This window comes from Achromobacter sp. UMC71, assembly GCF_014170305.1.
Classification (GTDB): Bacteria; Pseudomonadota; Gammaproteobacteria; order Burkholderiales; family Burkholderiaceae_B; genus Achromobacter.
On sequence record NZ_LZZT01000039.1, the window covers coordinates 115,344 to 166,149 of the forward strand.

Consider the following 50,806-nt stretch of genomic DNA (forward strand, 5'->3'; position numbering starts at 1 on the left):
CCCGATTGGATGGCACTGCGTTGGGTGATTTACCAGCGTTCGACGACGATAAAAGAATTTTACACAAAAATAAAAGAAAAAGCCAGCAACTTGACGAATGAGAATGATCGTTCTACTATCTGGGCATCTTTTACAGAACGATCGTTCTCCATCGCGCCATGGCCCATCCCCCCTCTTCCGCCGTCACAGGCACCCGCCAACGCTTGCTGCAAGCGACAGAACAATTGATCTATGCCGGCGGCATCCATGCCACGGGCATGGACCTGATCGTCAAGACCTCTGGTGTGGCACGCAAGAGCGTGTACCAGCATTTTCCGAACAAGGAAGCGCTGGTGGCCGCGGCGCTGCAGGCGCGGGACGAGCGCTGGATGCAGTGGTTCATCGGCGCCACGTCGGCTGCGGTGTCGCCCAGGGCGCGGTTGCTGTCGCTGTTCGATGCGTTGCGCGACTGGTTTGCGTCGGACGGATTTCGTGGCTGCGCATTCCTGAACGCGGCCGGTGAAGTCGGTGACGACAGCAGTCCCATCGTGGCGGTGTCGCGCGAACACAAGGCGCGGCTGCTGGCCTATGTGCGTGAATTGACCCGGGCGGCGGCCTTGCCGGAGCCCGACGAGGCCGCCCTGCAGCTCCTGGTGCTGATCGACGGCGCGATCGCGGTCGCCTTGGTGTCGCGCGACCCGGCCATCGCCGACAGTGCGCAACGCGCCGCCGCGCGGTTGTTGCTCTTTCCCCCCCACCCATGAGGTATCCGCGATGACATCGACCTCCGCTATCCGCCCTCCGCTTCCGCCTTTTACCCACGCCAGCGCCGTCCAGAAAGTGCGGCTGGCCGAAGACGGCTGGAACAGCCGCGACCCCGACAAGGTCGCGCTGGCCTACAGCCTGGACACGCACTGGCGCAACCGCGCCGAGTTCGTCAAGAACCGCGACGAGGCGCGCGCCTTCCTGGCGCGCAAATGGGCCAAGGAACTGGATTACCGGCTGATTAAGGAACTGTGGGCGTTTACCGGCAACCGCATCGCGGTGCGCTATGCCTACGAATGGCATGACGATTCAGGCAACTGGTTCCGCTCTTACGGCAACGAAAACTGGGAATTCGGCGAAGACGGGCTGATGATTCACCGCTATGCCTGCATCAACGACCTGCCCATCAAGGAAGCGGACCGCAAGTTCCGCTGGCCGTTGGGGCGCCGGCCCGATGACCACCCCGGGCTGTCGGAACTGGGGTTGTGACCGATGGGGTGTCGCGGCCTTCCATGACGTCTCGGGCAGGCCGCGGCCAGCGCCGCTAAGGCGTGGACACCCACTTGATGCCTTCGCCGTCGTCGCCGGCCTGCGCCGGCAGCGGCAACCTGACCTGGCGGCCGCCGTGCTCGACGATCAAAGCGCTGGCGTCGATGCCCGCCAGGCGGGCCGAGCGCGTCAGGCGGTCGCCGATGGCATAGGCTTGGGGCGGCCCGCCATCGATGGACAGGACCGCGACGCCGCGGCCGTCACCCGCCAGCACGCCGGCCACACGCACGTCCAGTTTCGCCGGACCGGGCGACAGCCACGCCGCCACGCTGGCGGCGCCATTGTCGCCGCGCGCGGGCGCCGTCACCGGCGCCGCCAGGGGCTGGGACAACGGCTCGGCGAGGCGCCAGCCCCACCAGGCCAGCCCCGACACCAGCGCCACGGCGCCGGCCAGACGCACCACGCCCGGCCACGTTGGCCGGGTCGCGCGGTCAAAGCGAAGGTTCGTGATCATCCGGCATGTTCCTGGTGTGTCGTGGGCTGGCGTAATGGCTCTGGGTCTCTGCCATCCTGCTCCCGGGTTGCTTCAAATCAGCGTCAATGACCTTGCAGACACCCGCCCTTCAATGCAGCAGGAATACCTTGCGATAGCGCATGGGCGTCTGCCCGAGCACGCCACGCGAGATCACCAGCTCCAATGCCGTGGCGGGCTGTTCGCCCTGGCCGGGCAACGCGACCCAGCCGCGGCCGGGGGCCCAGGCGCGCAGGCTGAAGTCCAGCAGATCGTCCAGCACCGGCGTGGCCGCATCCGGCGGCGGCGGCGCCAAGGGGTAGACGTCGCTGGGCGGACCGGCGGCGCGCAGCAAGCGGTAGCCGTGGCGTTCCCAGATCACGCGTTGGCGGGCGTCGGGCCGGCCGGGCGCGCCGCGCAGGATGTCGACGCGCGGCGTGGGCGTTTTCATGCCGGCCACGGCGATGGCGTCGGGCAGCAGCTGCGGCAGGACGACGGGCGGATCGGTGTCTTCGACGGCGGCCGCCTGACCGGCCGCCATGGCAGGAGACTGCGCCGGGCCGCCCTCGCCCTTCGCGGGCGATGCCTGCGACGCCGCGCCCTTGCCTGGCACGGCCGGCGATGACGCCGCCAGCGATTGCAGCGTGGCCGGATCGACCACGCTACGCGCGGCGATATCGCGCTCGAATTGATCGAACGCACGCTGCATGGCCATGGCGTCGTCGGTGTGCTGGTCGAGCTTGCGGCTGGTCAACGCGACGCTGTCGATCGCGCGCCATGAGATCAGGCTGATGATGGCCATGATCATGATGGCGATGATGACCTCGATCAGCGTGAAGCCGGACTCATGGCTCGGGACGCGGTCGGTCGGCCGATGAGCGCCGGCGCCACGGCAGGGTGCGATGTCCGGACAGGCGGCCAGGCGGTTCGCTGTCATCGCCGGCCTAGGGTTGCGTGTCGATCACGCCGGACAGCGTGGCCAGGCGCGACGCGGGCCGGGCGTCCAGATAGACCTCCACCGTGACCTCGCGAGCGCCCTGGCGGGCATCGGCGTAGCGGCTTTCGCAGACCAGGTTCAGCGCGCCTTGCGGGCAGGCGCCGCGGTCGCGGCTGGCGGTGAGCGCGGGCGGCGCCAATTGCAGTTCGATCAGCCGGTTCTGCGCCGACAGCAGCGCCAGTGCGCGTTCGCGCAGGATGCCGTTGTTAGTGGTCAGCATGCCGGTCGTGCGCATGACGGCGGCCAGGGCGACGCTGACGATGGCAAGCGCGATCAGGATCTCCAGCAGCGTGAACCCCCGCTGGCGCCCCGGCATGGCCGCCGGCGCGGCCCGATACGGCCGCTGGCCGCCAGCCGCCAGGACCTGTTCCGGCCAGCGGCGCCGCGGCGGCCGGCGCGGCATCGGGCGGGTCTGCGCCGACACCCTATTGCACCCGGAAACGGCCGCTGGCGTCGCGGCGGACTTCGACCTGGCCGGCAGCGCTGGACAGCGTCAGGCGCCAGGGCTGGCCAAACCATTCGGCCGTCAGGACGACCGGACCGGCGGGCGCGATGCGCACCGGTCCGGCTTGCCAGCGCTGCGGCCGCAATGCGCTGTCACGGCGGAAGTCCTCGACGCGCAGCGGATCCAGCACGGGCACCCCGCCCTCGTCCGTCCAGGCGCCGCGCACGAAACGGTAGCCGTCGGCGTCGGCCTGCCAGGCGATGGCGCGGCCGTCGCCGCGCACCTCGCTTTGCGCCACGGCGAAGCGCTCCGCCAGGCGTTGGGCATCGTCGCGCAGCTGGCGTGCCGGGTCAGACCGGATGGACAGGCCCAGCGCCGCGGTGGCGATGCCCACAATGACCAGCACCACCATCAGTTCGATCAGGGTGAAACCGCGTTGATTCATGCCTGCAACCGCGCCGCCTGGCTTTCGACGTGGCGGCACGCGTCGCGCAGGTGCCGCCTGACGATGCGGCCGGACACGCCGTAGCGCGCCGCGGCCTCGCTCTGCAGCATGCCTTCGATGCGCACGTCGATGAAGATTTCGCGTTGCTGGCGGGGCAACGTATCGATCAGGCGCAGCAGGTCACGCATGGACGAGCGCGCCTGCGCGATGCGTTGGGGGCCGGGGGCCGTGTCTTCGACGTCTTCCAGGTCGATATCGTGACAGGCGCCGCGCAGCGGACGTTCGGCGCGCAGCCGGTCGATGGCGATGTTGCAGGCCATGCGGAACACGTAGGCGCCCGGATTGGCCACGGCAACGCCCGGGTCGGCATCGCCGTCGGCCAGGCGCAGCCAGGCGTCGTGCAGGCTGTCGGCGGCCAGGTCGGCACAACCCAGGTGGGCGCGCAGCGTGTTCAGCAGCCGCGGGTAATGCGTTGCAACGAAGTCGCCCAGGCTGGGGCCGCGCCACCGGGAGACCGGCGCGGCCCCGCCCGCCACGAACTCGTCGCGGCGCCGCTGCGCGGGCGGCGCCGGCTCAAGGCATAAGGGCATGGCGGCTCTCCGTGGCAGCCCGGCCGCCGGGCGCAAGCGGGCGCCGTCCGGTGCCGGCCGGACGCTGGGCGGCCCGCTTGCGCATTGCCCAGTTGGCGGGGGTCATCAGGCCGTCGTCCAGCGCCTGGCGCAGCAGCGCGACAATGCCGTCGTGCGCCGCGATGGCGTCCAGTTCCTGGTCAAAGGTCGGCGCGCATTCGCAGCCGTTGCCTTCGGACAGTCCCGCAAACCAGCGAAACAGCAGGTTGTAGGCGATCTGCTCATGAAAATACGGCTTGCTGCCGGCCGGATACAGCACATGCAGGACATAGGTGCGGCACAGGATTGCCGGGTCCACCGTCAGGCCGCATTCCTGGCTGGCCTGGCGCAATAAGCCGGCGTGGATGCGCAGCGTGTCGTCCAGGTGTTCGCGCAGCGCCACCAGGGGATGGCGCGGCGGCACGTAGCGGGTCAGCTGGATCTGGCCGATCCAGGTCTCGTGCGACACGACCCAGACCCAAGGGGAACCGTAGCGGGATACCGATACGGGTTGCTGCCGGGCGCAATCGAGCACCTTGGAAAGTTTGCGGTCCAGCTCGAGCATGCCTACGTTGACGGTTGCCGACACCATGCGCTCCTTAGGGCCTGGTGGGCCCCGGTCCGGTTCGGCCGCGCTGCGTATGGCGCGGCCTGTACCCCTAAGACGACTCGACCGGACCGAACCCGCCAGGTTTTTTAAAGGGACATCACCGGTGCTTGGCGGCCGCCCGGCGCGCCGGCCGCTTCCCCGCCCGGTCCTGGGCAATCAGTCCGGCCCCGCCGCCCGGGCGCGCCAGGCTTGCAACAAGGGACGGTTCAACGCGATGCCGGTAGCCTGTTCGATGGGCGCCACCGGCGCGCCGTCCAGGCTCCGCGCCAGGATGCCGACCATCTCGGCGCTGGCCAGCACCCGTTCCAGGGCATGGCCGAATTCCTGCGGGCTCCAGATTTCCTGGTCCAGCGACAGGCCGACGAACCAGCGGAACAGCAGGTTGCAGGAAATCTGCTCGTGCAGGCCGGCCTCGGTTTCCACGCCATAGACCAGCTGGATGACCAGCGCCCGCAAGAGCGGCGGCGCTTCGATGCGCAAGCGCGCGCGAATGGCGGCCGCATGCAGGCGCGGCTGGCTGGCGGCCAGCGCGCGATCGACGTGGTCGCGCAGCGCCGCCAGCGGGTGGCCGGCCGGGTTGAATTCGACCCGGCGGGTATTGCGGGACCAGACCTCGTGCGAGACGATCCAGACCCAAGGCGAGCCGTAGCGATGCACGGACACGGGATGCTCCCATGCCGAGTCCACCACGGCGGACAGATTTTCTTTCAGTTCCCGGATGCCGATATTCGGTTTACGCGACACGCATGCTCCCCATCGCGCGGGCGCGCCATGCGCCCTGATGGCGGATATGCGCGGCCTGCCTGTATAGGAGTAGGACGAGATGGGCGGGTCAAACCCGCCACGCCGGTTCCTTCAGCTCAGCAACACCACGTTGCCCGGCAGGCGCGTCGCGGTCAGGCCGAAGGCTTTTTCGATCTGCACCAGCACCTTGTCCATGTCGCGGATTTCAAAGCGGCCGCTCAGGGCGCTGGCGTGGCCCGGGTTGTCCAGCAACACGACACGGCCGCGGCGATAGCGGTTGATTTCGGTCACGACGTCGGCCAGCGGCGCCTGGCGGAACACCAGCGAACCCTGGCGCCAGGCGGAGGTTTCGGCCGGATCGATCTGCTGCACGGCCCCCAGGCCCTGCTTGTCGTAGAACAGGCGCTGGTTCGGCCCCAGGACGGTAGCGCCGCCGTCCAGCGCCACACGCACGCTGCCCGCGATGCAGGTCACGCAGACGGTGCCGCCCAGGTTGCGCAATTCGAAGCGCGCGCCGCGCGCCTGGGCGCTGCCCTGCCCGGCCATGACCGTGACGGCGGTGGGCGAGGCCTGGCCGTCGAACGCGGCTTCGCCCGCGATCAGTTCCACGCGGACCGTGCCTGGCTGCTCGGCCCGCAGGGCGATGCTGGTCTGGGTATTCATGTCCACCTGCACGCGCTCGCCCAGGCCGAATTGGCGGCGATCTCCCGTGTCGGTGCGGTAGTCGGCCATCCATTCGTCCCAGGCCGGCCACAGGCGGAACGGCGGCGCCACGACGGCGGCCACCGCGGCGGCGCCCGCGCCGCTCAGCGCCGCGCCCAGGAACGCGCGGCGACCCCAGCCGGCGGCGCGCGCCAGGCCGGCGGCGGGTTGCTCGCGCTGCCGCCGCAAGACGGCTTGGCCGGCCGGCGCCAGCTGGACCCAGAAGCGCTGCTCGGCGGCGAACGCCTGGGCATGGCGCTCGTTGGCCGCGCACCATGCCTTGAGCGCGTCGGCCTGGCGCAGCGTGGCCTGCCCGGATGCGATCAGGCGGATCCAGGCGCGGGCCTGACGTTCGATGTCCGCCTGTCTGCGATCGGCGGCCTGGCTTGCGGTGTTCATTGCATACTCTCTCGATGCCGCCGCGCCGCCACTTGCGGGCGATAGGGCGCGCCGTTTTTCCCCTTGACATCCATAGGACGACTCTCGCAGCCGGAACCCGCCTTATGGTGACAATAATTTACGTGTTCGCCGGGCACAGTACTCGTGGGCGCTGCGCAGTTCGCGTTCGACGGTGCGTAGCGACACGCCCATTTTTTTGGCGATGTCGTTCTGGGGCAGGCCTTCCAGCCGCACGGCGAGCAGGATGTCGCGCTGCCGCGCGGGCAGCTCGCCCATGGCGCGGGTCAGCGCGTCGAGCTCGGCACGCCCTTCGGCGATGCGGTCGGGGCCCGGCGCCGGATCGGCGATGTTCAGCAGCACCTCGGCCTCGGCGACCGTCAGGCGGCGATTCTCGAGGCGCTGCTGGTCCACGGCCACATTGACCGCCATACGCATCAGATAAGGCCCGGGGCTGTCGACGGGGCCGAGGTCTTCCTTGGCCTCCAGGCGCAGCCAGGTGTCCTGCAGCGCGTCGCTGGCCAGGTCCGGGCACCCCAGGCGCCGCGTCAGGCGCGCCTTCAGGTCGTCGTAGCGTTGCAGCATGAAATCGCGCAGGACCGACAGGCTGGAGGGCATCATGAATCTGTGTCAGGGCGGAAAGATCGAGGCAGGCGGTTCAATGCGTCGGGCAGCCTTGGTCATGCTCGGGCGACTGCGGCACGATCAACATCACGAACGGCTGCGCCAGGTCCAGCGGCGGCGCCTTGTCGAGCACGGCGTCGTCCAATGTGCGCACGATCGCCTCGTCCTTGCCTGCGTCGCCCGTGGAATCGAGCACCTGGGCGCCCTCGATGCGGCCCGCGGGCGAGACCTCGAAGCTGATCGCGGCGCGGTAACCGCCCGCGCGGGTGACGGCATTGCGGCACAACGCGTCGCGCACGCCGGCCTGGACCACGCCGTAATAGCTGCGGTAGAAGGCGCCGCGCGCGGCATTGGATTTACGCGAAGCCGGCGCGCCGCCGCCCGCGCGGGGCGCCGGCTGCAGGATGAATGCGTTGGCGGCGGTGTATTCCGCGGCCAGCCCCGAACCTTCGATCAGCATGCGCAAAGCAGCCTCCGGCGTATAGATTCCCTTGACGGCGGCCGACCGCCGCCCCACCGCCAATGCGGCGCGATACACCACCGAACTGCCGGTGACGTTGCTGTAGTGTTCAAGCGCCGATTGCAGCGGCTGCGCGGGAATGTCGAAGTCGAACAGGCGCTGGATCGGCTCCTGGGCGCCGGCTGGGTGCCAGCACAGCGCCGCGCACAGCCACAGCAGGGTCCAGCAGACTGTCCAACCGCGCCGGCCGCCGCCCGCCAGCCTCTTGCCCGCCCTGATCGGCTCCTGATGCATGCCCCGCCCTTGTCCCGCCGCGGCGGCTGACGGGGCGCGCCGCAACACGTCGTGCTAATCGGTGAATGGGCAATGTAGGGCGCGCTTGTGACTGCGGCGTGACAGCGAATCGTCAGCATTGGAGCAAGCCGCAAACCCGCCGCAACGAATGGCGGGGCCGGACCCGCCCCGGCCCTAGCCCCCGGGCAACCCGCGCTGCTCCGGCTCGGTCAGGCGCGCCTTTTGCGCCGGGTCCAGCTCGCCGTTGCCGACCATCTGGAAGATGCTGCGCGGGTCGTAGCCCTGGGGCTGCGGCGCCGTGCCGGGACGTGCGGCGCCGGCGGGCGCGCCACCGTCCGCCGCCGCGCCGGACACGGGCTCGCTGCCATAGCCCAGGATCTGCACGTTGATGATGGACGGCAGGTTGCGGCGCGCCGCCGCCTGCTGCTGGCGCGCGGTGTCCTGGGCGCCCTGCGTGGCGCCGGCCGCGGCGGCGCTGGCGCTGGTCAGGGCGGCCACGTTCACCGCCGCCAGGACCGGCACGCCGGTGGCCTTGCCCTGCCCCACCACGTTGGCCGCGTTGACCACCTGCAAGGCCGCCAGGTTGACATTGCCCGAGAAGCGGATGCCGGCCTCGCCCGCGTCGATGGTGCCCAGCGGGGCCACCAGGTCCACGTCGCCGCGCGGCACTTCGGGGATCGGGTTGAGCGTGGCGATGCCGGCCCCGGTGCTGGGCACAGTGGGCGACAGCGTCACGTTGCCGGCGTCGTCGTACAGGCGCCGCTGCGGCGTGTACACCACGGTGCTCTTGGAACCCCGGCCGCTGTTGATGTCGCCTTCGGCCGACCAGCCCAGGATATTGCCGCCGAAGGTGGTCATGACACGGCTCTGGCCGAGCAGGATGCTGCCCTTGGCGTACATCTGGATGTCGCCCGCGCCCTGGGTGACGATGCCGGCGGTGGACGGCGGCGCGGCGCCTTCGACGCCGAAGACCATCTGCCCGCCCGGCGCCATCATGTGGATGGCGCCGCCGAACAGCGTCTGGATGCCCGAGCCCCCGAACAGGGTGATGTCGCCCTGATAACGGATGGGCTGACCCTGCGCGTCCGTATCGGGATACAGGGCGGCGATGGCCTGGCGGCCGCGGGCGTAGCTGCCGGCGCGCGGGCCGGCGGTGTCGTTGTATTCGCGTCCGCCCGCGGTCAGTTCGGCGTAGTAGACCTGGCGCAGAAACACGCGCTGCTGTTCGGCCGGCAACGCATCGAAATAGGCGCGCGCCTCGCCGGCCGGGCCGGTGTAGCCGTGCAGCGTGCGCAGCCAGTCGGCCAGCTCGCCTTCGTAGGTCTTGACGCGCTTGCCGGGCTGGCTGGCCAGCGGCTGGCCCGGGTCGGCGCGGTTGGCCGGGTCCAGGTAGCGCTTGGCGAAGGCCAGGTAGTCGCCCTGCCCGCCGGCGCTGGCGACGATGCCAGCCCCGCCCTTGCCGGTGGCCGGCCCGCCGTCGATCAGGCCCAGGCTGGTCAGGCGGCCCTTGTCATCCTGGGTCAGGTTGCGGCCGGCGGTGACTTCCAGCCAGCCGGGGCCGGCGATATCGACGTTGGCGTAGAGGATGTCGCGGCCGGCGACGATGCGCGAAACGTCGGTGGGTTGCTGATTCAGGATCAGGGCTTTGAGGTTGACGATGTCGCCGCCGGCCTGGATGCTGGCGGGACGCGCGGCGTGGTATTGGTTGCCGGAACCGAACGTCAAGACCGTCCCCGTCTGCAAACCGACAATGTCACCGCCCGCATAAAAGCGCGCGATGCCGGCCTTGGCCACGGGCGGGCGGCCACCCGCCGAATCCACGCCGAAGGCAAACAGGCTGCCTTCCGCGCCGGTGGCGTTGGTGGCGTTGATCAGCCCGTTATCCCAGGCCGCCACGTAGGCCGGACGTTCCGGCGTGGGTACGCGCGCCGGGTCCGCACCGGACACGCTGCTGCGGTAACCGCCACCATACAGCCCGGCCCCCGCGAGCAGCTCGACGCTGCCCGAGGCGCCCGGCGCAAAGACCCATTCCGTCGATGCATTGCGAGCACTGGCGTGGTAGTAAATGCTGCCAGACGCCGCTACCGCGCTGAAGCGCGCAGGATAGGCGAACACGCCCGCATAGGCGCTGGCGCTGTATTGAAAGCTGTTCTTGCCCGCTTCGCCGTCATTGTGCGTGGCCGCCAGCGGCGTGACGGCGCCACCAGCCGCGAACAGGTCCAGCGCCGTGCGTTCGGTCCACAGCGAAAACCAGCTGTTGGCGCCGCCGGGTTGTTCGACGCCGTCGTGGATGAACGGCATGGCCGCAAGCTGAAACATCCTGCCCGCGTCGCCCACGCCGCCCAGCACCACATCGCCCCGCCCATCCAGGCGGGCAACGGCGTCGCCTGTCACGATCGCCATGCCGCCCGATGGCGCGGCCAGCGTAGGACGCCGCGGATCCATACCGCGAAGGTCTGACGCATCCGCAAGGCCATAGAGCGGATCCACCCGACCGATACTGCGCGCGCTGACGGTGATCGATCCGCGCAGATTGGTCAGGACCCCGTTGACATCGGAATACGGGCTGATGATGTTGCCGCTGCTGTCGCCAAAGCTGGTTCTCAACGGATTGATCGCTCCGCCGACGCGCAGGCTCAAGTCTCCGCCGCCGGTCGAGATACGGCGGCCATCGGGCGTGACGCGCCCCGTACTGCCCACGGCCAGCACCAGCCCCTGCACGGAGGAATAGCTGTTCAACAGCGTCGCGGGCTGATCCAGCACACCCGCGTCTCCCCCCACGTTGACAGCCAGATTGCCGCCGCCCAGCGTACCCAGGCCGGTAAAGCCTTCTACCGAGATGCCGGCTGTGTAGTACGTGGAAAAAAACGCCGACGGCAGATAGGTGCCGAAGTTGATCCACCACGCTGTCTGCTGGCCGATGCCGGCACCGCCCTGGCGCCACAGCCAATAGCCAGGATAGCTGCCTGGAGCCGCTGCGGCGCCCCGCGGATCCAGTCCGTCGAATCGCGTGGGCATCCCGCGCACTGCACCACGCATGTCGCCCTGCACATTGACCAGCAGATCGCCGCCGCGTTCGGGATACCAGGCCGCATACTGCCCGCCCGTCACCAGCGGTTCATAGCTGGCCGCGGCCGCGCCCAGTACCGAGCCGAAGCCGTCCGTCTGGCTCATCAGCTCGTCAAAGGCCCGCGGCAGGTTGTAGGCCTCGCGCCCCAGGGCATCGACGATGGGGTTGCCCTGCGCGTCGCGCGCCGTGTCGGCGGGCGTGCCCGCGGTGTAGATGCCGTAATGGGAACCCTGCTGGAAATTGCCGCCCGCCAGGATGTCCAGATCGCCCCGCCCCGTGCGGATCACACTGAAGATGGGCGACTCGCCCAAGAGCCCGAAGCTCAGGTCCTGCAAATAGTGAGGATCGGACAGCTTCACATGACCGCGGTCGCCCAACTGCGAGGCCGGCCGCAGCGCGCGGGTGTCCGCCGAATCCAGGTCGGCGCCGCCCGCCAGCCGCAGGCTCCACGATGACGCTCCGGCGCCCAGCATGGGCGCGACGGCCCAGATACGGCCTTGCACGCCATCGGCGTCCAGATCGCGCAGGTCCACGGTGTTGCCCTGGAAGCGCAGATCGGTGCCGGAAGGCAGGTACGCGCCGGGTGCCAACGCCAGGTCCCCCGACAGTGCCAGGGGCGCATTGAAGATGGACAGCGGTGTGCCCTTGGGAACGGTAAAGGCCTGGACCGCAATGAGCTGGTTCAGTGCCATGCCAGCCCCCAGCGTCGACCCGGCCGGCAGCGTCAAGGCCGCCGGCAACACGCTGCCCTTGGCATAGCGCGTGCCGTCCACCGCCACCACGTCGGCCCCCAACACCGTCCCCGCTGGCAAGGTCAGCGGCTGGGCCAGCGTCACCGGCGCCGGCAGGCGCACGTTTGCTTTGAGGGTGTTGGCGTCGATCGGCAAATCGTAATTCAGGGACTCATTTTCGGTGGTGGGAAACACCGTGCCCCCGGCGCCACCACGCAGCGTCACGGCCCGCGGCAAAATCAGGCTGCGGCCGGCCAGGTCCACGCCGTTGGCGTCGTCCATGCCGGCGCGGCCGATCAGGCGCCAGGCGCGCGTGTCGTCATCGGTCGCCAGCGGCGGCGCGAAACCGTCGGTGATGCTGCCGTAGATATTCAAATCGCCCTTGGCCCGCACCAGCAACACGCCGGCCTCGCCGAAGCCGCGTTTGGCCGGATCGTTGCGATCCGCGCCAGGACCGTAACGGTAGTTGGACAGGTCCAGGTCCCCCTCCACCCGCAAGTCGCCGTCGGCGCTGCGGCTGACGATCTCCACGCCCGGACGCAGGGAATATCCGCCTAGCCGCGCGCGCAGCGCCGCATTGGCCAGCGCGGCGTTCATGTAGGCGACGCTGTCGGCATCGATCAGGTCCAGATAGGCCTGGGTGATGACCTGGGGCGTACGGCCGGTGATATCCGGGGCTGCCGCCGACGGCGCGTCGTCGTAGCGCCGGAAGGCGTTGACCGACACCCGTTCGGCGCCCTGCACGCGCGGCGCGCCCAGGATGTCCAACGCCACATCGTTCGCGCCCAGCCGCGGCGCATTCAGGTCCAGCGTGCCGCGGGCGCGGCCGTCGTTCAAGCCAGGGCCGGTGCCCGTGGCCACGGCAGTGCCGGCGCGCAGGTCAATCGCCGCGCCGGCGCCCAGCAGCAGGCGGCCCTGCGTGGCGGTCAGTTCCACCACCGCGCGGTTGGGGCTGTCGATAATGTCGCCGCGGCTGTCCACGCGCAGCAGCGTGCCGTGCGCATCAAGCGTGCCGTTGACGATCAGGTCTCGCATCGCCGACAGGCGAATGCTTCCCACCTGCGCGCCGCTGGCGTCGATCAGGCCGTTCACCGTCAGGCTGCCGCCGTCGACCGCGATGTTGACGCGCCGGGCCTTGACCTCGTTGCCGATGACCAGATCGCCGCGCTTGATCTGGAAGGCCCGCGAGCCGGTCACACCGCCTTCATTGAGCCGCTGGTTCAGCGCCACGAAACCGGCGATGGCCTGGCCGCGCAGCGCGATGCCGCCGGCCTCGAACGGCACGATCGTGCCGCCCGCGTCATACTCGCCGCTGGCCTGCCCGCGAATGATGCCGCGCAGGTCAATCAGCCCCGCGCCGGCATCCAGCGCGGTAGCGGTGAGCCTGCCCGCCTGGTTGTGGCGCGCCGACAGGTCGATGACCGAGCCGGCCGCCTGCAGGATGTTGCCCTGGCGGCTTTCCAGGTCCACATCGCCGCCCCAGCCGTAGCGGGTCTGGTCCATCAAGGTCACGGCGCGGCCAGCCAGATCCAGCCGGGCGCCGTCGGCCAGCGTCAGGCCCTGTTCGGCTTGCACCGTCAGTTTGCCGCTGGGCAGGACGATGGCACTGGCCAGCTCGACCTGCTTGCCTTGCAGCGTCAACGTGGCGCCCCACGGCGCCGACGTGTCGGCCGGGGCTGCCCCGGCGCCACCCAGCCGCAGCAGGCCGCCCGAGGCCAGACGCATCACCGAGCCTTCCGAGCCCGTCAGCATGGGGGTATGCATGACCAGGGCGCCGCCCTGGTACTGGAACTTGCCGTCGACGAAATCGCCGCGCGACTGGTAGACCTCCAGACTGCCCTCGCCGCCCGCGACGATGCGCTCGGCGGCGGCAAGCGACACGGTGGCAAAGCCCAGGGCCTGGCGCCGCATTTGCTGGTGCGGAATCTGCAGGGTGCCGTTGGCGTCGCCCAGCACGATGCGGCGCGCGCTCAGGTTCAAGCTGCCCAGGCCCGTGCCGGCCCCGCCGGTGGCGATGGCGCCGGGTTCGGCATTGGCGACGCCGTTCCACACCAGCGTGTCGGTGGACAACGTGGCCACGTCGGAGGCCGTGCCGTAGCCGTAGATGGCGGGCGTGTTCAGCACCAGTTGGGCCAGGCTGGACTTGCCGGTGGCGGCATCCAGCGTGCTCAGGTTGACGGTGCCGAAGAAGTTGATCGAATCGCGCAGCGAGAGGATCACGCGTTCCAGCGCGGGCGCGCCGACGCGGGTGTCGCCGTCCAGCAAGCGCCGCAACAGGTCCTGGGACAGGCGCAGGCCGCTGGGCAGGACGCCGCGCGCCTGCGCGTCGGCCAGCGCGGCGTCGCTACCGGCGTTCAGGCTGCTGGCCGCAACCACCAGGTTGCGCGTGCCGTAGCGCAAGGCGTCGTGCAGTACCAGGTTGTTGCTGCCGAAGACGACCGAGCCGTCCGAGTAAAGCTGGGCGGGGCCGCCGCAGGCGGTGGAAGCGCAGGCACCCAGTTCGATCTTGCCGGATTGCGCGTCGATGCCGTTGGTGAAGTCCAGCCAGCCGTTGGACACAGCCAGGATGATGTTGCCGCTGCCGCCGCCGTACTGGTAGCCCTGGCGCGCGTCATAGGGCGCGGCGCCCGTGCCCAGCGCATTGATGGACGCGCCCTGTTCGACCGAGACCGACTTCAGCTGCGGGGCAATCAACATGACCTCCGGCGCACGCAACCGCGCGCCGGACCGCAGGATCACATCGCCACCGCCCCTGGACGTGACGACCAGCCGGGGGTCGGAGCCGGATACGGGTTGATAGGTCCAGCCGCCCAGCGATATCCGGCTGGCGCCCACTGCGTTCAGGTCTTTGTCCCGGATCGCGACGCTTGCCGGATTGGCAATGCCCGGGGCATTGACGATTTCCAGGGCGGCGCCGTCGGTACGCACCACCAGTTGGCCGCCGTAGCCGCCTTCGCCCCGCGTGAAGCGTGCCTGGCCATCGAAGCGCAACGCAGGCGAGTCACTGGCTGCGGGAACATTGCGGTAGTAGAACTCCAGCGCTGCCGCGTCTGCCGGCAGCATCGGGCGCGGCTGGCCGCTGCGTGTGGCCTGGGCCAACACGAACGCCCGATAATCCATTTCGTTGTACTGGGCGTGCCGCCGCAGCACATCTCCCGGCGTGACCAACGCCTGCCGCGGCATGCCATCCGCAGTGCCGGTATTGGATACGCCGCGCGTGGCCGCCACCGACCACGAACCGCCTCGCAGCGAACTGGCCGCTCCGCCCAGCGCGCCCTGCCCCAGTTCGACGCGGAAGGCGCCGGGCAACAAGGCGTAATAGGACGGCAGCAAGGTGTAGGTGCCCGCGGGCAAGCCGGGAATCCCCGCCCCGAGCGTGACCGTCTGTCCCGGCCGCGGACGCGATCCCGCGTAGCCTGCCGCGTCGTCGCGCGGCGCCACGGGGGCATAGCCGTCCGTCAAGCCGGGAACAATGGCGTATACCGGACGCTCGCCCAACGTCGGCAGATCGAATCCGCCCGTCACGGGATCAAAGCGCGGCAAGGGATGGAACAACGGATCTGTCGACCCCCCACGCCCGCTCACGAAGCCCGCGCCTGCCAGCGTCCCGCCGCCGGATAGATCGATGACCGCGCCCGGCGCTACCGTGATCGCACCGCCCAGCAGCGAGACCCCGCGCACCAGGTCGGAGAACCCCATGCCGCCGACGCCGGTGTTCTCGACCGCCACGCCCTGGTACAGGTAGCTCAGGCCGTCGATCGTGCCGCCGTAGGGAATGGTCAGGCCCGCGGCGCTGACCGATGTCAGGCTGCCGGGTAAAAGCCGCAGCTGCCGGTTGATGCCGTTGATTCCGATACCCAAGACGATGCGGCCCAGGGGCGCAAATACGGCGCCGCCCTGTTCGACGTTGGGCGCGTTCAGCGTCAAGGCGCCGAACACGGACAACGGCGCCACGGCCGCCGACGGGCCCGCCACGCCCTGAACCCGCAGGACCCGGCTGGCGTCGTAGGGCAAGCCCACGCCCTGCCACCCCGCCACGGCCAGGCCCTTACTGCCGGTCGCCGGGTAGACGCGCTGGGCGGCCAGCACCAAGTCACCCGCCGTCAGGACGGCGCTGGTAGCCAGGTGACCGCTCAAAGGGATATCGCCAGCCCCCGGATCGGCCGGCAGAAAGCGCAGGTCACCGCGGCTGCGCAGCGCCAGCGTGTCGTAGCCGCGGCGCTCAATCGCGAGCTGGCCGCCGTTGTTCAGCCGGGCAACGCCAGACATACCGGTGTTGACGCGGTTGCGGATATCGATGTGATCGGCCTCGACCTGCAGTAGCGCCGCCGCCGGCAACGCCGACGGCTTCCAGGCATTGAGCGTGGCGTCCACTCCTTGCGCGATGGCGGGCGTCAGGCCGGTGCGCCCGCTCAACAGCACATACGGCGCCAGGAGGCGGACCGTGGCGCCCGCCTGCGTATTACCCAGCGCGCCCTGATACAGGCTGATGGACTGCCGCGCCTGCAGCGTCACGTCGCCATCGAAGGTCAGCAGGTCGCGGGCATACAGCGACACATCGCCAAAGCCGCCGGCGGCGATCTGATCCACGCCGATACGTCCCACGCCGTGGGTCAGCGCAGCGTTTGCCGGCGTGGCGCCGGCCGGCAACAGGCTCGGGCCCGCCGCTTGGGTGACGAGCAGTTCGCGCGGACGAATCAAGGCATCGGGCGTGCCCGTGGCATACAGCGGCGTGTCGAGCTTGAGCGACAAGGCGCCGCCGGCCGCGTCCGGGGCGCCGGCAGCGGCCCGCATCGTCCCGTCCAGGTACAGGCCTGCCATGGCCGCCAAGGCGATTTCACCGCCCTTGCCGCCGATCCGCCGTGCGCCCGCGCCCGCGCCGTCGTCCTGCGCAACATCGACGGTCATGACGGAACCCGATGCGTCCAGCACCGCGCCGGGCCGGATCACCACGAATTCACCGTCGATGGCGATGCGGCCGCCATCCCATTGCTTGCCATAGCGCCGGCCGCGAGCATCCACCGCCGCCGCGGCGATGCCGGCCACGTCCAGCCGTGCCCCGGACTCGACCCACACCGAGTTGAGCAGGCCGCCCAGTTGCGCGGTGGTGCCGGTGTCATCCGCGCCGCGCGCCACCACGATTTGCCCGCCGGGCGCGCGCAGCGTGCCCTGAATCCGCATCAAACCACGCGCTTGCAACCGGATGGCCTGGCCCGGGTCCACCTGCACCACGGCGCCTTCGCCGATCCGCAGCGTCCCGGCCGGCGTCGATGCCGACGGCACAAAGGACGACAGCGACAGGCTCGCGCCCAGGCGCTGGGCCATTCTGCCGGTTGCCGCGTTCTCCTGGAACAGCGGCGGCGTCCACAGCGCCAGCGTCTCGTCCAGCGTCAGCGCCCGCGGATCCGGCGTCTGGGATTTCAGGCGATACACCGGCATCGCGACGTCCAGCCGCATGCCGTCGGCAACCGTCAGGTCCTGGACGCCGTTGACCTCGTAGCGCGCAAAGCCGCGTTGGAACAGCTCGCCCCGCAGCAGCAGGCCATCCGTACCGGCGCTGGCGCCGGCCGCGTCGCTGATCAGCACGCGGTTCGCGCCCAGGCGCAGGGTGCCTCCGCCGGCCACGCCATAGCCGTGCACCATGCCGTCCAGCGTCACGCCGACCGGCCCGGGCCCGGGCACGCTGTTTTCCGGACGCGCGATTTCCAGCGTCACGTCCCCACCCTTGCCGCCGACCAGCTTGCCCTTGATGTCCAGCACCGCACCCGACCGCGCGTCCAGCAGGCTGCCCGCGGCCACCGCCACCGCGCCGGTACTGCGCAGTGCGATCTGGCCGCCGTTGCGCCAAGCCAGGGCATCCGTATCTTGCGGCGTGCGCCGCAGATTGGCCCAGCGGCCGCTGACGTCAATCGTCGCGTCCGAGGCCACCTCGACGCGCGCCGACGCATTGGCTGCGGGCGGCAGCCACGCGTCGCGCGCCACGCCCGGCAACACGTTGCCGGCGGCAACCCGGCCCGCTCGCGCCGTCAGGCCGCCCTGAATGCTCACGTTCGGCGCATACAGTTCGATCAGCCCCCCCGCTGCCACCTGCAGGCCTCGTTTGACCGTCACGTCGCTGGACGCGACCGCGGTGATCTGCCCCAACCCCAGTTCGCTCAGCGCGGCCGCGTCCAGCCAGACCGTATCCCGGCGCTCCGGTGGCAAGGCATCATTCCAGCCCAGCGTCGCCGCCAGCGGCGCCATGCCGTCCGTGAACAGAATTTGCTTGGCCGCCGCCGCCAGGTCGTAGCCCGAGCTGAGGAGGTTGCCGCTGGTGACCTGGCCCGGCACGTAGCGGCCCACGATCAACTGGCCGGCCTGTGCCCGGGCCAGCTGCGATTGCTGATAGCCCGTTTGCTGCCGCAGCCCCGCTTGCACCGCCTGGCGCGCCTGGGTTTGGCGTTCACCCTGGAAAGCCTCGCCGACGATCTGGCCCTCGACCACCGCCGAACGGGTGCCGATCACCAGCCGGCCGGCATCCCGCCCGGCCGTGTAGCCGTCTTCGTAGCGCTCGCGCGGCGCCAGCAACGCATTGTAGAAATAGCGGGTGGCGTTCTGGCCCCAGCGCGCGTGCGTATCCTCGAAGCCGCGATACAGCCCTTTGTACAGCAGGTCTCCGGGCGCCTTGGATATCTCGTACAGGCGGCCATCTTCGCCCCGCACCCAGCTTTGCTTGATGGTGCCGGCGGCCACGTCCAGCGTGCCGCCCGAGATATTGATCAATGATCCCTGGCGGGCGACCAGCTCGCCGCCTTCCACCGTGACCGTGCCGCCCACCGCGGCCCACTCGCCGATGCCGTGGCCGGTGGTGCCCAGGTAGCCGCCCACTTCAAGCAAGCCCCCGCCGGTGTACCAGCGATCGCGTTCGTACCCGTTCACACCCTTGGCCACCTGCACCAGCGCACGGCGGTCGACCCAGATATCGCTGTTGTTCAAGGTCTTGCCGTCACGGCTGAGCGGCGCGTCGCGCAGTTCGTTGCCCTGGATATTGATCTTCAGATTGTTCGATTCCATCGACACTTTCACGCCCACCGCGCCGGCCACGTCCAGCACCGCGCCGTCGCCCAGCAGCGTGCGCCTGGTGGCGGCAATGGCGATCTGGCCGCCCGTTGCCAGCGCCAAGGCGCCGCCCTGCACGTCCACGGTAGCGCCGCTGGTGATCTCGATGCGCGATTGATCGCGACGGTCGGGCAAGGCACTCAGGTGGTCGAAGGCCTGGCCTGCCTGCCGATAGGGATCGGCCGGGCCGGCCGCCAGGCCCGCCAGCGCGTCGCGCTGCGCGTCCAGCGCGGTCGTGCCGTCGTCCTGTACCAGGACCAGCGTGGTGGAGTCCTGGCCCAACAGTACGCTGCCGGTACCGTCGGTCGTGGAGTTCAGCAGGTGCACGGTGCCCCTTGCGGTCACTGACGTGGTGGAGACGGCCACGCCCTGCTGGCGCACGTCGTGCCCGGTCAAGGTGATATCGCCTAGCGGCGCCAGGATCAGGCCGGTATTGGCGGCCACCCCCGCCTGGCTGCCGGCGTTGCGGCGCGCGGATACCTCGTTGCCGCGGGTGGTGGAGATGATATTGGCGTCCGACCCCAGCCCGCGCCGGATGATGAAGGTGTCGCCGGCCGCCAGCAGCGCCTGGCCGTTGGGTGCCGAAATCTGGCCGGCGTTATGGACCTCGCGGCCCAGCAGCAGCACATAGCCGCCGCCTTGGGTTACGCCATTGGGCGCGGCCGTCTGGATGCGGGCGCCGGCCTCGACGCGCACGTCGCCGGTGGCATTACCGGCGCGCGCGGCGTCGCCCAGGCCAGTCAAGTCATTGCCGAAGCTGGGCGTATAACGTTCGTTGGCGCCGTCGCCGGTCTTGCCGCTGTATAGCCCCTTTCTGAACTGGTCGTCGCTCATGCCCACCGCGGCAGCCACCAGGTTGCGCGTGTTGACCTGGCTGCTGCCCGAGAAAACGACGCCATTGCGGTTGATCAGCATCACCGTGCCAGGGGCCTGGATCTGCCCCTGGATCTGGCTGGGGCGCGCTTGGGGATCATTCACGCGGTTCAGCACCGACCACGCCGTGCCCTGCTGCTGGAAGGCGACCGTGGTGTTGCGGCCGACGTTGAAGGTCTCCCAGTTCAGGATCGCCTTGTCCGCTGTCTGCTCGACCGTGACGACGGTGCGCCCGCCCGCCACGGCCTGGGACCCCGCCGACAAGGGGCGGGCATTCAACCATCCCGCTGTCAACGGATTGGCGTCAACCTTCAGGCCGCCCTCGGCCAGGCCGTCCGGCACGGACGACCCCTGGTTTATCGCGGCCTGGCGCGCGGCGGCCTGCGCCGCCTGCTGGGCGGCAATGGCTGCTGCGCCCCGGTTCAGATTAGCCAGCGAGCGCTGCAACTGCTCGTTGGCGCGCTGCTGGTCGCGCAGCGTCGACGGGATACCGGCCAGCCCCCCGCCCGGCAAACGCCCGGTCGCCGCGGTCTGCGCCTGCGTGGCGCGCTTGTCGGAGAACCAGCCGGGCCCGAACGCCGGGCCGGCCGCCAGCGCCGGCGTTGCCGACAAAGCCAGCACCAGGGCATGCATGGCTGGCGACAACCGGAATGCCGGAATGCTTCGCGCGCTGCGATTGCCGTTACGGGTTGCCCTGCCTGCGTGCTGATTCATGCCGACTCTCTGATTCTGGGGATGTGCGCAATCGCGCGGCTTGCGGCCGCGGCTTCCGTCATGATGTGTCCGGAAGATGACAGCGGCGGGAAAAAAGGTGTGGAGTGGCGTAACACTGCCGGCCGCGCCGTCAGCCCCGCCCGGCGAGATCGCCGCAAATGACGGGATTGCCGATGTTCAACCGGCTGCTGTCACCCACGGGGGTGACAAAGGTAGCCAGCAGGCGGGCCCGCACCGGGGCGGGCAGCGGCACCATCTGGTGGTTGGACACCCGCAAGGTGTCCTCGTAAAAACGCTTGAAGAACAGCCTGATGGCGGCCGCGACGGCCGGATCCGCGTAGCACTGGCTAAGGACGACGTTGGTGGTCCCCACTATCGGGTAGCCATGCCGCGGCTGCGAGACGATGCGGACCCAATTGGCGGGATTGCCCGGGTTGTCGGCCGATGACCAGCCGGAGTCCGAGGGGTGGCGCAGCGCAGGGCCGCCAGGCAGCCCGGCGCCATCGTGCGATTGCATCGCCGCGGCGACGTTGGCCGGGGTAGGCAGATACGCTACGCCGTCCTGGGCGTTGACCAGCCAGGCGGGTTTCAAGCCCGCCGTAAAGGCGGCGTCCGGCCCCGTATAGGTGATGGCCGAGACGTTGCCCGCCATCACCAGCGCAACGCCGGCCTCGCCCTGCGCCGCCACGAAATGCGGCGGCAGCAAGCCCGGCTTGAACGCGTCCTTGAACACCGCCCTGCCGCCCAAGGCAACCGGCGAGTCCGCGCCGCACACCCCCGCCAGGTGCCGGGTCAGCAATTCGGTCGCGCCGCTGCCGTCGGCGCGGTACACCACCTTGAACGCATCCAGCCCCGGCGCGACCGCCACGCCCAACTGGCTCCAGCGGTCGATCCCGCCCGAAAACACCCGGCAAAGCTGCCCCGGGGTCAGCGTCACCGGTTCGGCGGGCCCTTTGTACGACACTGCCACCGACACATAGGCCGCCGGCATCTGAATCAGCGGTCCGTGACCTGCCGGGTCGCCGTAGCGGCCGGGCCCCAGGGTCAGGTAATCGTCTATTTGCCTCTGCGTCAGCGCCGAATCGCTGCCCACCCAATGGACCGGGCCAGTGCGCTCGAACGCCGCGGAATCGTTGGTCAGGAACGCGCGCAGTCCGGCCGAGCTGCCGGTTGCCACATACGACTGCAGCCCCGTGGCCGGAGAACTCGCGATTGCTTCCTGGTACAGCGGCATGGGCAGCCAAGCCCCGCCCGACAGCACATTCTGCGCCAGCGCGGCGCCACCGCACGACGCGGCGGCGCAGGCCAGCAGGCCTGCCATCCCGCCAAGACGTTTACGCATTTCGCCCTCCCTTGTGACGGCATTGCCGGCGCGGCCTGCCGCGGCCACCAGAAAAAAGGGCGGAGCGCCCGACCACCCGGATGCTCCGCCCTGCTCTGCTTTTTTGCTGCTTACTGAACTGCTTGCTGAACCGCCGGATCGATCAGCCGCGGCCGGCGTAGCTACCGCAGACGGTGGCGTTACCGATGTTCAGGTTGGCGTTGGTGCCGTTGACGAAGGCAGCCAACACACGAGCGCGGTTGGCCGGCGTCAGCGGAACCAGCTTGTGCTGGTCAACCTTGCCGGGGTTGGCGCCACCGACCACCGAGTTGGCGGCCGAGTAGTGCGAGGTCAGGAAGCTCTTGACCGCGGTGGCGACTGCAGCGTCGGTGTAGCACTGGCTGATCACGAAGTTGGTGTAACCCACGATCGGGTAGCCAGAGGCCGGGTTGACCGTCGAACGCACCCAGTTGAACGGGTTGGCCTGGTTGTTGGTATCCAACCAGCTAGCGCCGGCCGGGCTGCGTTCGACCGGACCGGTGGCCAGCGGCAAGGCGGCAGCGCTGCCCAGGGCAGTGCTGACGTTGGCCGAGGTCGGCGCGTAGGTGGCGTTGTTGTTGGTGTTGGTCAGCGAGGCTTGCTTGAGCGCGACGGTGAAGGCGGGATCCGGGCTCAGGTAGGTGATGGCCGAGGCTTGGGCGTTAATGGCCGCGGCCACGCCGGCGCTGCCGGTGGCGGCCGTGAAGTTGGCGGGAGGCGTGTTGCCGGGGAATTCCTGGGCAAACGTGCTCTTGCCAGCGAAGGCGACGTTCGAGTCGGCGCCGCAGACGGCTTGCAGGTGGCGGGTCAGCAATTCGCTGGTGCCGCTGCTTTCCGAGCGGTAGATCACGGTGAACGCGTCGGGGGCCGTGCCGGACGACACGCCGACTTCGCTCCACTTGGTGAACTTGCCCGACAGCACGCCGCACAGTTGCGCCTTGCTCAGGGTGATGTCGGCCGTGGGGCCCTTGTACGAGATCGTGACGGGCGTGCCCACCGACGGAATCTGCAGCAACGGGCCGTGGCCGGCCGGATTGCCGATCTTGCCCAGGCCGGTGGTCAGGTAGTCGTTGATCTGCGCTTGGGTCAGGATCGAGTCGCTGCCGGCCCAGTGAACCACGCCGGTGCTGTCAAAGCCCGAAGCGTTGTTGGTCAGGAAAGCGGTCTTGCCCGCGCCGCTGCCCTTGCCGACGTACGGCTTGAACGTGGGCGCGAAGGCGGAGATTTCGTCCTGATACAGCGGCAGGGGCAGCGTGGCGCCGCCGGACACCACGACTTGTTGGGCCAGGGCAGCGCCCGACAGGGACAGCATGCCGACCGCCGACAGCGCGGCGACCAGGGAATTGCGATTGAACATGTCTTGCTCCTTGCACTCGTTTAGGAGAGAACTGCTTATGGAGAAAAGAACGGATGAACCCGAGAACGCATCCGGCGGCACTCTGCTAGAACCTGCCTGACGCGTTGAAAGCATCTTGAATAAACGAGGTGACAGCGCAGGGAAAAAAGGTGTGGAGTCAGGTAAGAATGTGCGGAGATGTGCGGAGTTCGCGGCCTGCGCGGTGGCTCGGCGCGCACCGCGCTCACCCCACCATCTGGTTGATTTCCATGATCGGCAGCATCACCGCCAGCACGATGGTCAGCACCACGCCGCCCATGATCAGGATCATCAACGGCTCGAGCATCGCGGTCATCGCCATGGCGCGCCGTTCGATGTCGGCCGACAGCGTCTGCGCGGCCCGGTCCAGCATGCGCGACAAGGTGCCGGTCTTTTCACCGCTGGCCACCAGGTGGCACAGCAGCGGCGGAAAGACCTTCTGCTGGCGCAGCGCCGCGCCCAGGCCCGAGCCGCCTTCGATGCGCGCGGTGGCGTCCCCCACCGCGCGCCGCAGGCAGTCGTTGGCCAGGGTCTGGCGCGCCGCCTCGAGCGCGCGCAGCAGCGGCACGCCGGCATCCGACAGGATGGCCAGCGTGGCGGCGAAACGCGCGGTATTCACGCCCAGCGCGAAGCGGCCGATCATCGGCAGGCGCAGGATGCGCGCGTGCCACGCCAGGCGCGCGGATTCTGCCCGCTGCGACAGCCGCCAGACACCGAACAACAGCGCCGCGGCCAGCGCGTTCAGGCCGCCCCAGGTGCGCACGTACTCACTGGCCGCCAGCATGGCGCGGGTGATCCACGGCAGTTCCTGGCGGGCCTGCGAAAACGCGCTGACCACCTGCGGCACCACATAGGCCAGCAAGAACACCACGATGCAGATCGACACCACGCCAACGATGGCCGGGTAGATGAACGCGGTCAGCACCTTGGCGCGCAAGGCGTTGCGCGCTTCGATGTAATCGGCCAGGCGTTCCATGATGCGGGCCAGGTCGCCGGAGTCTTCCCCCGCCTTGATCAGCGCGCGGTAGATCGGCGGAAAGTCGCGCGGCCGCGATGACAGCGCGTCGGAAAAGCGCTGGCCGCCGCGCACGTCGGCGCGCACGCCGGAGAACGTGTCGGCGATATGCTTTTTTTCGGCCTGCTCCACCGTGGCAGACAACGCGCCTTCCAGCGGCAGGCCAGCGGCCAGCAGGCTGGCCAGCTGTCGCGTGGCCCAGGCCAGGTCGCTGTCGGACAGCTTGGCCGCGAACAGCTCCATCGAGCCCGCGCCGCGGGCGGCCGTCACTTTCAGCGCCAGCGCGGTCAGGCCCTGGGCGCGCAACTGGGCGCGGGCCGCGCGCGGCGTGTCGGCGCTCAGTACGCCGCGCTGGATCTTGCCTGCCGCGTCGGCGGCCTCGAATCGAAAGTCCGGCATGGCTTGCCCTACCCGTCCCGCGTGACGCGGATGATTTCTTCGCGCGAGGTCTGGCCCGCCTGCACCCAGCGATCACCGTCTTCGCGCATCAGCTTCATGCCCGCCCGCTGCGCGGCCACGCGCAGCTGCTGCTCGCCGGCGCCTTCGTGGATCAGGCCACGCTGCGCGTCATCGACGATGTAGAGTTCGTGGATGCCGGTGCGGCCGCGATAACCGGTGTGGTTGCAGGCCGGGCAGCCCACGGCCTCGAACAGCCCGGGTTCCTGGGCCGCTGGGCGCCGGCAATCCTGGCACAGCCGCCGCACCAATCGCTGCGCCAGCACGCCCAGCAGCGACGACGCCAACAGAAAGCGTTCGACGCCCATGTCGGTCAGGCGCGTCAGGGCCGAGACGGCGTCGTTGGTATGCAGCGTGGCCAGCACCAGGTGCCCCGTCAGCGACGCCTGCACCGCGATCTGGGCGGTCTCCAGGTCGCGAATCTCGCCGATCATGATCACGTCCGGGTCTTGCCGCAGGATGGCCCGCAGCGCCACCGCGAAACTCATGTCGATCTTGGCGTTGACCTGGATCTGGCTGATGCCCGGCAGGTCGTATTCCACCGGGTCCTCCACCGTCAGCACGTTGGCGGTGGCCGCGTCGATCTGCCCCAGGGCGGCGTACAGCGTGGTGGTCTTGCCGCTGCCGGTGGGGCCGGTCACCAGCACGATGCCGTGCGGCTGGTGCACCAGCCGATCCAGCTCGCGCAGCACGCCGGGCGCCATGCCCAGCTTCTCCAGGCGCAGCCGCCCGGCTTCCTTGTCCAGCAGGCGCAGCACGGCGCGTTCGCCGTGGCCGGTCGGCACGGTGGACACGCGGATGTCGATAGGCCTGCCGCCCACCCGCAGCGCGATGCGGCCATCCTGCGGCAGGCGTTTCTCGGCGATGTCCAGATGCGCCATGATCTTGATGCGCGAGATCAGCGCGGCGTGCAGCGCCCTGCGCGGGCTGACCACGTCGCGCAGGCCGCCGTCGACGCGGTAGCGCACCACCGAGTGGGTTTCATAGGGTTCGATGTGGATGTCGCTGGCGCCGTCGCGCGCGGCCTGGGTGAACAGCGCATTGATCATGCGGATCACCGGCGCGTCGTCCTGCGCGTCCAGCAGGTCGGTGATCTCGGGCATCTCATGCAGCAGCCGGTCCAGGTCGACCTCGCTTTCCGCCGCGCCCACCACCGACGCCGCATCGCCCGAATCGGCATAGGCAGCGGCCAGCAGGCCCTCCAGCTCGGCATCCAGGACACGGCGCAGCGGCAGCGGGCCATGGCGGCGCCGCACCTCGGTCACGGCCCAGGCCGGCGTCTGGTCGGTGATGACCAGCTCGCCGGCGTCGCCGCCCAGCCAATGCAGCAGCGCCCGGTGCTGGCGGGCCCAGGCGTACGGCAGCTTGGGCAGCGGCGCGTGGTGGTCGCGCGCGTTCATGGGCGGCACCGCGTCATGGCATTACCTTTCTGGACGAAGAATGGGACGAAGCCGCACGCTGCCCGCCAGGCCTTCGCCCGGCGCCTGACCGGGGCTGGCGTCTTCGGCCTCGTCCTGGCGCAGCAACGCGACGCGCGCCAGCGTCAAGGGCAACGGCGCCGTCCCGGCCAGCAACCAGGCCGCCAGCGGCGCCGCTGGCGCACGGTGAAAGGTGATCAGCCAGGCGCCGTCAGCGCTTTCGTCCGGGACGACCTGGTAGTGGCCCGCCAGACCGGCCGCATCCAGCCAGCGCGCCAGCGCGTCCACCGACACCGCCGCCGGCCGCGCGGCGGGCGCGGGGCCGGCCTGACGCAGCAGCGCGTGCAGATCGCGGGCCGCGGCATCCAGGCGGCGCAGTTCCTCGCCGCTGCGCTCAATGCGCGTCAACGCCGGCTCGATCACGGCCAGCCAGCTGCCCGCGCCGGCCACCACCAGCGCGCACAGCGCCAGCAGCCGCCGTTCGCCGGCCGCCAGCCGCGACCAGGCCGCCGCGCCTTGTTGATGCCAGCCGCGCCAACGCGCCCGCCAGCGGCCGCGCCAGGCGAGAGACCCGCCGAGTGAACCAGGTGGCGGCGCCAGCGTCATGACCGTTGCGCCGGTTTGCCGCTGGCGGGCGGCGGCGCGCGCCGCAAGCGCCAGCCGGTGGGCGTGGCCTGTACCTGCACCCCACCCTGGCGCGCCGCCTGCACCCAGGCCGGCGCGGCGGCCTGGGCCTCGTCCACGCCCGCCGCCGGTTTGGGCCGCGCGGCGGGCGGCAGGTCCAGTTCCAGCCCGCCGGCCTCGTAACGCCAGGCCTGCACCTCGCCCGCCGCGAACGCCATGTGCTCACTGGCCGCGCGCAGCAGAAAGCCCAATTCGGCCCAGTCGTCGCTGCCACCCTGGCGCAGCGCCAATTGCCGCTTGGCCTGGCCGAGCGGGTCCACCACCGCGCCGACGGCCGGAAACGCATCGCGCACGGCCTGCGCCAACTGCTGCCGCGCGTCTTGCACGGCTTGGTCCAGGCGCCAGGCGTACAGGCCCAGCCCGCCCATCCACACCAGCGCCGCGGCGGCGGCCAGCGCGATCGCGGTGCGCCAGCCGGCGGTGGACGCCGCGCCGCCCGTTTGCAGGGCCGGCAGGGACCATGGCATCGCCGCCATGACGCCGCAGGCCGCTTCCGGCAGCACGATGTCGCAAGCGTCCGGCGACGCCGGCAGCGCAATGGGCGGCTGCCACCAGGCAGGCAACCTGTCGATCCATTGACGCGGACCCAGGGCGCAGGCCTGAGCGTCCGCGCCCATCACGCGGGCCGCCGACGGCTCGGCCGGGTTGCCGTCCTCCAACGCATACAGCGCGCCCACGCCATCGGCCTGGCGCGCGATCAGATAACCGTCCAGTTGCCACAGCGTCCAGCCCCCTGCCGTCTCGGGCAGCCACAGGGACGCAGGCGCGAACGCCACGGGCGCCAGGCCGCAAGCCGCGATCCGCGCCTGCAGCGCGTCCGCCGCATCGCCATCCAGCCAGGCCACGGGCACCCGCCCGTCGGCGCCACGCGCGCCATGGCCGACGCGCAAGCTGTCACCGTCGCCCAGCGCCAGCGGCTCGATCGCGTCTTGCACCGCGATGCGCAGGCGGGCGCGGGCCAGCGGCGGCACCGCCACCGCGGTCAGGGTGAGATCTTCGGGATGCAGGAACGCGGTCACTTTGGCGCCCGGCCAGCGCCGGCCCAGCTCGGCCAGACTCAGCGGCGCATAGCGGCGCCACGCGGTCTTGTCACCCACCGCAACGGCCAGCGGCGTATCGACGGCAAGCGCGCGCAATGGCGGCAACAGCACGCGGATCGAGGCCATTCAGGCGCCTTCCCGCGACCAGACGATCTGCGCGCCGCCAGCGCCGCTGCGCGCCAGCAATGCCTTCAGCGGCACGACCAGGCCGCCCAGTCGCGCGGCGCCAGTCAGGCTGAACCACGCGCTGGCGACCGATACCCGCGGCGTCTCGATGCGCGCGGCCGGCGAGCGCGATGCCGCGCCACCGTCGGCCGTGGCGTTGGCCCCGTTCAAGCGGTTGGCGAAGTCGCCATCGTTGACGAACCAGAGCCCGGCGTCGCGCTGCGCCACCATGGCCTTGGCCTGTTCCAGCGACAGGCCTGGCACCCGCGCCGCGATCACCTCGGCGCGGGCGGTATTGACGTTGACCAGCGTCACGCGCGGCAGCACGGTCACGTAGGGCCGCAGGCGCGCCAGCACCGCGGCGTCCACTCCCGGCAGGCCGGCCAGTTCATCCAGGTTGCGCGGCAACGGCGGCTGGCGGCCCTGCGAACCGGCGCCCGGCTGCGACGCCAGGATGCGCTGCGCGATGGCCAGGCCCGCGTCCGGCGCCACGCCGAGCAGCACGCACAGGCGCAGCAGCTCGTCGACGCCGTCCTGGTACAGGCGGCCCTCGAATACCAGGTTGCGCAGGTTGAATTTGCCTTGCTCGTCTTCCAGCCGCCCGACAAAAGCGGCTTCACGGCCCGGACGCTGCAGCCGGGTATCCACGATGGGCGCCGCCCAGTCGCCGTCGGCGCGGGTCGCGGCATTGCGCTGGCCATCTTCGCGCAGCCGCTTGCGCGCCAGGCCCAGCCCCGCTTCGAGCATGGCCTGCGCCTGGGCGCGGGTCTGCGCCGCCTGCACCGCGCGCAGGAAGGTGTCCTGGCGCTGCAGCAGCGACGCGACGATCATGGTCACCGCCGCCACGACCAGCAGCGCGCTGATCACCGCCATGCCGCGTTGGCGCTCACAGCTGCCAGGAACCGATGTCGGCATTGCCTGCTTCCCCATCCGGTTTGCCATCCGCGCCCAGCGAAAACACATCGATCTCGCCGCGCGTGCCGGGGTTCAGGTACTGGTACGGATGCCCCCAGGGGTCGTTCGGCAGCCGGTCCAGGTAGGCGCGCCAGGCGTTGGAGGCGCCCGGACCCGACGCGGGCCGTTCCACCAGGGCGCGCAGGCCCTGCTCGGTGGTGGGATAGCTGCCGGTGTCCAGCCGGTACAGTTTCAACGCCTGCACCAGCGCGCTGATGTCCTGGCGGGCCGCGACGGCGCGGGCCTGGTCGGGACGGTCCAGCAGCCGCGGCACGATCAGCGCGGCCAGGATGCCCATGATTACGATGACCACCATGATCTCGATCAGCGTAAAGCCACGCTGCCGGCGCCCGGGCGGGTACTGCCTATCCGTCGTTAACCGGCCTGCTTTCATCGCGCTTGGACTCCGAGGCAATCACACAGGGGCCCGAAGACGGCGGCGCCGGCGGCAACAGCCGCCCACGCGCCTTTCGGGTCCGCACAGTGTGGCCAGCGCGGATTGCACGCATTTGACCTATTGTGTGGAGCTTTGAAAGCTGGCTTGGCGCCCTGGCCTACGGGCGGTTGGCCTGCAGCAGCTTGGCCAGCAGGCCGCTCAACTGCGCCTGTTCCTTCGCATCCAGCGCCGCCAGCACCTCGGCCTGGTTGCGCACGTGCGCCTGGACCGCCTCGTCGATCAGTTTGAGCCCCTGGCGCGTCAGCATCACCAGCGTGGCGCGGCCGTCGCTGGGGTTGGCGGCGCGCTTGACCAGGCCCGCGGCCTCCAGCCGGTCGATGCGGTTGGTCATGCTGCCCGACGAGATCATGGCGTCTTCATACAACGCCGTTGGCGTCAACGCATAGGGCTTGCCGCTGCGCCGCAGCGTGGCCAGCACATCGAATTCGCCGGGCTGCAGGCCAAAGCGCGCGAACAGCGGATTGATCCGGTCGCGCGAGATCACCAGCGCGCATTCGGCCAAGCGCCCCAGCACGCGCATCGTCGACACGTCCAGGTCTGGCCGCTCCCGGTTCCATTGCGCCACGGCGCGGTCTGCTCTATCCATATCCATGTTGACTTCCCTGGTTATCTTGACGTCAAGATAAATCCCACTTATCTTGACGTCGAGATATTTTATCGGAACGGGCCGGGCATGGCGCCCCGCCGTCCGTGCTGGAGCCATCGTGTCTTTTTTCCGTATCAATAATGCCTGGCGCATCGGCGCCATCGTCCTCGTGGGCTTGAACCTGCGCCCCGTGCTGGCTTCGGTGCCGCCGTTGCTGGACCTGGTGCAGGCGGCCACCCGCCTGTCCGATTCCGCCGCCGGGCTGCTGACCGCCCTGCCCGTGTTCATCATGGGCCTGGGCGCCCTGGCGGCCGCGCCGCTGCGCCGGCTGGTCAACGAACAGCAAGGCGTGGCCCTGGGCCTGGTGCTGATCGCCGCGGCCACCGCCGGCCGCCATTGGGCCAGCCTGCCCCACGTCATGCTGGCCACCGGCCTGGTCGCGGGCCTGGGCATCGCGGTCACGCAGGCCCTGCTGCCGATCTACATCAAGACGCGCTTTGCGGCGGCCGCCAGCGGCGTCATGGGCCTGTATTCCACGGCCATCATGGGCGGCGCGGCGATTGCCAGCGTGGCCGCGCCGCTGGCCGCGCAAGGCGGCGCCTGGCCCGACGCGCTGGCGCTGTGGGCCGCGCCTGCCGCACTGGCGCTGGTGTGCTGGCTCGCGGTGGCACGGCGCGCGGCATCGGCCGCGCAAACCTCGGCCGGCGCGCCCCGGGCGCGGGCGCCGCGCAGCCGGGTCTGCCTGCTGGCCACGTTCTTCGGCCTGGGCACCGGCGCCTACACCCTGGTGCTGGCGTGGCTGTCGCCCTACTACACGGCGCGGGGCTGGACGCCGCTGGCGGCCGGTCAATTGCTGGGTGCCGTTACCGTGGCCGAGATCGTCGCGGGCCTGGCCGTGTCAGCCGGTATCGGCCGCTTGCCCGACCGCCGCCCCGCGCTGTACGCCGCGGTCGGCGCCTTGCTGGCCGGGCTGGCCGGCCTGGTCGCCGCGCCCGACACGCTGGCCTGGCCCGCCGCGGTGCTGGCCGGCCTGGGCATCGGCGCCCTGTTCCCGCTGTCGCTGATCGTCACCATGGACCATGCCGCGACGCCGGCCGAGGCCGGCCGCCTGGCCTCGCTGGTGCAAGGCGCGGGCTATCTCATCGCCGCGCTGTTCCCGTTTGCCGCGGGTCTGGTGCGCCAGCATCTGTCCGACCTGGCGCCGGCGTGGATCGCGATGATGCTCATCTGCCTGGCGCTATTCGCGATGGCCGCGCGCTTGCGTCCCGCCGCAAGGCGCTGAGGGAATGCGGGACTTGCGCGCGCATTGGCATTCAGAAAGCCGTCGATACGCCTAGGGATTTCCCGCAATTGTTTCGCCCTTGCCGCCTTGCGCGGCAATTTTTTTGCCTCCCTGAAAGGTGATCGGAAGTTTGAGTTTTTAGACTCCCGCATTCATTGGACTGTCAGCTATTTTTCAGACCTCAGTCAGGTCTAAGAAAAGCAACAACAAAGGGAGGAATGATCCAATGCAGTCAAAACGCAGCGCCATCAAGCGCGAGCTCTGGGCCGCAGGCACGATGATCGTGCTGGGCCTGGGCGCCATCGCGCAGGCATCCACATACACACTGGGCAGCCTGGCGCGCATGGGCCCGGGCCTGTTCCCCGCCATCCTCGGCGTGATCCTGGTCCTGCTGGGCCTGATCATCGCGCGCATGGCCTACTCGCCGCTGACCGTCGAGGAAGACGCCGAAGAGGTCCCGCCGCCGCAATGGCGCGGCTGGGGCTGCATCATCGGCGGCCTGCTGGCGTTCATCCTGTTCGGCAAGTTCGGCGGCCTGGTTCCCGCGACCTTCGCGCTGGTCTTCATTTCGGCCCTGGGCGACCGCGACCACACCTGGCGCAGCGCCGCGGTGCTCGCCGTGGGCGTGACCCTTCTCGGCGTTGCCGTTTTCTCGTGGGGCCTGCAGTTGCAGTTCCCGCTGTTCCGCTGGGGCTGATCGATGGAAATCTTCAATAACCTGATGCACGGGTTCTCCGTCGCGTTCGCGCTGGACAATCTGCTGTGGGCCGTGTTCGGCGTCTTCATGGGCAACCTGATCGGCGTGCTGCCGGGCATGGGCGTGCTGGCCGCCATTTCGATCCTGCTGCCGCTGACCTACACCATGACGCCCACCGCGGCGCTGGTGATGCTGTCCGGCATCTACTACGGTTCGCAATACGGCGGCGGCATCACCTCGATCATGCTGAACCTGCCGGGCACCGCGTCACACGCGGTGGCGTGCCTGGACGGCAATCCGCTAGCCCGCAACGGCAAGGCCGGCTCGGCGCTGTTCATGCTGATGTTCTCGTCGTTCTGCGGCGCATCGGTCGGCATCCTGGCGATGATCCTGTTCTCGCCGCTGCTGGTGGACGTGGCCTTCAAGTTCGGGCCGGCCGAGTACTTCTCGATGATGATGCTGGGCCTGCTGGCCGGCGCGACGCTGGCCAAGGGGTCGGCCATCAAGGGTGTGGCGATGGTGGTGGTCGGCTTGCTGCTGGGCGTGGTGGGCACCGACGTCAACACCGGCACCATGCGCTTTCACTTCGGCATCCTGGAACTGAGCGATGGCCTGCAGATCGTGGCGCTGGCGATGGGCTTGTTCGGCGTGGCCGACTTCCTGAAGAACATCAACCAGATCGGCGGCGATACCAAGGTCACCAGCGGCAAGATCAGCATGAAGTCCATGCGCCCCGAAGCCGGCGACATCAAGCAGTCGCGCGGCGCCCTGGTGCGCGGCACCGCCATCGGCGCGGCCTTCGGCATCCTGCCGGGCACCGGCCCGACCATTGCCTCGTTCATCTCGTACGCGGTGGAAAAGAAAGTGGCGCGCGAGCCGCGCCGCTTTGGCCGCGGCGCCATCGAAGGCATCGCCGGCCCCGAGGCCGCCACCAGCGCATCGACGCAGACCAGCTTCATCCCCACCATGAGCCTGGGCATTCCCGGCGATCCGGTGATGGCGCTGATGCTGGGCGCGTTGATCATCCACGGTATCCAGCCGGGTCCGCAGATGATGATCGAGCACGCCGACATGTTCTGGGGGCTGATCGCCAGCTTCTGGGTCGGCAACGTGCTGCTCCTGCTGCTGAACCTGCCGCTGATCGGCATGTGGGTGCGCCTGTTGACGGTGCCGTTCCGCTACCTGTTCCCGGCGGCGCTGTTCTTTGTCTGCGTCGGGGTCTACAGCACCAACAACAACCTGTTCGACGTGGGCATGGTGACGTTGTTCGGCGCCGCGGGCTACGCGCTGATCCGCTTGCGCTTCGAACCCGCGCCGCTGCTCTTGGGCTTCGTGCTGGGGCCGATGGTGGAAGAAAACTTCCGCCGCGCCCTGCTGCTGTCGCGCGGCGAGCTGTCCATCTTCGTGACGCGTCCGATCAGCCTGGGCTTCGTGCTGGCGTGCGTGCTGCTGATCGCGCTGCTGCTGGTGTCGGCGGTGCGTCAACGCAACAAGGCGCGGGTGGCCTTGGAAACCTCCAGCTCCACGGCCTGATTCTCATCCGGCCAGCGTAAGCCACTGCAGCCGCCCTCGGGCGGCTGTTTTTCCTTGCCAGCGCGGATCAAGCCTCGGGGCCGGTGCCGGCCGGCGGCGCCTGATGGCCGTCGATGTGACCCAGCGGCCGGCCCGGATCGAGCCGGTCGCGCACGCGCTGCTTCAGGACCTTGGCTTCCGGAAAGCCGCCGTCGCGCTTGCGGTCCCAGATCAGGTCGCCGTCATAGGTGATCTGGAAGACGCCGCCGGTGCCGGGTTGCAGCGCCACTTCGCCCAGGTCGGTGGAAAAAGTGGACAACAGCTCCTGCGCCATCCACCCGGCGCGCAGCAGCCACTGGCACTGCGTGCAATAGAGGATGACGATGCGGGGCCGCGGGGCGGCGGTGGCAGCGGGAATGTCGGCGGTACGAATATCGGCGGTACTCATGGCGCGGGACTCAAGTAGCGGTAGTCGTGGATAATGTCAGGTTTTCCCGGGCGCGCAACGCGTCCAGAGTCTGCCATGAAGTCTGCATTATCGCCCCGAGGCCAACGTTGGCTGATCGGCCTGTTGATGGGCCTGGTCACCCTGACGCCGATGGGCATCGATATCTACCTGCCGTCCCTGCCCGCCATGGCCGTCGGCTTCGGCCAACCGGTAAGCGCGCTGCAAGCCAGTATCACTTTGTTCATCTTTGCCGTGGGCGTCGGCCAGATGCTGATCGGTCCGCTGGCCGACCGCTACGGCCGGCGCCCGGTGGCCCTGGCCGGCGCGATCGCTTATCTGCTCGGGTCCGCGCTGGGCGCGGCCGCGACCTCGCTGGACCTGTTCTACACCGCTCGCGTGATCCAGGGCCTGGGCGCCTGTTCGGCGTCGCTGGTGGCGTTTGCCGCCGTGCGCGACTGCTTCAGCCCGAGCGTCGGCGCGCGCGTCTACAGCTATCTGAACGGCGCCTTGTGCACGGTGCCAGCGCTGGCGCCGATGCTGGGCGGCGCGCTGGCCGTGCAGGCAAGCTGGCGCAGCACCTTCGCGTTCATGGCCTTGTTCGCGCTGGCGCTGGCTACGCTCTTGGCCGGCCGCTTCGAAGAAACGCGGGCCGCGCCGCCGCCCGCGGGCGCCGCGCTCTACAGCCTGCGGCGCTATGCACCGATCATCGCCAGCGGCCGCTTCCTGTATTTCGCCGTGTACGGCATGGCCGGCATGGCCATGATCCTGGTGTTCGTGTCGGCGGCGCCGGTGGTGCTGGTGCAGCAGCTGGGCTATTCCGAATTAGGCTTTTCGGCCTGGTTCGGCGGCAACGCGGCCATCAATATCGCGGCCTTCTTCCTGGCCCCGGTGTTCATCGCGCGCTTCGGCCGCTACGCCATGCTGCGCGTCGGCATGGCGGCGCTGGTGCTGGCCGGCCTGATGCACCTGGCCGCCTGGCGCTGGGCGCCGGCCGCCGCCTGGATCTTCATGCTGCCGGTGGCGGTGCTGACAGTAGGCTTTTCGCTGGCGCTGGGGTCCGCGCTGAGCCTGGCGCTGGAACCCTACGGCGACCGCGCCGGCACCGCGGCGGCGGTCTACGGCCTGTTCCAGATGAGCGGCTCGGCCGTCATCGCCACCGTGCTGCTGGACGCCGGCGTGGCGCCGCAAGCGGCGATGGGACTGATCGGCGTGCTCATCGTCGGCCCGCTGCTGTGCCTGTCCGGCGCGATGGCGCGGCGGATGGCGGCAAGCGTGTCCACCCAGGCATGAGGCCGGCGGGCCTGCCCCGCCCCCTTCAACCCGCCGCGCGCGGCGTGTTCGACAGGTGCATCAGCAACGCCCCGCCGGCGATCAGGCCCGCGCCCAGCAGGCGGCCCGGATTCAGCGTGCTGCCGACAAACCCCACCAGCGCATAGCGGTCCAGCAATAGCGCCGCCAGCATCTGGCCCGCGATCACCGCGGCCAGGAAAGCGCCCGCGCCCAGGCGCGGCGCCAGCATCAGCGCGGCCGTGATGTAGAACACGCCGGCCAGGCCGCCGGTCCAGCCCCACCACGGCAACTGGCCGATGGCCGAGAAACTGGGCGCCGGCACCCGCATCAGCGCCATCACCGCCATGGCGGCGATGGCGCTGATGGCCAGCGATGCCATCGTGGCCCACAAGGGGTGGCCCAGGTGCCTGCCGAGCGCGGCGTTGGCCCCCGCCTGAAACGGCACGAGCGCGCCGGCCAGGACGGCGGCGGGAATGGCGATAAGGGAAGTCGAGTTCATGGCTAACGTCCAATCAAAGCGGGATTGGCGTTATTCTCTTATTCATCAAACGGGTAATCCAATTCGATATTTATCTGTTGAATATGCATCCAACGAATAATCAAGTTCAACCGCCCGGGCACAACCTGCGGGCGGTGGACCTGAACCTGCTGGTGGTGCTGGATGCGCTGCTGCACGAACGCCATCTGACCCGCGCCGCCGCCCGGCTGCCAATGAGCCAACCGGCGGTCAGCCATGCGCTGGCGCGCCTGCGCGTACTGCTGGGCGACCCCCTGTTCCACCGCACCCGCGGCGGCCTGCGGCCCACGCCGCACGCGCTGGCGCTGCAGGCGCCGCTGCACGACGTGCTGGCGCAGGTGCGCCGCCTGCTGGCTGGCGCCGTGTTCGACCCGGCAGCCAGCCGCCGCGCGTTCCGCCTGGCCATGTCCGACTATGGCGCCAGCGTGGTGCTGCCGCCGCTGCTGCGCCATCTGCGGCGCGAGGCGCCGGGCATCGACCTGGAAATCAGCTACGCCAGCCGCGGCGGCATGATTGCCGGGGTGGCCGATGGCCAGTTGGACCTGGCCCTGGCGGTGTTCGGCGAAACGCCGGCCGAGATCCGCCGCGCGGTGTTGTTCCACGAACCCTTTGTCTGCGTCACGGACGCCGCGAATCCGCTCGCGCCGCCAACGCTGGAGACCTATCTGGCGCGCCCTCACGTCCTGGTGGCGGCCAGCCAGGATCAACGTTCGGGCGAAGTGGACGCGGCCCTGGCCCGGATCGGCCAGACCCGCCGCGTGGCGTTGCGGCTGCCGCATTGGACGGCCGCCCCGGCCGTGCTGGCCGGCACCGACCTGGTATTGACGGTGGCGCGGCGCACGGTCGAGCCGGCCCCGCCCGGACTGGCGGTGGGACCCGTACCCTTTCCGATGGACCCGCTGGGCTTTGAAATGCTGTGGCACGAACGCGCCGACGGCGATGCCGGGCTGCGCTGGCTGCGCGAACTGCTGGCCGCGTTGCTGGCCTAGGGCCTGTCGCCCGCCAAGGCCCTGGCGGCAAGCCGTGGCCGCGGCCCTATTCGCGGGCCCGCGGCGCCATGAACTCCGGCCCGACCGGATCCAGGATGTTCTTTTCCAGCAGCTCGTTGATCTCGGCCATTTCGATGTCGCTCAGGTGCCAGCCGAAGGCATCATCCACGCCTTCCAGCTGGTCCGGGCGGCGCGCGCCCCACAGGGCGATCGTCGGGCCGCTATCGAGCACCCAGCGTATCGCCAGCGCCAGCACCGACTTGTCGTGGCGGATACGCGCGAAAGCCGCCAGTTCCTTGGTGGCGCGCACGTACTGGTCAAAGCGCGGGCGACGGAACTTCGGATCGCCCGAACGCAGATCGTCGGACCCGAAAGTAGTGTCCACCGTCATGCGGCCCGACAACAGGCCGCGGCACAACGCGCCGTAGGCCAGCACGGCCAGCTTGTGGCGGCGGGCATAAGGCAGCACATCGTCTTCGATGGCGCGTTCGAACAGGTTGTAGGGCGGCTGCACCGACGCCAGCGGCAGCACGGCGCGGAACTCGTCCATCTGCGCCGGCGAATAGTTGCTGACGCCCACGGCCAGGATCTTGCCTTCGCGCTGCAGGTCCTGCAGCGTACGTGCCGTGTCCTCGATCGGCACCAGCGGATCGGGCCAATGGATCTGGTACAGGTCGATGTGATCGGTGCGCAGGCGGCGCAGCGAATCCTCCACTTCGCGGCGGATGCGGGCGGGGCTGGAATTGCGCCGTACGCCTTCGCCCGCCCATTCCAGTCCCGCCTTGGTGGCGATCACAGCCTGGTCGCGGATGCCCTGCAACGCCTGGCCAACCATTTCTTCGGCATGGCCGAAGCCGTACACCGGCGCGGTGTCGATCAGGTTGATGCCGCGCTCGACCGCGCCGCGCAACGTCGCCACCGACGCGACGTCGTCGGCGCCGCCCCACATCCAGCCGCCGATCGCCCAGGTCCCCAAGCCGATCCGGGACACAGGCGCGGGGATTCCTTCGATACGCATGGTCTCGATCAACATGCTTGGTTCTCCTGCACAAAAAGTTTGATGAGTGTAGTTCAGGTATTATTGAATTGGACTCAATGATCTATTCATTCCTGCATAGCCCCCCATGCCTTCCTATAGCCGCCACGACCTGGCCGACCTCAGCGCCTTCGCGGCCATCTGCCGGCGCGGCAGTTTTCGCCTGGCGGCCAGCGAGCTGGGCGTATCCACCTCGGCGCTCAGCCACGCCCTGCGCAATCTGGAAGACCGGCTAGGGGTCAAGCTGCTGAACCGCACCACCCGCTCGGTGGCCCCCACCGAGGCCGGGGCCAAGCTGGCAGCGCAGCTGGACCAGAGTTTCGGCGCCATCGGCGAAGCCCTGTCCGAACTGGGCCACTACCGAGCCGGCGCCTTGGGCGGCCTGCGCATCAACGTGCCGCGCGACGCGTCGCGGCTGCTGCTTAGCCCGGTGCTGGCCCGCTATCTCGCCGAGTGCCCGGGCGTGAAGATCGAAGTCGTGGTCGACAACAATCTGGTGGACATCGTCAAGGCGGGTTTCGACGCGGGCATCCGCTTTGGCGACACGGTGCCGCAGGACATGGTCTGCACGCCGCTGACGCCGCCGCTGAAATGGGTGGTGGTGGGCGCGCCCAGCTACCTGGGCCGCCAGGGCACGCCCAAGACGCCGGACGACCTGCTGCGCCACGCCTGCATCCGCCTGCGCCTGGGCGACCAGACCATGTACCGCTGGGAACTGGGCCAGGGTAGCCGTGCCTGCGAAATCGACGCGCCCGGCGCGCTGATCGTCAACGACACCGACATGGCAGTGGACGCCGCACTGGACAGCCTGGGCCTGGCCTATTGCCTGGAACGCTATGCCGAGCCGCACCTGCGCGCCGGCCGCCTGCGCCGCGTGCTCGAAGACTGGTCGCCCGCCGGCGCGCCGCTGGTCATGTACTACCCCAGCCGGCGGCAACTGGCGCCGGCGCTCAGCCGCCTGATCCAGGCCATCCGCACCGCGAATGGATTGCCCGGCGCGATCGACGGCTAGCCCGCCGCGCAAGGTCCCAGCCCCGCCAACGCTGCGGATAGCTAGCCTACTATTCCAGGAAACCCTTTATTCCTGGAGACATCATGGCCCCCGATTCCCCGCTGCAATCCGAATCCCCCGCCCCGCTGCTGCTGCGCACGACGCACGACGGCATCGCCACGCTGCGGCTGAACCGGCCGGCGCAGTTCAATGCCTTGTCCGAAGACTTGCTGGGCGCGCTGGCGGCGGAAATCGAAGCGCTGGAACAGGATGCGTCGCTGCGCTGCGTCGTGCTGGAATCGGCCGGTCGCGCGTTCTGCGCCGGCCACGATCTGCGCGAGATGCGCAGCCAACCGTCGTTCGACTATTACCTGGCGCTGTTCCGCCGATGCAGCGGCGTGATGCAAAGCCTGCAGGCCCTGCCCGTGCCCGTCATCGCCAAGGTGCGCGGCATCGCCACGGCGGCGGGCTGCCAGCTGGTCGCCAGCTGCGACCTGGCGGTGGCGGCCGACAGCGCCACCTTCGCCGTCTCCGGTATCAACGCCGGCCTGTTCTGCTCGACGCCGGCCGTGGCGCTCAGCCGCAACGTGTCGGCCAAGCGGGCCTTCGAAATGCTGGTCACCGCCCGCTTCATCGACGCCGCCCAGGCGCGGGATTGGGGCCTGGTCAACGACATCGCGCCCGAGGCCGAACTGGATGCGCGGGTGCAGGCCCTGGCCGAGGTCATCGCCGCCAAGAGCCCTGCGGCGATCCGCTACGGCAAGCGCATGTTCTATGCGCAGCGCCAGATGCCGCAAGCCGAGGCCTACGACTATGCCGCCGAGGTCATGGCGCGCAACATGATGGAAGAAGACGCCGCGGAAGGCATCGACGCTTTCCTGCAAAAACGCACGCCGCGCTGGCGCGGCTGAACGTAACGCGCTAGGGCCTGTTCACACTAGAAGGCGCCTTCCAGTGTGAACAGGCCCTAGGCCAGCCAGCCCAGCGCCCACCCGCCCGCCGCGGCCGCCAGCACCACCCAGACGGGCGACCAGCGCGCGTAGACCAGCAAGCCGAACAGCGCCAGCGCCAGGCCGAAATCGGCCTTGCTCAGAATGGCGCCCGTCCACACCGGGTCGTACAGCGCGGACAGCAGGATGCCCACCACCGCCGCGTTCACGCCTGCCACCATATTGCGCACGCCCGGCCGCCGCCGCAGACTTTCCCAGAACGGCAGCGCGGCCGCCACCAATAGCGCGCCCGGCAGGAAAATGGCCACCAGCAGCGCCAGCCCGCCGGCCCAACCCGACAAGGGTCCGGCCCCGGCCGCGCCCAGGAACGCGGCGAACGTGAAAAGCGGTCCCGGCATGGCCTGCGCCACCCCGTAACCCGCCAGGAAGTCGGCGCTGGACACCATGCCGCCGCCCACCGCCGCCGTTTCCAGCAACGGCAACACCACATGGCCGCCGCCGAACACCAGCGCGCCCGCGCGGTAGAAACCGGCAAGCTGCGCCGCCAGCGGCGTGCCCGCTCCGGCAGCCCACAGCGGCAAGGCCGCCAGCAACGCCACGAACAGCGCCAGGCACAGATAGCCGGCGCGCCGCGACACGCCCTGGGCGCGATTGGCCAGCAGCGGCCGCGGCGGCACCTGCAGCAGCACGGCGCCCGCGGCGGCGCCCAGCAAAATCGCGCCGATCTGGCCCACCGTGGTGGGCAACGCCACCGTGATCAGCGCCGCGGCCACCGCCAGGCCAGCCCGCGGCCGGTCCGGACAGAGCGAACGGCCCATGCCCCACACCGCTTGCGCGATGACGGCTACCGCCGCCACTTTCAAGCCGTGCACCGCTGCCAGACCCGACAGCCCGCCGATCCGGGCCACCCCCATGCCCAGCAGCCCCATCGCCAGGGCGGACGGCAACGTGAATGCCAGCCACGCGGCCAGCATGCCCGACCACCCTGCCCGCCGCAGGCCCAGCGCCATGCCGACCTGGCTGCTGGCCGGGCCGGGCAGGAACTGGCATAGCGCCACCAGATCGGAAAAGGCGTAGTCGTCCAGCCAGCGGCGGCGGTCGACGAATTCTTCGCGGAAATAGGCCAGATGCGCCACCGGGCCGCCAAAGGCGGTCAGCCCCAGGCGCAGGAACGCCAGGAAGACTTCCAGACAGGAACCGTGCTCGGCCGGCGCGGCCTCGTGCGCCGCCGCTTTGCTGGCGACGCGTTCATCGGGAAAAGGCGGCTGCGGCGACATGGGTCGTGGCACTCTGACACGGGCGGGAACCCCGGATTGCGGCCCCCTGTTACCTGCTTATAGCCGGGCCGCGCCGCCGTTTCAATCCCAGCGCGCCGCCGCCGGGTGCACAGCGCTTCATGAATCTTCACAATTTCCACACAAACGCCGGGGGATTACTCCTGCCGCCGCCTGTAGCATTCCGCAGCCCATGGCGATGGCTCGACGCGCCCGGGCGGATGATGCGCGGCCACTGCGCCCCAGGAGTTTCTCTATGCTTAAGTTTACGATCCGCATCTTCGTGGTCGCCGCTATCGCCTACATCGCCGCCTCGCAGCTGGTGAACCGCAGCCTGGGCTATCTGCTGGACTCGGTCAGCGCGGATCTTTCCTACCAGGCCGTACGCGGGCAGATGTATGCCCTGCACAAGGACCTGGACCCGATCGAACCCGAATCGCGGGCGGCCTTCATCCGCGACACCCTGCGGCCGCACTACGGCCTGGAACTGAAGCTGGTCACCCCCGAACGCATCGAGGCCACCGAAAAGGAAAAGCAGGACCTCGCCACGCGCGGCTTCATCATGCGCGACGAATACAACACCTACCTGGCGCCCTTGCCCGGCGAACCGCGGCAGTGGCTGGAAATGCGCCTGCCGGGCGAGCCCACACTGGAAAAATGGATCACCTGGACGGCCTGGCTGGCGCTGAGCCTCGTGCTGGCGGCCGTGCTGCTGCTGCTGTGGGCACTGCCGGTGTGGCGCGACCTGGACTCCCTGCGCAATGCCACCCTGCGCATGGGCCAGGGCGACCTGGCCGTGCGTGCGCGCTTGTCCCATTTTTCCGGTATCCGCCATGTGGGCGAGAGCTTCAACCAGATGGCCGAACGCATCGCCGCGCTGGTCGAAAACCAGCGCAGCCTGACCAATGCCGTATCGCACGAACTGCGCACGCCGCTGGCCCGCCTGTCGTTCGAGGTCGACATGTTGGGGCAGGACAAATTCCAGTCCAAGCGCGACCAGATCCTGCACGACATGCGCACCGATATCTCCGAGCTCGAGGCGATGGTGGACGAACTGCTGGTGTACGCGCGCCTGGAACGCCCTACCGACGACATCGTCAAGCAGGAAACCGTGGATGTGCGCGACTGGCTGGGCGAAGCCCTGGCCCAGGTGGCGCATCAGGCCGATTCGCGCGGCGTGCGCTGCACGGTCCGCGACGATGGCCTGCCGGCTCACGTGCAACTGCACCCGCGCTACATGAGCCGCGCCTTGCTCAATCTCGTGCAGAACGCCGTGCGTTACGCCAATGCGCGCATCGAGATCTCGCTGACCGGCTGCCCCGCGGGCGGCTATGAACTGATCGTGGACGACGACGGCCCCGGTGTGCCGCCCGCCGACCGCGAACGCATCTTCGACCCCTTCGTCCGCCTGGATGAAAGCCGCGACCGCGGCACCGGCGGCGCGGGCCTGGGCCTGGCCATCGTCAAGCGCGTAGCGGCCAGCCACAAGGGCACGATCGAGGTCCAGCAAGGTCCACTGGGCGGCGCGCGCTTCATCTTGCGTTGGATGTCGCCGCGCGATACCGCCGCCTGATCGCCCGCCCGCTAGCGCTTTCGGCGTGCCGGCCGGTACTGCGCGAGCAACGCCATCAGTATCCGATGCCGTTCAACGCCAAGCGCTGCCCACCTGTATGTAGAACGCGTTCTGGTCCTTGCTGTGCGCCACGTCGACGCCCACCGACAGACCCAGCTTGCGTGCGATCAGATAACGGAATCCGGTACCCACGCTGACGATATTGCTGGCTTGCTGGAAGCTGTTCCAGCGGCCATAGGCTTTGCCCACCCCGGTGAATCCCAACAGGGACCAGCGCGGCGTCACGTTCCAACGCAGCTCGACCTCGGTGGTCAGCGCGTTCTTGTCCTGATAGCGGCCCCGCGCCACGCCGCGCAAGTCCACATAAGGCTGCGCGTAGAACGGCACCGTGCCGCTGGTGACCTGGGCATCGGCGCGCAGTCCCAGCGTCCAGCGCGGCGACAGCGGCTGCCAGACATAGCCACGGGCGCCATAGGTGTCGAACGACTGCGAGCTGCCAAATCCGGGCCTCGCAAACTGGGCCTCAAGCTCGGCATAGGCGCCGCGAGTCGGATAGAACATGTTGTCGCGGCCGTCGTAGTCCACCACCAGGCCCAGCTTGCCGATGCGGCGCGTCACGTCGCTGGGCTTGAGTTCGGACGCCAGTTGCCCCGAGAAGGTCGTGCGCGAATTGAAATAGGTATAGCGCGGGCCCGCATACCATTTCGATTCGCCCAGTTTGACCAATAGCTGCTGCACTAGAATGGTTCCCTTCAGTTCATAGCTGCGGCCACGATTGAGCATGCCGTAGTAATCGAGGTTCATCCGCCCCTGCGCCAGCGCGCCCAGGTAGCGGTAGCGGTCGCCGTCCCAGGTATGAAAATGGAACAGCCCGCCGGCGCGCGAGCCGTTTTCGGTCATCAGGCCACCGATGCCGGTGACGTTCGGCGGCGCGACCGTCCCGCCCTCCTCGCGCGCCTTCTGGCCCGCTTCCGACATCGACTCCGAGAAATACAGCAGCATCAAGCCGCCCCCGTAGCCCACCGCCGGCTCGGTGATCAGTGCCGGCACCGGCATCAACCCCTTGCTGTTGAGCAGATAATTGCTGATGTCGAACGCCCCGTCTTCCGGGTCCGTGAACTTCTGCGCGATGGCCGCGCCGCAGACCAGCCACAACCCCAACAGCAGCACGACCCTGCGCATACACGACTCCCCCATCGATCCAGCGGGCGGGCTTGGCGGCATGGAAGTCCATGGCGCAGCCCTCTCTTCAGAACACCAGCGTCGCCGAGGCCATGAACGTGCTGCTGCTGTCCAGGCGGTTGGTGCTGCTGATGGTCGGCACCCAGCGCAGGCCCAACGACAACGACCGCTTGTCGGGCAGTTTGCGGTCATAGGTCAGGATCGGACCCAGGGCCCAGTCGCGCCCCTTGAAGCCGTTCAGGCGATCTGCGGTAGGACCGCTGTCACTGCCCAACTGCTGTTGCGTGCCCAGCACCACCCCCAGAGCCAGGCCGTTGGAGAACATCTTGCGCCCCATCACATCCATGCCGAAGATCGGCGCGTTGCGGTAGTCGGTATCCTGGTTGCGGGTGTAGAACTGCACGCTGGCCACGGTATCGAGTTGAAAGCCCGACTCGGGAAAGATCTTGGTGTAGGCCACCTGCGGAATGAACGTCCAGTTATTCAGGCTGGGATTGGCCAGCGCGTTGGCGTCGTACTTGCCGGTGGGCGCCCACACGTTCAGGCTCAATGCCATGTGCGAGGTTTCGGAAAAGTGGTAGCCGGCGATGATGGGCGAAAAATACAGATCGAACAGGTTCGACGCCGTGTCGCTTTCCCCCGCGCTGCGGCCCAATGGCCCGGTTACCTTGGCATTCACCTTGGTCCATACATAAGGCAAAGTCACGCTGGACGCGAAATTCCACCGCCCCGGCCCGGTATCCCAGGTCTTGAGCAACGTGGCCAGCGTAAAGGCCACTTTGCCTTCGACGCCCGCCGTCGCGCGCTTGCCCAAGGGCACTTCGCGGCTGCCGCCCACCTTGCCGTCCAGGTAGATCTCGGCGAAGTTCACCGCCCAGATCGGCTCGGGCGAGACGATGCCGGCGTTGGGCTGCACATTCGTGCCGCTGACCTGGCGGCCCAGCGCGCCTTCGGTGGCGTGGGACGCCAGCGGCGTAGCCAACGCGGCTACGGCAAGCCAGGGCAACGTGCGCAAGCCCAGGCCGTTGTTGCACTTGACCATCATCTCTCCCCTTGTCCGTGATGCACCGGCGGCACACACCTAGGCAGCCGCCCTTCGTGGTTCTCGCTACTTGCCTGGCCGGACGCGCCGTCAAGGCGCCGGCTTCAGCGGCCAAACGTGATGTTGATTCCGGCAAAGACCGTGAATTGCGGCAAGCCTTCGCCCTTGTGCGCCACGGTCCATTGCGGCTCGACGAAGACGTTCAGGATGTTCTTGCCAGCCCGCCAGGCCTTGCCCGCCCCCAGGCCCACCGGGATGTAGTAATCGTTCTTCTGCAGATCAAATGTCCAGGTGGCCGTCGAGCGCAAATACCACCCTTGGGGCAGGTTGCGGATGACGAACGGCTGCAAGGTGGCGGTATGCACCGTATCGCGCCCGCTTTGGCCGGCGAACGAATGCTGCCACTGCACCAGGCCGCCCAGCAGGCCCTCTTTGCTGGGATGCACCGCCACCGCCGCGAGTCCGCCAGACCACTTGCCTGCCCCCAGTTCCGGGCTGGTCGCTGTCGGCATGGTCAGCATCGGCCCCACCCCGACATCCAGCGTGCCCTGGCTCAGCAGGAAAATATCGAACACGTTCAGATCGCCCAACCCGGTCTTGTAGCTGCCGTCCAGCGTGGGACGGGTACTGACCGGCGCGGTCATGCGGAATATCTGCGGCACGCCGATCCAGTCGCCCGGCGCGATCGGAATCGTTGGTCTGATCAGGAAATCATTGGTATGGGCGTTGGTGCCGAATAATCTCGGCGTGTAGTAATTCTGGAAATTCAACGATGGCGCGAGATTAAGCGGATTATTGCTTTGATTGGCGTCATCGGCCGATTGCGCCTGCACGGGCAGGCAAGGCCCGAGCGTGGCGCACGCGCCAGCCAATGCCAGAACCCTGCCCCGCCCCGAAAGCCGCCCTGCAAACTCGGTCATGCCCATGCCTTGTTCCCCGATAATGGATCACATCTTGCAAAGACAAACGTCGTGCTGGTGCTGAGTTATTTCTTTTCCGAATAATAATAATTATTGAAAGGCTGAAATCTTGCGCAATATTGGCACAGAGTCTTGAATTCACCAATAATGCGATCTTATTTTTTGTGCACACATTGCAACAGGCGTGGATGCGATCCGTCGCGCAAAAAAAAGCGGGAACACCGCCAAGGGTATTTCCGCTCTTGTCCGCCTTACCGGCGATCAACCTTGCATGGCGCTGTCCTGAACCGCCTTGCGCGCATGAACCTGGTCTATGCGCAGGCCCTCGCGCCGCGTGATTTCAAAGCGCCATCCGCCCCAGGCGATGACCTCGCCCGCATCGGGGATACGCCCTTCCACCCGCAACAGGAAGCCGGCCAGCGTCGCGTCGCCGTGGTCATCGGCCAGCTCAGCCGTTTCCAGCAGGCGCGCCGCTTCGGCCAGGGCCAGACGGCCATCCAGCAACCACGAGCCATCGGACAATTGCAGCGCGTCCGGGGCTTCCTCGCTGTGTTCCGGCAGGTCGCCGGCCACGGCCGTCAGCACATCCATCGGCGTCACCAGGCCTTCGCAGACGCCATGCTCGTCCACCACGATCAGCATGTGGTCGCGCGAGGCGCGCAGTTCTTCCAGCACCCGCAGCACCGGCGTGGTCTCCATCACATAGCGGGGCTCGCGCGCCAGTTCCACCAGGTCGATCGGGCCGGGGTTCTGCAGCAGCGGCAGCAGGTCCTTGAAGTGCAGCACGCCCAACACGTTGGCCGGGTCGCCCGCGCACAGCGGCAGGCGCGAGTGGCCGGACGCAAACTTGCGCACGATGACGTCGGGCGTATCGGCCACGTCCAGCCAGACCATGTCGCCGCGCGCCACCATGATGGCACGCACGTCGTGCGACCCCATGGACAGCACCCGTTCGATCATGGAGCTTTCTTCCGGCGCGAACGCCGGCTCGTCGCCCGCGCTGTCGACCAGCGCCACCACATCGTCGGCCTGCTGCGAGGCCTGGCCGCCGGGGCCCGCGCGCAGCAGGCGCAGCACCGCCTGCGCGGTGCGCTGGCGGCGGCCCAGGGCATGCGCCCCGCGGGCGCGGTTGCGGCGGGCCAGCTGATTGCACAGCTCGATCAGGATCGAAAAACCGATGGCCGCATACAGATAGCCCTTGGGCACGTGAAAGCCCAGGCCTTCGGCCACCAGGCTGAAGCCGATCATCAGCAACAGGCCCAGGCACAGGATCACCACGGTGGGGTGACGCGCCACGAAGCCCATCAGCGGACGGCTGGCCAGCATCATCACGGCCATGGCCAGGACCACGGCGATCATCATGATGCTCAGGTCGTCCACCATGCCGACGGCGGTAATCACCGAGTCCAGCGAGAACACCGCGTCCAGCACCACGATCTGCAGGATGACCTGCCAAAACACCGCGTGCTGCACCCTCTGGCCGCCGTCATGGCCGGCGCTGCCTTCCACCCGCTCGTGCAGTTCCATGGTGCCCTTGAACAGCAGGAACAGGCCGCCCAGGATCAGGATCAGGTCGCGCCCCGAGATCTCGGCGCCCAGCACCGTGAACAGCGGCGCGGTCAGCGTCACCACCCAGGCAATACTGGCCAGCAGGCCCAGACGCATCACCATCGCCAGCGTCAGGCCGATCATGCGGGCGCGGTTGCGCTGCGCCGGCGGCAGCTTGTCGGCCAGAATGGCAATAAACACCAGGTTGTCGATACCCAGCACGATTTCAAGAATGACCAGCGTCGCCAGGCCAAGCCAGGCGGTGGGGTCGGACATCCAGTCGAAGATCATCAACGTTCCACGAAAATCAGAAAGGGGCGCACGCACGCGCCCGGCAGGCCGGGGCTGTCGCGAGGGACAAGCTTAAGCAGGAAAGGGTCGGGGCGAACGCCCGTCTTGCGCGTGCAGGCGGCGCGCGGCCGCCGATGCGTGGCGTGGGGGCCGGCCTGCCATGGCCGGATGCCGGAAACCGGCTGGGAGGGGGTGCCGGGCGCCGCGCGGATTGCGGCGCCCTACTAGGGGGCTCGTCGGTCATAGATGGCGAAACCGTCCTTGCTTGCCGGGCAAGCGCAGGCCGCGTGTTCCGCCGTGCTCTCGTTCTATCAGGAAGCTGAATATTAGCTGAAATGCATGGCCAAGAAAAATCCGGGCAGACCCGCACGCGGCGCTTGTCGGCGCAGCGTAATCAGTGACAAACTCAGCGCACGTACACATAAGCTGTCGCGGGATCCCTTTCACTCGGGAGCCGAACGCTCCGGAGGTCGCCGCCTCGCGGGCCTGTGCGCCGCAGGTATCGCCCCGGCCGCCGGCTCCGCTGCTGGAGCGATGAATGGACGATCAACCTGTTTCCGGACGGCGCGGACTGCTCAAGGCCTTGGCCGTGGGTGTACCCGGCGCCGCCTGGGCGCCCAAGACCCTGGCCGCGCCCGACCAACCCGCCCCGCCGGCCGCATCGGCCGCCTCGGCGCCCGCTCCTTCCCCCAACCGCAGCCTGAAATTTCTGAATGCCCAGGAAGCCCTGGCGATGGACGCCATCGCCGCGCGGCTGATCCCGGCTGACGAACTTGGCCCGGGCGCCAAGGAAGCGGGCGTGACCCAGTTCCTGGACGGCCAATTGGCCGGCGCCTGGGGCGCGGGCGAGCAGTTCTATCGCCAGGGGCCATTCGAAAAAGGCACGCCGGAACAGGGCTATCAGCTGTCGTTCACGCCCGCCGAGATGTTCCGCCGCGGCCTGGCCGCGCTGGACGCCGCCACGCGCAAGCAGGACGGCAAGCCCTTTGCCGAACTGGATGCGGCGCGCCAGGACGCCTGGCTGCACGACATGCAGGCCGGCAAGCCGGATTTTTCGCCACTGCCGTCCGACGTGTTCTTTCAGGCCATGCTCGACGCCACCATCGAAGGCTTCTTTTCCGATCCGCTCTACGGCGGCAACGCCGACATGGTGGGCTGGAAACTGGTGGGATTTCCTGGCGCCTTCGCCTCGTTTTCCAACGATATCGAACGCCATGGCGTGATCTGGGCCGGCAAGCCGGTCTCCATCGCCAATGCCAAGGGCCACACGATGAAACCGGGAGACTCGCATGGCTAAGACACTCCCCGCAGTGGACGTGGCGATCATCGGCGGCGGCTGGACCGGGTCCATCATCGGCAAGGAACTGGCCGCCGCGGGCCAGCGCGTGGTGGTGCTGGAACGCGGCGAGGCGCGCTGGCCATCGCCGGATTTCCAGGGCCCCTATGTGCACGATGAATTGAAATACACGCGGCGCCATGAACTGCACCAGAACGCCGCCACCGAGACCTTCACCTTCCGCAACAACACCGACCAGAAGGCGCTGCCGATGCGCCGCTGGCAGTTCGCCTACCCCGGCACCCACCTGGGCGGCGCCGGCAACCATTGGTCCGGCGCGTACTACCGCTTCGATCCCACCGACTTTCGCATCCGCAGCCACTACACCGAACGCTATGGCGCCGCCATCTTCGACAAGGAACTGACCTGTCAGGACTGGCCCATCAGCTACGACGAGCTGGAACCCTACTTCGACCGCTACGACTACCTGATCGGCGCGTCCGGTCAGGCCGGCAACCTGAAAGGCCAGAAGCAGGAAGGCGGAAATCCGTTCGAGCCCTGGCGCTCGCGCCCCTATCCCAATCCGCCCATGAAGGTGCCCTACGCGCCCGCGCTATTTGGCGAGGCCGCCAAGAAGCTGGGCTACCACCCCTACGTGCAGCCGTCCGCGCTCTGTACCCGGCCTTACGTCAATACCGAAGGCCTGCACATGAGCGCCTGCGTGTATTGCGGCTTCTGTTCCAACTTCGGCTGCGAGCATTTCGCCAAGGCCTCGCCGCAGGTCTGTATCCTGCCGGTGGCATTGAAGCTGCCGACCTTTGAAATCCGCACCGGCGCCCACGTGCTGCGGGTGGAACTGACGCCGGACAAGAAGCGCGCTCGCGGCGTGACCTACGTGGACGCGGCCGGCGAGGAAATCTTCCAGCCCGCCGAAATCGTGGTGCTGTGCGCCTTCGGTATCAACAACGTGCGGCTGTTGCTGCTGTCCGGCATCGGCCAGCCCTACGATCCGGCCACCGGCACCGGCGTGGTCGGACGCAACTACACGCACCAGACCACCTCGGGCGTGAACCTGTTCTTCGACGAGTCGGTCAACATCAATCCGTTCATGGGGGCCGGCGCGGTGGCCGTCACCATGGACGACTTCAGCGCCGACAACTTCGATCATGGTCCGCACGGCTTCGTGGGCGGCGGCTACCTGCAGATCCAGGTGGTCAGCGGCGCGCCCATCGGCTACCACCCCACGCCCAAGGGCACGCCGGGCTGGGGCGCCGAATGGAAAAAGGCCGTCAAACGCTACTACAACCATTCGGCCAACATCACCATCACCGGCTCGGCCCAGCCCTGGCGCGGCGGCTACCTGAGCCTGGACCCGACCTACAAGGACGCCTGGGGCCTGCCGCTGCTGCGGGTGACCTACGACTTCCCGGACAACGACATCCGCATGTCGGCGTTCCTGACCGAACGCGGCGACGAAATCGGCCGCGCCATGAAGGGCGTGACGCGCACCGAACCCGGCCCGCGCAAGCGCCCGTTCTCGGCAACGGTGTACCAGTCCACCCACCTGACCGGCGGCGCGGCCATGGGCGCCGATCCCAGCACCAGCGTGGTCAATCGGTTCGGGCAGGCCTGGGACGTGCCCAACGTGTTCGTCACGGGGGCCGCGTTGTTCCCGCAGAACTCGGGCTACAACCCCACGGGCACGGTAGGCGCCACCGCCTACTGGATCGTCGAGAAAATCAAGGCGGACTATCTGCGTTCGCCGGGGCGGCTGGTGTAACCATGATCGAACATCGCAAAGGCATCCTCATCGCGGTCTCGCTGATGGTCGGCTTGCCCGCCATCACCCTGATCGCCACGCTGCACCAGATGTACGGCACCGGCGGCGACGGGCCGATCCGCGCATCGGCGGTGCAGGCGCCG

General features: G+C 68.9%; 40 protein-coding genes. 12 read left to right on the forward strand and 28 right to left on the reverse strand.

The features are described 5' to 3' along the window. The first annotated feature begins 158 nt into the window (after positions 1–158). On the forward strand, positions 159–743 hold the full coding sequence (locus A9974_RS19400) for a TetR/AcrR family transcriptional regulator (RefSeq protein WP_183005802.1): 585 nt from the start codon (positions 159–161) through the stop codon (positions 741–743). A gap of 10 nt (positions 744–753) precedes the next feature. Further along, complete coding sequence (locus A9974_RS19405) at positions 754–1,233, forward strand: DUF1348 family protein (RefSeq protein WP_183005803.1); 480 nt, start codon at positions 754–756, stop codon at positions 1,231–1,233. Positions 1,234–1,288: 55 nt separating this feature from the next. On the opposite strand, the gene A9974_RS19410 is transcribed toward A9974_RS19405, so the two are convergent. From A9974_RS19410 to A9974_RS19505, 20 genes are all read right to left on the reverse strand, one after another. Further along, on the reverse strand, positions 1,289–1,747 hold the full coding sequence (locus tag A9974_RS19410) for a type II secretion system protein N (RefSeq protein WP_183005804.1): 459 nt from the start codon (positions 1,745–1,747) through the stop codon (positions 1,289–1,291). Between the two features lie 109 nt (positions 1,748–1,856). After that, positions 1,857–2,681 carry a type II secretion system protein J gene (locus A9974_RS19415; RefSeq protein ID WP_183005805.1) on the reverse strand — a complete coding sequence of 275 codons (825 nt, stop codon included), beginning with the start codon at positions 2,679–2,681 and terminating at the stop codon, positions 1,857–1,859. Positions 2,682–2,688: 7 nt separating this feature from the next. Beyond that, on the reverse strand, positions 2,689–3,144 hold the full coding sequence (gspI, locus tag A9974_RS19420) for a type II secretion system minor pseudopilin GspI (protein WP_255468238.1): 456 nt from the start codon (positions 3,142–3,144) through the stop codon (positions 2,689–2,691). 22 nt (positions 3,145–3,166) lie between these two features. After that, positions 3,167–3,631: a type II secretion system minor pseudopilin GspH gene (gene gspH / locus A9974_RS19425; protein WP_183005806.1), complete on the reverse strand. Its 465-nt coding sequence runs from the start codon at positions 3,629–3,631 to the stop codon at positions 3,167–3,169. After that, entirely contained in the window at positions 3,628–4,221 is a 594-nt protein-coding gene (locus A9974_RS19430; RefSeq protein ID WP_183005807.1) for an RNA polymerase sigma factor, read from the reverse strand. The genes gspH and A9974_RS19430 overlap by 4 nt, the downstream gene beginning before the upstream one ends. Further along, positions 4,205–4,831 (reverse strand): hypothetical protein, encoded by a 627-nt coding sequence (locus tag A9974_RS19435; protein WP_183005808.1) that lies wholly within the window; start codon positions 4,829–4,831, stop codon positions 4,205–4,207. The genes A9974_RS19430 and A9974_RS19435 overlap by 17 nt, the downstream gene beginning before the upstream one ends. Positions 4,832–5,005: 174 nt before the next feature. Beyond that, a complete protein-coding gene (locus A9974_RS29675; protein WP_183005809.1) occupies positions 5,006–5,593 on the reverse strand; it encodes a transposase in 588 nt (195 codons plus the stop codon). Positions 5,594–5,704: 111 nt separating this feature from the next. Next, a complete protein-coding gene (locus A9974_RS19445) occupies positions 5,705–6,694 on the reverse strand; it encodes a FecR domain-containing protein (RefSeq protein ID WP_183005810.1) in 990 nt (329 codons plus the stop codon). Between the two features lie 102 nt (positions 6,695–6,796). Then, positions 6,797–7,312: an RNA polymerase sigma factor gene (locus tag A9974_RS19450; protein ID WP_183005811.1), complete on the reverse strand. Its 516-nt coding sequence runs from the start codon at positions 7,310–7,312 to the stop codon at positions 6,797–6,799. A gap of 37 nt (positions 7,313–7,349) precedes the next feature. Then, on the reverse strand, positions 7,350–8,069 hold the full coding sequence (locus A9974_RS19455; RefSeq protein ID WP_183005812.1) for a secretin and TonB N-terminal domain-containing protein: 720 nt from the start codon (positions 8,067–8,069) through the stop codon (positions 7,350–7,352). Positions 8,070–8,243: 174 nt separating this feature from the next. Further along, entirely contained in the window at positions 8,244–20,555 is a 12,312-nt protein-coding gene (locus tag A9974_RS19460) for a filamentous haemagglutinin family protein (protein WP_183005813.1), read from the reverse strand. 130 nt (positions 20,556–20,685) lie between these two features. After that, positions 20,686–21,897 carry a substrate-binding domain-containing protein gene (locus A9974_RS19465; protein WP_183005814.1) on the reverse strand — a complete coding sequence of 404 codons (1,212 nt, stop codon included), beginning with the start codon at positions 21,895–21,897 and terminating at the stop codon, positions 20,686–20,688. Positions 21,898–22,039: 142 nt separating this feature from the next. Beyond that, positions 22,040–23,272: a substrate-binding domain-containing protein gene (locus A9974_RS19470; RefSeq protein WP_183005815.1), complete on the reverse strand. Its 1,233-nt coding sequence runs from the start codon at positions 23,270–23,272 to the stop codon at positions 22,040–22,042. 223 nt (positions 23,273–23,495) lie between these two features. After that, positions 23,496–24,704 carry a type II secretion system inner membrane protein GspF gene (gspF, locus tag A9974_RS19475; protein ID WP_183005816.1) on the reverse strand — a complete coding sequence of 403 codons (1,209 nt, stop codon included), beginning with the start codon at positions 24,702–24,704 and terminating at the stop codon, positions 23,496–23,498. 8 nt (positions 24,705–24,712) lie between these two features. Beyond that, positions 24,713–26,161 (reverse strand): type II secretion system ATPase GspE, encoded by a 1,449-nt coding sequence (gene gspE / locus A9974_RS19480; RefSeq protein ID WP_220806034.1) that lies wholly within the window; start codon positions 26,159–26,161, stop codon positions 24,713–24,715. Between the two features lie 21 nt (positions 26,162–26,182). Then, a complete protein-coding gene (gene gspM / locus A9974_RS19485) occupies positions 26,183–26,785 on the reverse strand; it encodes a type II secretion system protein GspM (protein WP_183005817.1) in 603 nt (200 codons plus the stop codon). After that, positions 26,782–28,029, reverse strand: coding sequence for a type II secretion system protein GspL (gene gspL / locus A9974_RS19490; RefSeq protein WP_183005818.1), 1,248 nt, complete (start codon positions 28,027–28,029; stop codon positions 26,782–26,784). Before gspL ends, gspM begins: the two co-directional genes overlap by 4 nt. Beyond that, positions 28,030–28,983, reverse strand: coding sequence for a type II secretion system minor pseudopilin GspK (gene gspK / locus A9974_RS19495; RefSeq protein ID WP_183005819.1), 954 nt, complete (start codon positions 28,981–28,983; stop codon positions 28,030–28,032). After that, positions 28,955–29,416 (reverse strand): type II secretion system major pseudopilin GspG, encoded by a 462-nt coding sequence (gene gspG / locus A9974_RS19500; RefSeq protein WP_183005820.1) that lies wholly within the window; start codon positions 29,414–29,416, stop codon positions 28,955–28,957. The genes gspK and gspG overlap by 29 nt, the downstream gene beginning before the upstream one ends. A gap of 160 nt (positions 29,417–29,576) precedes the next feature. Then, positions 29,577–30,065 carry a MarR family winged helix-turn-helix transcriptional regulator gene (locus A9974_RS19505; RefSeq protein WP_183005845.1) on the reverse strand — a complete coding sequence of 163 codons (489 nt, stop codon included), beginning with the start codon at positions 30,063–30,065 and terminating at the stop codon, positions 29,577–29,579. Positions 30,066–30,183: 118 nt separating this feature from the next. Between A9974_RS19505 and A9974_RS19510 the strand changes: the two genes are divergently transcribed. From A9974_RS19510 to A9974_RS19520, 3 genes are all read left to right on the forward strand, one after another. Then, positions 30,184–31,347 (forward strand): MFS transporter, encoded by a 1,164-nt coding sequence (locus A9974_RS19510; protein ID WP_183005821.1) that lies wholly within the window; start codon positions 30,184–30,186, stop codon positions 31,345–31,347. 226 nt (positions 31,348–31,573) lie between these two features. Then, positions 31,574–32,044, forward strand: a complete 471-nt coding sequence (locus A9974_RS19515; protein ID WP_183005822.1) for a tripartite tricarboxylate transporter TctB family protein — start codon at positions 31,574–31,576, stop codon at positions 32,042–32,044. Between the two features lie 3 nt (positions 32,045–32,047). After that, positions 32,048–33,577 carry a tripartite tricarboxylate transporter permease gene (locus A9974_RS19520; RefSeq protein ID WP_183005823.1) on the forward strand — a complete coding sequence of 510 codons (1,530 nt, stop codon included), beginning with the start codon at positions 32,048–32,050 and terminating at the stop codon, positions 33,575–33,577. A 67-nt stretch (positions 33,578–33,644) separates the two neighbouring features. On the opposite strand, the gene A9974_RS19525 is transcribed toward A9974_RS19520, so the two are convergent. After that, on the reverse strand, positions 33,645–34,004 hold the full coding sequence (locus A9974_RS19525) for a SelT/SelW/SelH family protein (protein ID WP_183005824.1): 360 nt from the start codon (positions 34,002–34,004) through the stop codon (positions 33,645–33,647). Between the two features lie 75 nt (positions 34,005–34,079). Between A9974_RS19525 and A9974_RS19530 the strand changes: the two genes are divergently transcribed. Next, positions 34,080–35,294 carry a multidrug effflux MFS transporter gene (locus tag A9974_RS19530; protein WP_183005825.1) on the forward strand — a complete coding sequence of 405 codons (1,215 nt, stop codon included), beginning with the start codon at positions 34,080–34,082 and terminating at the stop codon, positions 35,292–35,294. A 25-nt stretch (positions 35,295–35,319) separates the two neighbouring features. Here the strand turns inward: A9974_RS19530 and A9974_RS19535 are convergent, their stop codons facing one another. Then, complete coding sequence (locus A9974_RS19535) at positions 35,320–35,793, reverse strand: DMT family transporter (RefSeq protein WP_183005826.1); 474 nt, start codon at positions 35,791–35,793, stop codon at positions 35,320–35,322. An 83-nt stretch (positions 35,794–35,876) separates the two neighbouring features. Here A9974_RS19535 and A9974_RS19540 point away from each other — a divergent pair, with 83 nt between their 5' ends. Then, the gene (locus A9974_RS19540; RefSeq protein ID WP_183005827.1) at positions 35,877–36,800 is read left to right on the forward strand and encodes a LysR family transcriptional regulator; all 924 of its coding nucleotides are present in this window, start codon (positions 35,877–35,879) and stop codon (positions 36,798–36,800) included. A gap of 46 nt (positions 36,801–36,846) precedes the next feature. Here A9974_RS19540 and A9974_RS19545 read toward each other — a convergent pair whose 3' ends face one another. Beyond that, entirely contained in the window at positions 36,847–37,833 is a 987-nt protein-coding gene (locus A9974_RS19545) for an aldo/keto reductase (RefSeq protein WP_183005828.1), read from the reverse strand. 91 nt (positions 37,834–37,924) lie between these two features. Here A9974_RS19545 and A9974_RS19550 point away from each other — a divergent pair, with 91 nt between their 5' ends. After that, on the forward strand, positions 37,925–38,848 hold the full coding sequence (locus tag A9974_RS19550) for a LysR family transcriptional regulator (RefSeq protein WP_183005829.1): 924 nt from the start codon (positions 37,925–37,927) through the stop codon (positions 38,846–38,848). A gap of 83 nt (positions 38,849–38,931) precedes the next feature. Continuing rightward, entirely contained in the window at positions 38,932–39,738 is an 807-nt protein-coding gene (locus A9974_RS19555) for an enoyl-CoA hydratase (protein WP_183005830.1), read from the forward strand. Positions 39,739–39,794: 56 nt separating this feature from the next. Here the strand turns inward: A9974_RS19555 and chrA are convergent, their stop codons facing one another. Continuing rightward, positions 39,795–41,054, reverse strand: coding sequence for a chromate efflux transporter (gene chrA, locus A9974_RS19560; RefSeq protein WP_183005831.1), 1,260 nt, complete (start codon positions 41,052–41,054; stop codon positions 39,795–39,797). 253 nt (positions 41,055–41,307) lie between these two features. On the opposite strand from chrA, the gene A9974_RS19565 reads away from it, so the two are divergent. After that, on the forward strand, positions 41,308–42,624 hold the full coding sequence (locus A9974_RS19565; protein ID WP_183005832.1) for an ATP-binding protein: 1,317 nt from the start codon (positions 41,308–41,310) through the stop codon (positions 42,622–42,624). Between the two features lie 72 nt (positions 42,625–42,696). On the opposite strand, the gene A9974_RS19570 is transcribed toward A9974_RS19565, so the two are convergent. The 4 genes from A9974_RS19570 to A9974_RS19585 all read right to left on the reverse strand — a co-directional run bounded on the left by A9974_RS19570 (position 42,697) and on the right by A9974_RS19585 (position 47,607). Further along, positions 42,697–43,806 (reverse strand): BamA/TamA family outer membrane protein, encoded by a 1,110-nt coding sequence (locus A9974_RS19570; RefSeq protein ID WP_255468239.1) that lies wholly within the window; start codon positions 43,804–43,806, stop codon positions 42,697–42,699. Between the two features lie 67 nt (positions 43,807–43,873). Further along, positions 43,874–44,851, reverse strand: coding sequence for a transporter (locus tag A9974_RS19575; protein WP_370539653.1), 978 nt, complete (start codon positions 44,849–44,851; stop codon positions 43,874–43,876). Between the two features lie 101 nt (positions 44,852–44,952). Further along, the gene (locus A9974_RS19580) at positions 44,953–45,618 is read right to left on the reverse strand and encodes a hypothetical protein (protein ID WP_255468240.1); all 666 of its coding nucleotides are present in this window, start codon (positions 45,616–45,618) and stop codon (positions 44,953–44,955) included. 411 nt (positions 45,619–46,029) lie between these two features. After that, positions 46,030–47,607 (reverse strand): TerC family protein, encoded by a 1,578-nt coding sequence (locus A9974_RS19585; protein WP_183005833.1) that lies wholly within the window; start codon positions 47,605–47,607, stop codon positions 46,030–46,032. A gap of 538 nt (positions 47,608–48,145) precedes the next feature. Here A9974_RS19585 and A9974_RS19590 point away from each other — a divergent pair. After that, complete coding sequence (locus A9974_RS19590; RefSeq protein ID WP_183005834.1) at positions 48,146–48,904, forward strand: gluconate 2-dehydrogenase subunit 3 family protein; 759 nt, start codon at positions 48,146–48,148, stop codon at positions 48,902–48,904. Beyond that, on the forward strand, positions 48,897–50,663 hold the full coding sequence (locus tag A9974_RS19595) for a GMC family oxidoreductase (protein WP_183005835.1): 1,767 nt from the start codon (positions 48,897–48,899) through the stop codon (positions 50,661–50,663). Before A9974_RS19590 ends, A9974_RS19595 begins: the two co-directional genes overlap by 8 nt. Positions 50,664–50,806 lie beyond the last annotated feature (143 nt).

Bases quoted from the DNA above. Each gene is read 5' to 3' on its own strand.
- A9974_RS19570 (WP_255468239.1), bottom strand. From the start codon at position 43,806: ATGCGCAGGGTCGTGCTGCTGTTGGGGTTGTGGCTGGTCTGCGGCGCG.
- A9974_RS19445 (WP_183005810.1), bottom strand. From the start codon at position 6,694: ATGAACACCGCAAGCCAGGCCGCCGATCGCAGACAGGCGGACATCGAA.
- A9974_RS19435 (WP_183005808.1), bottom strand. From the start codon at position 4,831: ATGGTGTCGGCAACCGTCAACGTAGGCATGCTCGAGCTGGACCGCAAA.
- A9974_RS19550 (WP_183005829.1), top strand. From the start codon at position 37,925: ATGCCTTCCTATAGCCGCCACGACCTGGCCGACCTCAGCGCCTTCGCG.
- A9974_RS19515 (WP_183005822.1), top strand. From the start codon at position 31,574: ATGCAGTCAAAACGCAGCGCCATCAAGCGCGAGCTCTGGGCCGCAGGC.
- A9974_RS19555 (WP_183005830.1), top strand. From the start codon at position 38,932: ATGGCCCCCGATTCCCCGCTGCAATCCGAATCCCCCGCCCCGCTGCTG.
- A9974_RS19415 (WP_183005805.1), bottom strand. From the start codon at position 2,681: ATGACAGCGAACCGCCTGGCCGCCTGTCCGGACATCGCACCCTGCCGT.
- gspI (WP_255468238.1), bottom strand. From the start codon at position 3,144: ATGCCGCGCCGGCCGCCGCGGCGCCGCTGGCCGGAACAGGTCCTGGCG.
- A9974_RS19455 (WP_183005812.1), bottom strand. From the start codon at position 8,069: ATGCATCAGGAGCCGATCAGGGCGGGCAAGAGGCTGGCGGGCGGCGGC.
- gspL (WP_183005818.1), bottom strand. From the start codon at position 28,029: ATGGCCTCGATCCGCGTGCTGTTGCCGCCATTGCGCGCGCTTGCCGTC.
- A9974_RS19545 (WP_183005828.1), bottom strand. From the start codon at position 37,833: ATGTTGATCGAGACCATGCGTATCGAAGGAATCCCCGCGCCTGTGTCC.
- gspE (WP_220806034.1), bottom strand. From the start codon at position 26,161: ATGAACGCGCGCGACCACCACGCGCCGCTGCCCAAGCTGCCGTACGCC.
- A9974_RS19450 (WP_183005811.1), bottom strand. From the start codon at position 7,312: ATGATGCCCTCCAGCCTGTCGGTCCTGCGCGATTTCATGCTGCAACGC.
- A9974_RS19460 (WP_183005813.1), bottom strand. From the start codon at position 20,555: ATGAATCAGCACGCAGGCAGGGCAACCCGTAACGGCAATCGCAGCGCG.
- A9974_RS19575 (WP_370539653.1), bottom strand. From the start codon at position 44,851: ATGATGGTCAAGTGCAACAACGGCCTGGGCTTGCGCACGTTGCCCTGG.
- A9974_RS19505 (WP_183005845.1), bottom strand. From the start codon at position 30,065: ATGGATAGAGCAGACCGCGCCGTGGCGCAATGGAACCGGGAGCGGCCA.
- A9974_RS19535 (WP_183005826.1), bottom strand. From the start codon at position 35,793: ATGAACTCGACTTCCCTTATCGCCATTCCCGCCGCCGTCCTGGCCGGC.
- A9974_RS19590 (WP_183005834.1), top strand. From the start codon at position 48,146: ATGGACGATCAACCTGTTTCCGGACGGCGCGGACTGCTCAAGGCCTTG.
- gspG (WP_183005820.1), bottom strand. From the start codon at position 29,416: ATGAAAGCAGGCCGGTTAACGACGGATAGGCAGTACCCGCCCGGGCGC.
- gspK (WP_183005819.1), bottom strand. From the start codon at position 28,983: ATGCCGACATCGGTTCCTGGCAGCTGTGAGCGCCAACGCGGCATGGCG.
- A9974_RS19565 (WP_183005832.1), top strand. From the start codon at position 41,308: ATGCTTAAGTTTACGATCCGCATCTTCGTGGTCGCCGCTATCGCCTAC.
- A9974_RS19530 (WP_183005825.1), top strand. From the start codon at position 34,080: ATGAAGTCTGCATTATCGCCCCGAGGCCAACGTTGGCTGATCGGCCTG.
- chrA (WP_183005831.1), bottom strand. From the start codon at position 41,054: ATGTCGCCGCAGCCGCCTTTTCCCGATGAACGCGTCGCCAGCAAAGCG.
- A9974_RS19525 (WP_183005824.1), bottom strand. From the start codon at position 34,004: ATGAGTACCGCCGATATTCGTACCGCCGACATTCCCGCTGCCACCGCC.
- A9974_RS19400 (WP_183005802.1), top strand. From the start codon at position 159: ATGGCCCATCCCCCCTCTTCCGCCGTCACAGGCACCCGCCAACGCTTG.
- A9974_RS19595 (WP_183005835.1), top strand. From the start codon at position 48,897: ATGGCTAAGACACTCCCCGCAGTGGACGTGGCGATCATCGGCGGCGGC.
- gspM (WP_183005817.1), bottom strand. From the start codon at position 26,785: ATGACGCTGGCGCCGCCACCTGGTTCACTCGGCGGGTCTCTCGCCTGG.
- gspH (WP_183005806.1), bottom strand. From the start codon at position 3,631: ATGAATCAACGCGGTTTCACCCTGATCGAACTGATGGTGGTGCTGGTC.
- A9974_RS19540 (WP_183005827.1), top strand. From the start codon at position 35,877: ATGCATCCAACGAATAATCAAGTTCAACCGCCCGGGCACAACCTGCGG.
- A9974_RS19410 (WP_183005804.1), bottom strand. From the start codon at position 1,747: ATGATCACGAACCTTCGCTTTGACCGCGCGACCCGGCCAACGTGGCCG.
- A9974_RS19470 (WP_183005815.1), bottom strand. From the start codon at position 23,272: ATGTTCAATCGCAATTCCCTGGTCGCCGCGCTGTCGGCGGTCGGCATG.
- A9974_RS19405 (WP_183005803.1), top strand. From the start codon at position 754: ATGACATCGACCTCCGCTATCCGCCCTCCGCTTCCGCCTTTTACCCAC.
- A9974_RS19465 (WP_183005814.1), bottom strand. From the start codon at position 21,897: ATGCGTAAACGTCTTGGCGGGATGGCAGGCCTGCTGGCCTGCGCCGCC.
- A9974_RS19520 (WP_183005823.1), top strand. From the start codon at position 32,048: ATGGAAATCTTCAATAACCTGATGCACGGGTTCTCCGTCGCGTTCGCG.
- gspF (WP_183005816.1), bottom strand. From the start codon at position 24,704: ATGCCGGACTTTCGATTCGAGGCCGCCGACGCGGCAGGCAAGATCCAG.
- A9974_RS19430 (WP_183005807.1), bottom strand. From the start codon at position 4,221: ATGCCCTTATGCCTTGAGCCGGCGCCGCCCGCGCAGCGGCGCCGCGAC.
- A9974_RS19585 (WP_183005833.1), bottom strand. From the start codon at position 47,607: ATGATCTTCGACTGGATGTCCGACCCCACCGCCTGGCTTGGCCTGGCG.